The 57,248-nt window shown below is 69.0% G+C and carries 48 protein-coding genes (1 of these 48 running past the window's edge); 18 read left to right on the forward strand and 30 right to left on the reverse strand.

Annotation, left to right across the window (positions count from 1 at the left end):
* Positions 1–103: 103 nt before the first annotated feature.
* The gene (locus tag BEP68_RS04100; protein WP_187249323.1) at positions 104–1,666 is read left to right on the forward strand and encodes an HNH endonuclease signature motif containing protein; all 1,563 of its coding nucleotides are present in this window, start codon (positions 104–106) and stop codon (positions 1,664–1,666) included.
* Positions 1,667–1,727: 61 nt separating this feature from the next.
* On the opposite strand, the gene BEP68_RS04105 is transcribed toward BEP68_RS04100, so the two are convergent.
* From BEP68_RS04105 to BEP68_RS04135, 7 genes are all read right to left on the reverse strand, one after another.
* A complete protein-coding gene (locus tag BEP68_RS04105) occupies positions 1,728–2,378 on the reverse strand; it encodes an HAD-IA family hydrolase (RefSeq protein ID WP_072590931.1) in 651 nt (216 codons plus the stop codon).
* Positions 2,379–2,423: 45 nt separating this feature from the next.
* Entirely contained in the window at positions 2,424–3,116 is a 693-nt protein-coding gene (locus BEP68_RS04110) for an ABC transporter ATP-binding protein (RefSeq protein ID WP_187249324.1), read from the reverse strand.
* Complete coding sequence (locus BEP68_RS04115; protein ID WP_187249325.1) at positions 3,113–4,885, reverse strand: ABC transporter permease subunit; 1,773 nt, start codon at positions 4,883–4,885, stop codon at positions 3,113–3,115. The genes BEP68_RS04110 and BEP68_RS04115 overlap by 4 nt, the downstream gene beginning before the upstream one ends.
* Complete coding sequence (locus BEP68_RS04120; protein WP_053095455.1) at positions 4,872–5,732, reverse strand: ABC transporter permease subunit; 861 nt, start codon at positions 5,730–5,732, stop codon at positions 4,872–4,874. Before BEP68_RS04120 ends, BEP68_RS04115 begins: the two co-directional genes overlap by 14 nt.
* A 72-nt stretch (positions 5,733–5,804) precedes the next feature.
* Entirely contained in the window at positions 5,805–6,974 is a 1,170-nt protein-coding gene (locus BEP68_RS04125) for an ABC transporter substrate-binding protein (protein WP_072590933.1), read from the reverse strand.
* Between the two features lie 36 nt (positions 6,975–7,010).
* On the reverse strand, positions 7,011–7,400 hold the full coding sequence (locus BEP68_RS04130) for a nuclear transport factor 2 family protein (RefSeq protein ID WP_072590934.1): 390 nt from the start codon (positions 7,398–7,400) through the stop codon (positions 7,011–7,013).
* Between the two features lie 31 nt (positions 7,401–7,431).
* Positions 7,432–8,223 carry a MoaF C-terminal domain-containing protein gene (locus BEP68_RS04135; protein ID WP_187249326.1) on the reverse strand — a complete coding sequence of 264 codons (792 nt, stop codon included), beginning with the start codon at positions 8,221–8,223 and terminating at the stop codon, positions 7,432–7,434.
* Between the two features lie 218 nt (positions 8,224–8,441).
* Here BEP68_RS04135 and BEP68_RS04140 point away from each other — a divergent pair, with 218 nt between their 5' ends.
* On the forward strand, positions 8,442–8,834 hold the full coding sequence (locus BEP68_RS04140; protein ID WP_187249327.1) for a hypothetical protein: 393 nt from the start codon (positions 8,442–8,444) through the stop codon (positions 8,832–8,834).
* Between the two features lie 25 nt (positions 8,835–8,859).
* Here the strand turns inward: BEP68_RS04140 and BEP68_RS04145 are convergent, their stop codons facing one another.
* Positions 8,860–9,816: a helix-turn-helix domain-containing protein gene (locus tag BEP68_RS04145; protein WP_053095460.1), complete on the reverse strand. Its 957-nt coding sequence runs from the start codon at positions 9,814–9,816 to the stop codon at positions 8,860–8,862.
* 112 nt (positions 9,817–9,928) lie between these two features.
* Here BEP68_RS04145 and BEP68_RS04150 point away from each other — a divergent pair, with 112 nt between their 5' ends.
* On the forward strand, positions 9,929–11,071 hold the full coding sequence (locus tag BEP68_RS04150; protein ID WP_187249328.1) for a DUF998 domain-containing protein: 1,143 nt from the start codon (positions 9,929–9,931) through the stop codon (positions 11,069–11,071).
* Between the two features lie 10 nt (positions 11,072–11,081).
* Here the strand turns inward: BEP68_RS04150 and BEP68_RS04155 are convergent, their stop codons facing one another.
* Entirely contained in the window at positions 11,082–11,936 is an 855-nt protein-coding gene (locus BEP68_RS04155) for a MurR/RpiR family transcriptional regulator (RefSeq protein ID WP_187249329.1), read from the reverse strand.
* A 79-nt stretch (positions 11,937–12,015) separates the two neighbouring features.
* Between BEP68_RS04155 and BEP68_RS04160 the strand changes: the two genes are divergently transcribed.
* Both BEP68_RS04160 and murQ read left to right on the forward strand, forming a co-directional pair.
* Positions 12,016–12,966, forward strand: a complete 951-nt coding sequence (locus BEP68_RS04160; protein WP_187249330.1) for a BadF/BadG/BcrA/BcrD ATPase family protein — start codon at positions 12,016–12,018, stop codon at positions 12,964–12,966.
* Entirely contained in the window at positions 12,956–13,891 is a 936-nt protein-coding gene (murQ, locus tag BEP68_RS04165) for an N-acetylmuramic acid 6-phosphate etherase (RefSeq protein ID WP_187249331.1), read from the forward strand. Before BEP68_RS04160 ends, murQ begins: the two co-directional genes overlap by 11 nt.
* Positions 13,892–13,970: 79 nt before the next feature.
* On the opposite strand, the gene BEP68_RS04170 is transcribed toward murQ, so the two are convergent.
* Positions 13,971–15,950, reverse strand: a complete 1,980-nt coding sequence (locus BEP68_RS04170) for a primary-amine oxidase (RefSeq protein WP_187249332.1) — start codon at positions 15,948–15,950, stop codon at positions 13,971–13,973.
* A 152-nt stretch (positions 15,951–16,102) separates the two neighbouring features.
* A complete protein-coding gene (locus BEP68_RS04175) occupies positions 16,103–16,687 on the reverse strand; it encodes a TetR/AcrR family transcriptional regulator (protein WP_053095466.1) in 585 nt (194 codons plus the stop codon).
* Positions 16,688–16,754: 67 nt separating this feature from the next.
* Between BEP68_RS04175 and BEP68_RS04180 the strand changes: the two genes are divergently transcribed.
* The 3 genes from BEP68_RS04180 to BEP68_RS04190 all read left to right on the forward strand — a co-directional run bounded on the left by BEP68_RS04180 (position 16,755) and on the right by BEP68_RS04190 (position 20,004).
* Positions 16,755–17,294 carry a hypothetical protein gene (locus BEP68_RS04180; protein ID WP_187249333.1) on the forward strand — a complete coding sequence of 180 codons (540 nt, stop codon included), beginning with the start codon at positions 16,755–16,757 and terminating at the stop codon, positions 17,292–17,294.
* Between the two features lie 163 nt (positions 17,295–17,457).
* A complete protein-coding gene (locus BEP68_RS04185) occupies positions 17,458–18,906 on the forward strand; it encodes a glyceraldehyde-3-phosphate dehydrogenase (protein ID WP_056277826.1) in 1,449 nt (482 codons plus the stop codon).
* Positions 18,907–18,942: 36 nt separating this feature from the next.
* A complete protein-coding gene (locus tag BEP68_RS04190) occupies positions 18,943–20,004 on the forward strand; it encodes a winged helix DNA-binding domain-containing protein (RefSeq protein WP_187249334.1) in 1,062 nt (353 codons plus the stop codon).
* A 19-nt stretch (positions 20,005–20,023) separates the two neighbouring features.
* On the opposite strand, the gene BEP68_RS04195 is transcribed toward BEP68_RS04190, so the two are convergent.
* The gene (locus BEP68_RS04195) at positions 20,024–21,466 is read right to left on the reverse strand and encodes an XRE family transcriptional regulator (protein WP_056277833.1); all 1,443 of its coding nucleotides are present in this window, start codon (positions 21,464–21,466) and stop codon (positions 20,024–20,026) included.
* A 109-nt stretch (positions 21,467–21,575) separates the two neighbouring features.
* Between BEP68_RS04195 and BEP68_RS04200 the strand changes: the two genes are divergently transcribed.
* Positions 21,576–23,438 (forward strand): phosphoenolpyruvate carboxykinase (GTP), encoded by a 1,863-nt coding sequence (locus BEP68_RS04200; protein ID WP_072590945.1) that lies wholly within the window; start codon positions 21,576–21,578, stop codon positions 23,436–23,438.
* Positions 23,439–23,599: 161 nt separating this feature from the next.
* On the opposite strand, the gene BEP68_RS04205 is transcribed toward BEP68_RS04200, so the two are convergent.
* Together BEP68_RS04205 and BEP68_RS04210 are read right to left on the reverse strand one after the other, a co-directional pair.
* A complete protein-coding gene (locus tag BEP68_RS04205) occupies positions 23,600–25,483 on the reverse strand; it encodes an ABC transporter ATP-binding protein (protein ID WP_187249335.1) in 1,884 nt (627 codons plus the stop codon).
* A gap of 79 nt (positions 25,484–25,562) precedes the next feature.
* A complete protein-coding gene (locus tag BEP68_RS04210; protein WP_053095473.1) occupies positions 25,563–25,769 on the reverse strand; it encodes a hypothetical protein in 207 nt (68 codons plus the stop codon).
* Between the two features lie 93 nt (positions 25,770–25,862).
* Here BEP68_RS04210 and BEP68_RS04215 point away from each other — a divergent pair, with 93 nt between their 5' ends.
* Complete coding sequence (locus tag BEP68_RS04215; protein WP_187249336.1) at positions 25,863–26,894, forward strand: S66 peptidase family protein; 1,032 nt, start codon at positions 25,863–25,865, stop codon at positions 26,892–26,894.
* Between the two features lie 62 nt (positions 26,895–26,956).
* Here the strand turns inward: BEP68_RS04215 and BEP68_RS04220 are convergent, their stop codons facing one another.
* Positions 26,957–28,417, reverse strand: coding sequence for an MFS transporter (locus tag BEP68_RS04220; RefSeq protein ID WP_053095475.1), 1,461 nt, complete (start codon positions 28,415–28,417; stop codon positions 26,957–26,959).
* 147 nt (positions 28,418–28,564) lie between these two features.
* Here BEP68_RS04220 and BEP68_RS04225 point away from each other — a divergent pair, with 147 nt between their 5' ends.
* Positions 28,565–29,062, forward strand: coding sequence for a metallophosphoesterase family protein (locus tag BEP68_RS04225; protein ID WP_056277844.1), 498 nt, complete (start codon positions 28,565–28,567; stop codon positions 29,060–29,062).
* A complete protein-coding gene (locus tag BEP68_RS04230; protein WP_187249337.1) occupies positions 29,059–29,580 on the forward strand; it encodes a GAF domain-containing protein in 522 nt (173 codons plus the stop codon). The genes BEP68_RS04225 and BEP68_RS04230 overlap by 4 nt, the downstream gene beginning before the upstream one ends.
* Positions 29,581–29,589: 9 nt before the next feature.
* Here the strand turns inward: BEP68_RS04230 and BEP68_RS04235 are convergent, their stop codons facing one another.
* The 5 genes from BEP68_RS04235 to BEP68_RS04255 all read right to left on the reverse strand — a co-directional run bounded on the left by BEP68_RS04235 (position 29,590) and on the right by BEP68_RS04255 (position 35,037).
* A complete protein-coding gene (locus BEP68_RS04235; protein WP_053099033.1) occupies positions 29,590–29,955 on the reverse strand; it encodes an HNH endonuclease in 366 nt (121 codons plus the stop codon).
* Between the two features lie 37 nt (positions 29,956–29,992).
* The gene (locus BEP68_RS04240) at positions 29,993–31,735 is read right to left on the reverse strand and encodes a glycoside hydrolase family 35 protein (protein ID WP_187249338.1); all 1,743 of its coding nucleotides are present in this window, start codon (positions 31,733–31,735) and stop codon (positions 29,993–29,995) included.
* A gap of 65 nt (positions 31,736–31,800) precedes the next feature.
* Positions 31,801–33,159, reverse strand: coding sequence for an ABC transporter substrate-binding protein (locus tag BEP68_RS04245; protein ID WP_053095479.1), 1,359 nt, complete (start codon positions 33,157–33,159; stop codon positions 31,801–31,803).
* A gap of 68 nt (positions 33,160–33,227) precedes the next feature.
* On the reverse strand, positions 33,228–34,073 hold the full coding sequence (locus tag BEP68_RS04250; protein ID WP_056277856.1) for a carbohydrate ABC transporter permease: 846 nt from the start codon (positions 34,071–34,073) through the stop codon (positions 33,228–33,230).
* 46 nt (positions 34,074–34,119) lie between these two features.
* On the reverse strand, positions 34,120–35,037 hold the full coding sequence (locus BEP68_RS04255; protein ID WP_056277859.1) for a carbohydrate ABC transporter permease: 918 nt from the start codon (positions 35,035–35,037) through the stop codon (positions 34,120–34,122).
* A gap of 160 nt (positions 35,038–35,197) precedes the next feature.
* Here BEP68_RS04255 and BEP68_RS04260 point away from each other — a divergent pair, with 160 nt between their 5' ends.
* Positions 35,198–36,187 (forward strand): LacI family DNA-binding transcriptional regulator, encoded by a 990-nt coding sequence (locus BEP68_RS04260; protein WP_187249589.1) that lies wholly within the window; start codon positions 35,198–35,200, stop codon positions 36,185–36,187.
* A gap of 150 nt (positions 36,188–36,337) precedes the next feature.
* Here the strand turns inward: BEP68_RS04260 and BEP68_RS04265 are convergent, their stop codons facing one another.
* The 7 genes from BEP68_RS04265 to BEP68_RS04295 form a co-directional block, all read right to left on the reverse strand.
* A complete protein-coding gene (locus tag BEP68_RS04265; RefSeq protein WP_072590951.1) occupies positions 36,338–36,697 on the reverse strand; it encodes a Fe-S protein in 360 nt (119 codons plus the stop codon).
* 93 nt (positions 36,698–36,790) lie between these two features.
* Positions 36,791–37,264, reverse strand: a complete 474-nt coding sequence (ribH, locus tag BEP68_RS04270) for a 6,7-dimethyl-8-ribityllumazine synthase (protein ID WP_053095484.1) — start codon at positions 37,262–37,264, stop codon at positions 36,791–36,793.
* Positions 37,261–38,529, reverse strand: a complete 1,269-nt coding sequence (ribA, locus tag BEP68_RS04275) for a GTP cyclohydrolase II (RefSeq protein ID WP_187249339.1) — start codon at positions 38,527–38,529, stop codon at positions 37,261–37,263. Before ribA ends, ribH begins: the two co-directional genes overlap by 4 nt.
* Positions 38,526–39,155, reverse strand: a complete 630-nt coding sequence (locus tag BEP68_RS04280; RefSeq protein ID WP_187249340.1) for a riboflavin synthase — start codon at positions 39,153–39,155, stop codon at positions 38,526–38,528. The genes ribA and BEP68_RS04280 overlap by 4 nt, the downstream gene beginning before the upstream one ends.
* Positions 39,155–40,189: a bifunctional diaminohydroxyphosphoribosylaminopyrimidine deaminase/5-amino-6-(5-phosphoribosylamino)uracil reductase RibD gene (ribD, locus tag BEP68_RS04285; RefSeq protein WP_187249341.1), complete on the reverse strand. Its 1,035-nt coding sequence runs from the start codon at positions 40,187–40,189 to the stop codon at positions 39,155–39,157. The genes BEP68_RS04280 and ribD overlap by 1 nt, the downstream gene beginning before the upstream one ends.
* 271 nt (positions 40,190–40,460) lie before the next feature.
* Positions 40,461–41,324, reverse strand: coding sequence for an Fpg/Nei family DNA glycosylase (locus BEP68_RS04290; RefSeq protein WP_187249342.1), 864 nt, complete (start codon positions 41,322–41,324; stop codon positions 40,461–40,463).
* Positions 41,325–41,357: 33 nt separating this feature from the next.
* Entirely contained in the window at positions 41,358–41,921 is a 564-nt protein-coding gene (locus BEP68_RS04295; protein ID WP_187249343.1) for a GNAT family N-acetyltransferase, read from the reverse strand.
* Between the two features lie 80 nt (positions 41,922–42,001).
* On the opposite strand from BEP68_RS04295, the gene mfd reads away from it, so the two are divergent.
* The gene (mfd, locus tag BEP68_RS04300; protein ID WP_187249344.1) at positions 42,002–45,580 is read left to right on the forward strand and encodes a transcription-repair coupling factor; all 3,579 of its coding nucleotides are present in this window, start codon (positions 42,002–42,004) and stop codon (positions 45,578–45,580) included.
* 25 nt (positions 45,581–45,605) lie between these two features.
* On the opposite strand, the gene BEP68_RS04305 is transcribed toward mfd, so the two are convergent.
* A complete protein-coding gene (locus BEP68_RS04305) occupies positions 45,606–46,487 on the reverse strand; it encodes an SDR family oxidoreductase (protein WP_187249345.1) in 882 nt (293 codons plus the stop codon).
* Between the two features lie 151 nt (positions 46,488–46,638).
* Here BEP68_RS04305 and BEP68_RS04310 point away from each other — a divergent pair, with 151 nt between their 5' ends.
* The 3 genes from BEP68_RS04310 to BEP68_RS04325 all read left to right on the forward strand — a co-directional run bounded on the left by BEP68_RS04310 (position 46,639) and on the right by BEP68_RS04325 (position 51,975).
* Positions 46,639–47,265, forward strand: a complete 627-nt coding sequence (locus tag BEP68_RS04310) for a gamma carbonic anhydrase family protein (RefSeq protein WP_187249346.1) — start codon at positions 46,639–46,641, stop codon at positions 47,263–47,265.
* A complete protein-coding gene (locus tag BEP68_RS18135) occupies positions 47,262–50,384 on the forward strand; it encodes an aminotransferase class III-fold pyridoxal phosphate-dependent enzyme (RefSeq protein WP_315985269.1) in 3,123 nt (1,040 codons plus the stop codon). The genes BEP68_RS04310 and BEP68_RS18135 overlap by 4 nt, the downstream gene beginning before the upstream one ends.
* 157 nt (positions 50,385–50,541) lie before the next feature.
* Entirely contained in the window at positions 50,542–51,975 is a 1,434-nt protein-coding gene (locus BEP68_RS04325; RefSeq protein ID WP_187249347.1) for an APC family permease, read from the forward strand.
* Between the two features lie 85 nt (positions 51,976–52,060).
* Here the strand turns inward: BEP68_RS04325 and gdhA are convergent, their stop codons facing one another.
* Positions 52,061–53,431 carry an NADP-specific glutamate dehydrogenase gene (gdhA, locus tag BEP68_RS04330; protein WP_056277909.1) on the reverse strand — a complete coding sequence of 457 codons (1,371 nt, stop codon included), beginning with the start codon at positions 53,429–53,431 and terminating at the stop codon, positions 52,061–52,063.
* A gap of 151 nt (positions 53,432–53,582) precedes the next feature.
* Positions 53,583–56,270: a phosphoenolpyruvate carboxylase gene (locus tag BEP68_RS04335; protein ID WP_315985270.1), complete on the reverse strand. Its 2,688-nt coding sequence runs from the start codon at positions 56,268–56,270 to the stop codon at positions 53,583–53,585.
* Between the two features lie 86 nt (positions 56,271–56,356).
* Between BEP68_RS04335 and BEP68_RS04340 the strand changes: the two genes are divergently transcribed.
* Positions 56,357–57,248, forward strand: partial view of a Na+/H+ antiporter NhaA gene (locus BEP68_RS04340; RefSeq protein WP_187249349.1) — the 5' portion only. Its footprint extends 275 nt past the window's final position; 892 of the gene's 1,167 nt are visible here — the first part of the coding sequence; the start codon lies at positions 56,357–56,359; its stop codon lies beyond the right edge, outside the window.

Here is a 57,248-nt window from a genome sequence, read left to right on the forward strand (position 1 = left end):
CCTGCGCTGTGCCATTCTGGGAGATTGGAATACGGATCTGATCTGGGGTAATTCTTGGTGGTTTCGGGTCTCGAGTGTCGGTGGCCCCGGGTTGACTGGGGGTATGAACAGCACTGCGGAGCTTCTGGATCGGGTCATCGCCGACCTCGACACGGTGCTGTCCGATGACGCGCTCGCGGGGTTGTCGGATGCGGATCGGGTGACTGTTCTGCAGGGTGCGGGTGCTGTCTTCCGCCGCGCGGAGGCCGTGATCGTCGAGACGATCGCGACGGGCGACGCGGCGGACTTTCCGCATTCGGCGGGGTGTCGGGGGCTGAATGAGTTGTTGCAGCGGGCGGTGTCGGTGGATGTGCGGGGCGCGTCCCGGGTCGACAGGGTCGTCGATCTGGTGCGGCGTCCGGTGAGTCTGGCGGGGGAGAGGATGCCGGCCCGGTGGTCGGAGATGCGTCTCGCGTTGCTGGATGGGGTGGTCGGGGTGGCCGGGTTTCTCGCGGCGACGGGGCCGATCGAGAAGGTGTGGGATCGGCTGACGGTGGATCAGCGGTTGGCGGCGGATGTCGCGTTGGCGGGGTGTGCTCGCGGCCACGGCGTCGTGGTCGACGCTGATGATGAGGGCCTGGAGGCTGATGAGCCGGGTCCGGCGCCGACCCCGCAGGACTTGAAGGCCCTTGCCGAGGATCTCGCGTCGATGTTCGACCCCGATGGGGAAGAACCCAAGGATGAGGACTCCCGGCGCCGGCGGGGCATCACGATCGGTCGTCTCACGGACGGCGTGCACGCGATCCGCGGGTATCTGACCCCAGAGGTCGCGGCGCAGTTGCAGCTGATCCTGGACGCGATCCTCAACCCCAAAGGCGACGGCCCGCCCATGCCCGGAGTGCACTTCGCCCCGAGCGAGGGTGCCGACGCTGGTGCTGGTGCTGGTGCTGGTGCTGGTGCTGGTGCTGGTGCTGATGCAGACGGTGACGATACGGATCCGTTCAACTCGGATCCTCGATGTGTACTCGATGACCGCACCGCGGCGCAGAAGCGTCACGACGCTCTCGCGATGGTGTTCGGGATCGCCGCGCGACACAACGACATGCCCACCCTCGGCGGTTCCGCGCCGGTCCTCGTCGTGAACGTCGACGCGAGGGATCTCGTGGGCGGAATGGGCGGAATGGGCGGAATGGGCGGAGCGGGCGGAATGGGCGGAGCGGGCGGAAACGGTGGGTGGGCGACGATCCCGGGATCCGGTGCCCACGTCCCGGTCTCCGTCGCCGCGCACGTCGGATGCGCGGGGACGATTCAACGGGTGCTGGTGGATGAGGGCAGGATCATCGGGATCACGACCACAGACCGGGTGTTCACCGTGCACCAACGCCGGGCGATCATCGCCCGCGACAAAGAATGCCTCATTCCCGGGTGCCATGTTCCGGCGTCGTGGTGCGAGATCCACCATGTCGTCGAGCATGCGCGGGGTGGTCCGACGCATACCGACAACGGGGTGCCGTTGTGCTGGTGGCACCACCGATCCCTCGGGACCTCGGGGTGGGAGATCCGCATGGACGACGGGGTCCCGCAGGTGCGGGGACCGGGATGGTGGGATCCCGACGAACGATGGCGCACACCGAGGCTCAGCGTGGCGCGACTCACACTCCCCGCGCCGCTCACCCGCACCGGATGACGCGGGTGAGCGTCACCGATGCGACCGCAGCACCACACCAGCGCAGCACCGCAGCAGCGCATCAGCGAATCGCGAGCTCGAAACCGTCTGCCGTCGGAATCACGGCCACCTGGGAGAGGTCATCGACATGGAAGGTCGGCTGATGAGACGTCGCGTGCGCGCCCACGCCGATGACCCGCATCCCCGCAGCATGCGCGGCCTGGATGCCGGCGCCCGAGTCCTCGAACACCACGCAGTCGGCGGGGTCGACGCCGAGCAGCTCCGCACCCAGCAGGAAGCCCTCGGGGTCGGGCTTGGAGGCCGACACGTTCTCGGCCGTGACCGTCAGTGCGGGCACGGTCAGGCCGGCCTGGCCCATCCGCGCGTTCATCAGCGTCACGTCGGCCGAGGTGACGATCGCGTGGGGGTAGGGGAGCAGTGCGGCGAGCAGGGCATCCGCACCCTCGATCGGGATGACGCCATCGACATCCTTGCTCTCGTTCGCGAGCATCACCGCGTTCTCGCGGATGTTGATCTCGTGGTCGCGCTCCGGCAGCATGATCGCCATGCTCTGGTGCCCCTGCCGGCCGTGCACGACGCTCAAGACAGTCTCGGGAGCGATTCCGTGGGGCTCGGCCCACGCCAGCCAGAGCCGTTCCACGACAGCCGTCGAATCGACGAGAGTGCCGTCCATGTCGAGCAGGACGGCGCGGGCGCTGATGGTCTCGGTCATCCCCTCAGGCTACTGCCGCGGCATCTGAAGCCCGACCTGACGGCGCTACCCACCGAGGTACGCGCGGTGCAGCAGCTGCGAATCCTCCTTCAACGCCTCGGCGGTGCCCTGGAAGGAGACGCGCCCACCGGCCACCACCACGGCCTCGCGAGCGAGGCCCAGCGCGAGCTGCGTGAACTGCTCCACGAGCAGCACCCCGACGCCCGACTCGGCGATCGACTTCACGATCGGCATGAGCCTCATGAACACGACAGGCGCGAGACCGAGCGACATCTCATCGATCAACAGGATCCGCGGCTTCGCGGCGAAGGCACGTGCCAGCACCACCATCTGCTGCTCGCCACCCGACAGCAGCGCGGTGGGGGAGTCGATGCGCTTCTCGAGCTCAGGGAACTGCGCGAGCGCCGCATCCTGTTCCGCAGGCGTCCGCGCGGTGAGCGAGATGTTCTCGCGCACGGTCAGCGATGGGAACACCGCTCGCCCCTGCTCGATGTGCACGATGCCGCGCCGCGCTCTCGACACCCGGGACAGCTTGTCGAGCGGCTCGCCGTCGAGCATCATCGATCCCGCGGAGTTCGGGGTCACCCCCGACACCGATTCGATCAGACTGGTCTTGCCGGCCCCGTTCGGTCCGACGAGCGCCAGCACCTCGCCACCGCGCACGGTCAGCGACACATCCGAGATCACCGGCCCCGCGCCCCGGCTGACCGTCACCCCGTCCAGCACCAGTTCGCTCACTTCAGCAGCTCCGTCTCTCCCATGTACGCCTTCACGACCTCCGGGTTGGCGAGCACCTCGGCCTGCGGACCGCTCGCGAGCACTCGACCGAAGTCGAGCACGGTGAGCGTCGGGCACACCGAGCGCACGAGATCGAGGTCGTGCTCGATGATGATCAACGCCACGCCGAACCGGGCCGGCAGCTCGCGCAGACGCGCGGCGAGAGCCAGGTGCTCATCGTGCGACAGGCCGGCCGCGGGCTCGTCGAGGATCAGCAGCCGCGGACGAGAGATCACGTTCGCCGCGACCTCGACGAGTCGCCGGGTGCCGACGTCGACGCTCGACAGGCGCGCACCCGCCGGCGGGCATCCGAAGAACTCGAGAACCTCATCGATGTCGGATGCGGCGAGCCGGCGTCGAGCGACGAACCTCACGTACGCGCCGACCGTGAGCGACGGCGGGACCCTGTCCTGCTGGAAGGTCCTGCGCAGCCCGAGCCGGGCGCGACGCGTCGGAGACAGGCCGGCGAGATCACGATCTCCGAGCAGTACTCGACCGCCGTGCTTCGGCAGGAACCCGCTGATCGCATCGACGAACGTCGACTTGCCTGCGCCGTTCGGACCGATCAGGCCCATGATCGACGCCGCCGGCACCTGGAACGACACATCGTCCAACGCTGTGAGAGCACCGAACTGCACCGTGAGTCCGTCGACAGTGAGCACCGGTGCACCGTCGAGCGCGCGCTCATCGACCGTCGCGGTGGTCGTTGTCGTGATCGCCCGATCCTCGGCATCCGCATCGGGAGGCAACGCGGTCAGCTTCGCCGAGGCGGTCCTGCGATCCGCGCGCTTCCAGATGAGATTGCGGATGCCCTGACCGAGGTTGGTCCCGCTGGTGAGCGCCTGCACGCCGAGTACGCCGAAGACCACGAACGCCCAGTCCTGGGGCACGCCCCAGCGCTTCAGCAGCTCGGGCACGAGCACCCAGAGGATGCCGCCGAGGATCGCCATGTCGATCAGATGGGCCCCGGACATGACGGCGAGGACGTAGAGCGCCAGCGACTGCAACGGGGTGAAGCTCGATGCGAACGGAAGCTGCACCTGGCCGGCGAGGAGTCCTCCGGCGATGCCTCCCAGTGCGGCCGATACGGCGAACGCGGTGAGCTTGGCGCTCTGCACGCTCTGCCCTGCAGCCGCGGTGCCGCGTTCCGAGAAGGCGACCGCCTTCCAGCTCGAGCCCCACCGTCCGCGCTGCAGGAAGAAGACTCCCAGCGCGCAGACGGCGAGCACCACGACCGAGAGGAAGAAGAACTCGCGATCGTTCGAGAACAGCGTCGGGCGCTCGACAGCCGTGCCGTCGGCGGACCCGGGGAACTGGATCTGCACGAGGGTGACATCCGCCGCGGCAGCGAAGCCGAGGGTGACGACCGCGAGGTTGACGCCGCGCAGCCGCAGCGCGGGGAGCCCGACGAGGATGCCCGCAAGACCGGCGGCAATGCCGCCGAGGAGGAGCCAGACGACGAAGCCGCCCGGCGCCTGCATGACGTTGAGCAGCGAGACGATCCAGGCGCCCACGGCGGCGAACGTGAGCTGGCACAGCGCGATCATGCCGGCGGAGCCCGTGACGATGCCCAGTCCCAGGATCGCGATGGCCGCGACGACTGCGCTGATCGCGAGGAACACGAAGTACCCCGGAAGCGCCGCGCTCAGGATGGCACCCAGTCCGACCGCGGCGGCGGCGACGGCGAGGGGCCAGGACAGACGGAACCAGGGACGGTCAGCGAGCGGCATCCCACACCTCCTTGCGCTGCGTCCACAGGAGCAGGACGACGATGAACAGGAACGGGAGGAAGTTGCGCACGAGCGCCACTTCGTCGATCTGCGCGACGAGCCCTCCCAGAACGCCCAGCACGACCCCGCCGACGACGGCGAGGTCGAGACGGCGGAAGCCGCCGAGCAGCGCAGCGGCAGCGGCGGGGACGATGAGCATCGCGAGGCTGGTCGCGTCGTTCGACTGCGACGGCGCCACGATCATGATGGCGATCGCGCTGATCACACCGGTCACGAACCACACCGCGATGGAGAGCGGACGGGAACGGATGCCGAGCAGCTCGGCGGTGGTGGGGCGCTCGGAGAGCGCGCGCAGCTGCGTGCCCACTCTCGTCCGGCGCAGCACGATCCGCACCACGACCGCCGTGACGACCGCCATGGCGACGGTGGCGACGGTGACCTGACTGATCACCACGCCCCCGAACGAGAAGGCGGGGCCCGCGATGATCGGGGTGAACGGCTGCGGTTTGTTGCCGAACAGGATGAACGACATCGAGATGAGCAGGAGAAGCGGACCGACGGTCATCGCCGAGCGAGTGGTGGTGGAGGCCTCGGAGAGCCAGGTCGCGGCGATCCACCCGATGGTGGCCGAGAGCGCCCCGCCGACGACGACGCCGAGCACGGAGCCGAGCCAGATCGGTACCCCCAGTTCGCTGACGAACCACACGGCGCTGAAGGCACCGAACATCCCGGTCGCGGCCTGGGCGAAGTTGACGACCCGCACGAGGCGCGACATCAGGGTCAGGCACACTCCGAGGACCGCATAGAGACCGCCGGCGGCGAGACCGGCGATGGCGCCTTGCAGCATGAGGCGTCCTTTCTGGTGTGAGGGGGAGAGGACCTGCCGCCGAGAATGCGCTCGGCGGCAGGTGAAGGGCGGCTACTCGCCGATGCGGAGCCAGTCGTCGGCGACCTTCTCCCAGGCGTTCGTGCCGGATTCGAGGATGATCGGCCATCCCGCGGTGTTCTGCGTGCCGAAGGCGTAGGGCGTTCCGACCATGGGGTTCTCGATGGGATCCATTCCGCGCAGCGCCTCGGTGACCGTCTCGCGGGTGATGTCGCCGTCCATGCCCTCGAGCACCTCGATGAAGTAGGTCGCGGCGAGGTATCCGCCCTGGCTGAACGAGGTGAGGGGGATGTCGTTGGCCTCCATCAGCTCCCGCCAGTCGGTGTTGATCTCGTCGTCGTCCGTGAACGGGTAGAACTCGGCGGGCACGTAGATGCCGGCCCCGGCGTCATCGATCGCATCCGCGAAGTTCTCGCTGTAGACGCTCGTCAGATAGAGCCAGGTCACGTCGTCCCAGCCCTGCGCGTTCGCGGCCTTGACCTGGCCGATCGCGTCGGGCTCGACGGGGTTGATCGCGAGCGCCTTGCAGCCCTGTTCGCGGGCCTTCACGATGTAGGGCGTGTAGTCCGAGGCGCCGTACGGCACGGTGTCGTCGACGTACTTCGGCTCCTTGCCCGTGATCTCGGTCCACTTGTCGATCGCCGCCTGGTAGGTGGGTCGGGTGGATCCTGCGATCTCCAGCAGGATGCAGATGTCGTCGAGTCCGAGCACCTCCGAGCCGTACTGCAGCGTGAGGGTCATGTCGTTGAACGGACCGACGTTGGCGGGGGAGATGTTGTCGCTCGCGAAGCAGCCGGTATCGACTCCGATGCCGGGCAGCGAGAGGATCTCCTCCTGCTCGTAGTACTTCGCGTTGATCTCGCACTCGATCAGGCTCGCTGATCCGACCAGCGCGACGGCCCCGTCGCTGCCGACGAGCTCTCGGGCTGACGCGGTGGCTGTGGCCGGGTCGCCCTTGTCATCGAGGGTCTTGTACTCGATGGTGCGTCCGTCGAGGCCTCCGGCCTCGTTGAAGGCGTCGAACACCGCGGCCGCCGCCTGCGACGCCTCAGGGAACGTCGCCGGACCGCTGATCGTGTTCACGGAGCCGACGACGATCGGGGCGTCGCCGCCACCACCGCTGCCGTCCCCGCCGGCGCAACCGGCCAGAGTGAGGGCTGCCACGGCGATGAGCGCCGCAGTGCCGGATACTCGCTTGTTCATGTGATTCCTGCCTCTCGTGTGCTTGTCGTGCTGCGGTCAGTCGCGCAGCGCGCGGTTGACCAGTTCGGTGTCGGTGAACTGCTCGAACGCGACGACCCGGTGATCGGCCAGGCGCCAGACGTGCGCGACACGTGCCGCGAAGAATCGGCCGGTCGCGCGGTACGTGCCCGAGTAGGTGCCGATGCCGACGACCACGTCCCCGCCGTCGATGACCTCGTCGATCGCGACCGTGTAGTCGTCCCACTCGTCCTGGATGCGCTGGAAGACGCCTGCCGCGACCGCATCCGGCCCGATGTACGTGCCGGCGTACGGGAAACCGGCGGCCTCGGTCCAGCTCACGTCGTCGGCGAGCGGCGCCAGCATGCCGTCGAGGTCGCCGCGGTCGCTGGCCGCGTAGTGCGCGGCGATGATGTCGGCGTTGCTCATGGCAGGTCCTCTCCTGGATCTCGTCGCGGGGTCAGACGGGCTGGGCGTCGGGGTAGTCGACGGACCCGAGCGGATAGATGTGACCGCCACCGCGGGAGTGCTCCGCGGCGCCGTCGCCGGTGAGGCCGAGGAAGATCCCCGTCGTCATGAGCTGGTAGCCGAGGTCGTGCAGCCAGACGCTCGCGACCGCGATGCGGAACTCCCGGAAGCAGAAGAGGTAGAGGCCGTCGGCGAACTTCCAGACGGTCGACAGGTCCATGTCGCCGTGGCCCCGCTGCACGCCCTCGAGGCACTGCCAGGCGTAGCGCCGGCTCGAGATGTAGACGTGCTCGTAGAGGTGGTGCGGGCTGTACCGATAGATGTTGCGCTTGCCGATGAGGTCTCGGCTCGGCCCCGGCACCTCGCCCGTCGCGGGACCGGCATCGGTCGTCGCCGCCCAGAAGTCCTGACTGACCTGCGGTGTGCCCTCGACAGCCTCGGCGGCGATGCGTGAACGCACGACGGTGGCCCGGTGGGTCGAGGTCGAATAGACGACGGTGATCGCTTCGCGTTCACGGCTCTCGAGCGGGATGTTCACGAAGACGACGTCGTCGCGCACTGCGACGGCGTCGTACGGGTCGGTGCCCGACTCGCCGAGTCCTGACCAGGTGACAGCGACCGCATCGAACGTCAGCGCCAGCGCGGAGCCATCGTCGAGCGTGAGCGTCAGCGCGGTGCCCGACAGCGAGGCGTTCGGCAGTCGGAAGGTGTCGATCCCGGCGGCGAACTCGTCGTACGTGCGCCATTCGTCGAGTGCGGGATCGGTCGTGACGGGAGCGGTCATGGGAGTCCTGACGTCGCATGCGGCGGAGCGTCCTCGCCCCGGGCACCGCATCCTCGCGGTGTGCTTGCCTCATGCTCCGGCTCGCCCTGGCATCCGCTCAAGAGAAGCGGCGCCATCGCGCGCCGACAGTCAACCGGCGTGCCCTGCAGAGCAAGGACGGGCCTGGGAATCCGCCGTGGCGTCAGCGGCGCGGCTCCGGGCGGGTGTCAGGATGAGTCATGCGAACAGAACCCCGGGCCGCCCTCTCGCCGGCGGTGAAGGCGGTCGCCTGGACGGCATCCATCTTCTTCGCTCTCCTGTTCTTCGCCGTCGCGTGGGTCTGGTGCGGGATGTCGTACGAGGAGGAGTTCAGCGAGCAGTCGAAGGCCGTCTCCGCAGGGTCGACGATGGAGGGCTGGGGGTTCACCATCGGCCTCGTGCCCGTGCTGGTGCTCCACGCCCTGATCGCGATCGGCGCCTTCTTCGCCGTCCGGGACGGAGGACGCCGCGGGGTGCTTCTCAGTGCGATGCTCGCGCTTGCGCTCGTGGCGGCCGTGTCTCTGCCGGGCTTCGCCGCCGTGCAGATGCTGTACGGCGGCACGATGTTCGCGCCGCCGGTCTACGTCCCCTGACGGACGTTCTCCCGCTGCGCTGCGCTCAGTGCGCCGCGCGGTACTCGCTGGGGGAGATGCCGAACGCCGACTTGAACGCGCGGCTGAAGTGCGCCGCATCCACGAAGCCCCATCGGGCCGCGATCGCGGCGACGGGCCGGTCGGCGAGCATCGGGTCGAGCAGATCGCGACGGCACTGCTCGAGGCGGCGGGTGCGGATCCAGGTCGACACCGTCACGCCCTGCTCCTGGAACAGGCCGTGCAGGTGACGGGTCGAGATGAAGTGCGCCGATGCGATGGTCGCGGGTCCGAGATCCGTCGAGGCGAGGTTGCGGTCGATGTACGAGCGGATGCGCTGCACGAGCGCGCGATGAGGGTCGGCCGACACCTCGTCGAGGCCCAGCTCGCGGGTGAACACCGTCGTGACGAGGTCGAGCGCGCTGTGCGCCAGTCGTGCCCCTGTCGTGCCGGCGAGCTGGTCGAGGTTGCCTGCGAGCTGCGTCAGATACGGCACGACCATTCCGCCGAGGCCACCCTGACCCGAGATGCGCACCGCGGTGAGCTGGCCGATCATGTCGGAGGGCAGGCTGATCAGGTGCTTGGGGAACATCACGACCATCGTGCGGAAGTCGTCGTCGAAGACCAGCGAGTACGGGCGGTCGGTGTCGTAGACGGCGAGATCGCCGGCCTGGAGCACGGCCTCCCGGTCGTCCTGGATCAGCATCCCGGTGCCGGCGAGCATGAGGCTCAGCTTGAAGTACGACCGGTCGCTGCGTGCGATGAGCTCGGGTGTCCGCTCGACGACGTGCGAGGTGGCGCGCACCTCGTTGACGTGCACCTCGTCGACTGAGGCGCCGCGGATGATCCCGCGGAAGTGGTCGGGCCCGGCCGTCGACACCTGGAGCGGCACGAAGGACTCCGAGACGGCGGCCCGGAACTCGCTGATGTTGCGCGCGACGAGCGTCGACACCGATTCGGCGGGGGCGGCGAGTGCACCGTTCATGACTGATCACCTCGGGTGGTGGAACGACGACGTTGTATACGATCCGTGCCGTGATGCTATCACCGGCGCGGTCCGGAGGGCGAGGCTTCTATGATGTGGGCGGAGGCCAGTGATGCGATATCTCGGCGAGAAGGTCATGCAGGTCCTGCGTCAGCTGCGCGGACCCGACACAGCGGATGCGGTCTTCGAGGCCACCGCGCTCATAGTCGGGGCGGTGTTCTTCGTGCTCGGCTTCGCCATCGGGTGGCCGGTCTTCTGGGGTCAGGAGATGGCGATCAGCGGCACCGGCTCGATCGGCGCGTTCGCCGCCTACGGCGGCGCGATCACCGCCGTCCTGGCGTTCGCGCTCGGGCGTCTCGTCGTGCGACCGGCGGTGGTCGCGCCGGACGGCACCCGTGATGGATTCAGCGTCCCCGGGGATCGGCTGCGCTGGTACGACCTGGCCGCCATCGCCTTCGCGCACGCCGCGATCGCGTACCTCGGATGGCTCGGAATCGCCGAACTGCTCGACCGCAGCTTCACCGACGCCCCGGTGTTCGCCTTCCCCGGGGCGATCCTGGTGGCCGTCGCGTTCGCTCTCACCGCCTATGTGACGTTCCTGAGCGCGGTGGCGCTCACGCCGATGGTGCTCTCCCTCGTCCTGGCGGTCTTCCTCGTGGTCGGCGCCTTCGCGGCGATGCTCGCCTCCAGCGATGTGCACTGGTGGCAGGACAACCTGTCGGCGCTGGGGATGAGCAGCAACAGCGCGTCTCTGGCCTTCAACGCGACGTTGATCATCGCCGGGGTCCTGGTGACGACGATCGCCCGCTATGCCACGGCGGGACTGCCGGTCGACGACCACGTCGATCGTCGCGGACGGCGCGTGGTGCGAGGCGGGCTGATCCTGATCGGGATCTTCCTCGCGTGCGTCGGGATCTTCCCGGTCGACGAGTTCTTCCTCGTGCACAACACCGTCGCCACCGGGATGACCGTCGCGTTCGCCGTGATCGTCGTGGGGCTGCCGTGGTTCGTGCGCACGATCCCACGGGTGTTCGTGGTGCTCGGGTGGATCTACGTGCTCGTGATCGTGCTGCTCGGCGTGTTCTTCGCCGTCGGCTACTACAACCTCACGGCGGTCGAGCTGATCGCGGCGGTGCTGATCTTCAGCTGGATCATCGTGTTCCTCCGGACCGCAGGATCGGTGCACCCTGCCGCGTCAGCGCACCCCGCCGGGTCCGTGCACGCGGGGCAGCGGCCCGGTCCGACCCCGGCCTGAGCGTCGGTCCTCAGCGCAGCGGCTGCGTGGCATCCGCCGTGCGCTGCAGCGCATGGATGGTGTGCGCGTGCCGGCGCTGGGCGACGCCGACGAACAGGCAGTCGACCAGTGCGAGCTGCGCGATGCGGCTCACCATCGCGCCCGCGCGGAGGCGAGGCTCACGCGCCCGCGTGAGCAGGGCGTGGTCGCAGTTCTCGGCGAGCGGCGAGGCCGGCCCACCCGTGACGCCGATCGTGGTGCCGGATGCCGCCCGTGCCGTCTGCAGGAAGTGCACGGTCTCGCGGGTCGTTCCCGAGTGGGAGAACCCGATCGCCACGGTCTTCCTCGCTCCGAGCGATGCGGCGGCGCTCGCCTCGTGCGCGTCCGTCAGGACGATCGCCGCATGTCCGATGCGGAGCAGCTTGCGGCCGAGATCCGCAGCCGCCTGTCCGCTCGCGCCGATCCCGAAGAGCAGGACGCGGTCGGCGTCGTCGATCGCCTCGACCGCGGCCGCGAGCTCGTCGTAGTCGAGGTTCGCGACGGTCTCCTCGATGGCCAGCAGCTCGAGTGCGGCGACCTTCGCGGTCGCCTCCCGCAGGGTGTCGGCCGCGGAGATCTCGGATCCGAAACCGGATGCCGCGGGGAACTGCACGGATTCGCGACCGAGCTCTGTGGCCAGCGCCATCCGCAGCGCGGCGTAGCCGTTCACGCCGATGGTGCGGCAGAAGCGGACGACAGAGGCGACCGAGGTGTCGCACCTCGCCGCGATCTCGGTGATCGTGCTGTCGACGACGATGGTGGGATCATCGGCGATCGTCCGAGCGATGCGGGCCAGCGACGGCGGCAGCTTCTCGGCGGCCGAGGCGATCGTCGTCTGGATGCTCATGGCTCTCCTGCGTCAGAGGCGGATTTCGGGCGTGTGAACAATTCTTTCATGATCGGATGCTCGTGCGTAGACTATTTTCATGCCCTCTTCGCATGCTCTCGTCGCCGTCGACCTCGGCAAGTCGCGCTGCCGGGCCCTGATCGCCGAATCATCCGGCGTCGACTCTGGCGTCGTCTCTGCCGCGGATGAGCGTCGAGTGCCCCGGCGTCCCGTGTACGACGGGATCGGGGCTCCCGGGCTCTCGGCCGCAGGGGGCGTCGACGCAGCTCTCGCCGCGATTCTGCCGATGAGAGATCATCTCGATGCACAGATCTCCGCGGTCTCGGTGGGTGCGGCCGGAGCCTGGGCCGCCCCCGAGGCCGCATCAGAGCTCGCCGCCGTCCTCGCCGATGCCTTTCACGTGCCCGTCGCGGTGACCTCCGACGTGGTGTCCGCTCATGCCGGAGCGCTCGGGGGCGGTGCGGGCGTACTGCTGATCGCCGGAACGGGCGCTGCGGCCCTCGGCATCGACGGCGAGGTGGCGACGCTGGTCGACGGGTGGGGTCCCGAGCTGGGAGACCTCGGCAGCGGATCCTGGTTCGGGCGCGAGGCGCTGCGTGCCGTCCTGCGCGCCTCGGTCGGGCTCGCGGTCGAGACCGTGCTCACCGATGCGGTCGCGGCGACGATCGGCGAGCCCGCCGCGGTTCCCGCCTGGATCTCCATGGACGGGCCGGTGCCTCGCCGTCTCGCGACTCTGGCGCCGCTGCTCCTCGATGCGGCGCAGAGCGGCGACGCCGTCTCCGCGGACATCGCCGCCGAGGGCATCCGCCTGCTCGTCGCGTCGGCGATCGCGGCGTCCTCGAGCAGTCGCGAGGTCGCCCTGCACGGAGGGCTCACCGACCACGTCTGGTTCCGCTCGTCGCTCGCCCAGGCGCTCCGCGCCGCTGACCGCACGGTCGTCGTCTCCTCCGGCGATGCCCTCGACGGTGCGCTCCTGCTCGCGGAGCGCACCGATCTTCCCCACGAAAGGTTCGTGCATCGTGCCGAATGAACACGCCAGACTGACCGCGCTCCTCGACGTCCTCTCGACGCTCGGCACCGAGGCGTCGACGACCGATCGCGGCGACCTCGATCTGCTCGACACCGATGAGCTCGTGCGGCGCATGAACGCGGAAGATCATCGTGTGCCGGCGGCCGTCGGCGAGCGGAGTGCGGAGATCGCCGCGGCGGTCGACGGCATCACCGCCCGCTTCCGCGCCGGCGGACGACTCATCTATCTCGGGGCGGGCACCGCAGGCCGCGTCGGAGTTCTCGACGCGAGCGAATGCCCGCCGACCTTCGGCACCGACCCCTCGATGGTGGTGGGGCTGATCGCCGGAGGCGAGACGGCCATCCGGTCGGCGGTCGAGAATGCCGAGGACGACGACGCGGCGGCAGCGGCCTCGCTGCGCGAGCTCGGCCTCACCGAGCGCGACGCCGTCGTCGGGATCTCGGCGTCGGGTCGCACCCCGTACGTCGTCGGCGGTCTGAAGTTCGCTCGGGGAGTCGGCGCGCTCACCGTGGCGATCGCCTCGAATCCGGCATCCGAGATCGGTGCGGTCGCCGAGATCGCGATCGAGGTGGTCACGGGGCCCGAGTTCATCTCGGGATCGACGCGTCTGAAGTCGGGAACAGCCCAGAAGCTCGTCGTGAACATGCTCACCACGCTGTCGATGATCAAGCTCGGCAAGACCTATCACGGCGTGATGGTCGATCTTCAGGCGACGAACGAGAAGCTGCGCGCGCGCTCGATCCGCACCGTGACGGAGCTCACCGGCGCAGAGGTCGACCAGGCTTCCGCCGCCCTGGATGCGGCGGGGGGATCGGTCAAGCTCGCGATCCTGATGGTCGCCACGGGGGCGTCCGCAGAAGCCTCGGCCCACGCGCTCGACAGCGCCGACGGCATCCTCCGTGTCGCGATCGCCGCACTGTCGTGAGGGGTACCTTCGCCGCGTGCTTCCGCCAGGGCGTTCCCGATGACGACGCCGCGTCGACCGCCGAGGCCGACGCCGCGGCTCAATGGGAGCAGGTGCAGCCCTCGCCACCTCCGCAGCATCCGGCGTCCTCGGTGACGTGCGCCTGAGACGACTCGGGAACATCCATCGCGGGGTTCTGATCGAGGAAGCCGTTCGGCTTGAACCAGAATCCGGCATAGTCGACCGGCATGATCGGCCAGTCCTCGGGGCGCGGGAAGTGCGTGAGTCCGAAAGTGTGCCACAGCACGATGTCCTCGCCGTCGAGCGAACGGTCGCCCGCCGAGTACTCCGGCAGGCCGGAGCCTCCCTGGTGCGCGTTCGGATACCGGCCGGCCGGCCAGATCTGCCCGTGTTCATGGCGGGTGGCCCAGAGATGCTTGGTCGCGAACGCCGCACGCGCGGCGACGGATGACGCGGGGTCGGCCATCAGCAGAGCGGTGGGCTCCGGGATCAGGTGATAGGCCGTGGGGCGGCCGACGTGGTTTGTCCGAGTTGTGCTCTGCACCTCCCACGCGCGCGCGACCGAGGTGTCCGCCTCCCGCTGCGCCCCGCCCTCAGAGAGCAACGGAGTCTCCGACCACGTGAAGGCATTGCCGAACGGGTTGTCCGGCCCCATCGGGATGCGCTGCGCGTCGATCTCGACCAGACGGTTCTCCTCGCCGTCGACGGCGACATCGAGCCGTGCGCAGAACAGGTGCTGGTGCACTGGCGCGAAGACGCCCGGCGCGAGCTCGGTGGCGTGCTTCTGCCGCACCCCCGGTTCGCCGGCGCCGGCGAACACGATCCCGGTGGCCTTGGTGACGACCTCGATCGAGCCGTCGAGGGAGAAGTGCCAGTAGAACCCGTAGTCGTAGTTGCCGATCGTCGAGAAGTACGACACCACGAAGCGGCGCGAGCGGCGCACGTCCGAGCGGCCGGCGAGGTCGGTGTGCTTCCAGAGGATGCCGTAGTCCTCCTCGTGCATGCACACCACGTTCGGGATGCGCACCGGATGGCCGTGGTCGTCGGCGACATAGCCGTCGAGGTAGCGGATCACCCCCAGGCAGTCGCAGCCGAGCTCGAGGTGGTTCGCGTTCTTGCCGAGAAGGTACTCGCCGGCGTCGAAGTAGCTGATCCAGAAGCGCCCGGGTGCGGTGTCGCCGTAGGGCACGACCATCTCGGGCACGCTCGCCCGATTGAGCACCGACCGTCCGTCGAACCTGACGTCGTGCAGCACGAGACCCTCGCGAGCGTTGAAGCTCACCCGCATCGACCAGTTCTCCCACTCGACGAGCGAGCCGCTGACGGCGAAGCTGGGGCCTTCCGGCTGCGTGATCTCGATCGGCTTGAGCGAGGTGCGCGCGGCGCCCTGCACCTCGGGGTAGTAGTTTCCGTGGCCCGCCGGCACAGGCACGTCGCCCTCGTCGTCGATGCGGATCACGCTGTTCGTCGTGAGGTCGATGTGCACGACCAGCCCTTCGACGGGATGCGCCCAGGGGGAGTCGTGCTCGTCGTATTTGAGGAAGGTGAGAGAGCGGATGACCCGGCGGCCCACCTCATCGGCGCGGCCGGTGTACCCGGGTGCGAGCGGTCCGCAGAAGGCGAGGGCCATGTGCGCGGCGAGTCCTCGGCGCGTCATCGCCGCCTGCCATTCTGGTGACGCCTTCGCGATCGCCTCAGCGCGCTCGTACTCCTCGAAGAGGTACTGGGGCTGGCCGTAGGGTGGCGCATCGTTGGGGACCCGCTCGGCGCGCAGCACCTCGCCGCGGGTGATCGAGACGACGACTTCGCTCGCGACGCCGGTCGCCGTGTCGAGCAGGGTCGCGTCGATGCGGCGATCGATGGGGGCGCCCGGCCTCCATGCGGCGAGCTCCTCCTTGGTGGGCTCATCGGGCAGCAGCATCGGCACGCGGACGGTCTCGCCGAGAAGTCCTGCGGACTCGAGCACGGCTCGGGCCGCCGCGATCTCCTCGCCGGTGAGGGGGTCGAGCGGGTGCGGCGCGGCGATCCGGTCGATGGAGACGGACTGGGGGTGGGACATCGGCGTACCTCACTATTTCGAGCGATCGCTCAATAAACGGATTGGGTCGATGATACGACGGCGCGACGAGGCGCACAAGAGCACATCGTCAGTAGGCCGAGTGAGCGTGCGCGGCTGGCAGGTGGCGCGAGCGTGCGGGGTGTGGCAGTGACTCAGGCGCGCCAGGGCGCGAGGATGCTGTCGAGCACCGCGAGGTGAGCGTCCGCGCCACGGGGCTCGGTGACCTCCAGCACCTGCTGTCCGTAGGTGATCGAACGGAGCAGCGACATCACCGCGTGCTTCGGTGTGGTGGGGGACAGCTCGCCGTCGGCGACCGCTTCGTCGATGGCTTCGCTGATGCCGTTCTGCCAGGTCGCGCGAGTGGGGGAGCCGGCGTCCGGGTCTGAGGCGAGGGTCGCGAGGCGCCCCCAGAATCCGACGACGACATACGCTTCCGTGCGCGTCTCCGCGTCGACGGGGAGGACCTCCCGCATGAGGGCGTCGAGTCTGCTCAGCCCGCGGAGCCCGGTCGTCACCGACCGGATGCGCTCGTCGGTGCGTCGGGTGATCTCCACAGCGGCTGCACGCACGACGTCGTCGAACCCGTCGAAGTAGTGCCAGAGCGAGCCTGTCGCGACACCGAGCTCCTTGGCCACGGCACGAGACGACACCGCCTCATGGCCGTCGCGCGCGGCCACGGCGAGCAGCGCCTCGGCGATCTGCCGGCGGCGCTCATCGTGGTCTACGACGCGGGGCACATGCTCCATCCTGGTGCATGAGTCACGGGTCTCGCTATTTTGAGCGATTGATCAATATGATGCGTGTGTGGATCACCTCCTCCCCGCAGCACCGTGGCTGATGGCGCTCGCCGCCGTCGTCTCCGCCGCTGCGTGCATCGCCGTCTGGCGGGCTGTGCCGTGGCAGGGGAGGCAGAGCGCCCTGATCATGGCAGCGGCGATGATCGTTATCGCGGTGAGCGGTGGCGATCCGCTGATCGGCCTGGTGGCCGCACTCGTGCTCCTCGTCTCCGCGATGCTCGGCACAGCGGGCGTGCGTGGAACGCCCGCGGCCGCCACCTGCTGTCACCGTGCACTGGTGTCGCTCGTCATGGCGATCTGCTCGTTCGAGAGCCTGTCGACGGGCCAGGCGATGGCGGGGGCGGCCGAGGTCGGGGCCCACGGTGGGCATGGGCTCGGCGGGCTCCTCTCGGCGCTCGTGATCGTCGGCGTCATCGGCGTCGTGCTCTGGACGGTCGTCGCCGAGTGGGTGCTCGTCCCCGTGCATCAGGGGCGTACCGCCCGCCTGCTCGCGGTCGAGTCGTGGGCGATGGCGGCGGGAGTCTCCGTCATGTGCCTCGGGTTCTGACGGCCGGCCAGTCGGATCGGCCACCGAGGCCGGTCCGGGCAGCGCGTGGCCTCTGATTTCAGAACCCTCGCGCCCGGCGCGTACCCTGGAGGCATCCCCCGAAGCTCACCCGGCAATCTCGCGCGCCGGCGACCTCGGCGCGCTCACACATGCAAGGACGCAGATGAACGTAACCGCCGCACCCCACGACGACTGGACGGCGAGAGAAGAGCTGGCCGAGCGGATGATCCCGCTCATCGGCGCCCTCAAGCGCGAGCGTGATGTGGTCACCTCCCTCCACGGCCACCGACTTCTCGGTCTGTCGGCCACCGGCATCGTCGAGGTGCACGACAGGGTGGCGCAGCTCGGGCATGAGCGACTCGCCGTCGACGAGACTCTGGCCGTGCTCGAGGGCGTCCACGAACTCGCCCCCGGTGCATCCTCGCTCGACCTCGCGCGCCTCGCCGCAGGTCATTCCGACAGCGAGCTGCCCCTCGACGCCTATCTGGCCGAGGCGCTCGCGCCGGCGGTCGGAGCGGTCGCAGCGGCCCCCACCGATGTCGTGCTCTACGGCTTCGGACGCATCGGGCGCCTGCTTGCGCGCATCCTCATCGCGCACACGGGTGGTGGGAGTGGCCTGCGTCTGCGGGCCATCGTCGTGCGCCGCGGTTCGGAGAACGATCTCGTCAAGCGCGCGTCGCTGCTGCTCCGCGACTCGGTGCACGGCCGCTTCGCAGGCTCCGTGACGGTCGATGAGGACGCCGACCAGATCATCGCGAACGGCACCCGCATCCAGGTGATCTACTCCGACGACCCCTCGACGATCGATTACACGGCGTACGACATCCACGACGCGATCGTCGTCGACAACACGGGACGCTGGCGCGACGACGCAGGACTCAGCCGGCACCTGGAATCGACCGGCGTCGCTCGCGTGCTGCTCACCGCACCCGGCAAGGGCGCGCTGAAGAACATCGTGCACGGGATCAACGACGACACGATCGAGGCGGACGACCGCATCATCACCGCCGCCTCCTGCACGACGAACGCCATCACCCCCGTGCTCAAGGCGATCGATGAGGCCTACGGGATCGTGCGCGGGCACGTCGAGACCGTGCACTCGTTCACCAACGACCAGAACCTGATCGACAACTTCCACAGCGGCGATCGTCGCGGCCGCTCGGCCGTGCTCAACATGGTGATCACCGAGACGGGGGCGGCCAAGGCCGTCGCGCGAGCGCTGCCCGAGCTCGAGGGCAAGCTCACCGGCTCTGCGATCCGCGTGCCGACCCCCGACGTCTCGCTGGCCGTGCTGCACCTCGGCCTCGAGCGCCCCGCGGTCAAGGACGAGCTGAACGACTACCTGCGTCGCGTCTCGCTGCACTCGAAGCTGCGTCAGCAGATCGACTACGTCGAGAGCCCCGAGGTCGTCTCGACGGACTTCGTCGGCTCGCATCGCGCGGGCATCGTCGACGGTCTCGCGACCATCGCGAACGACCGCGACGTCGTGCTGTACGTCTGGTACGACAACGAGTACGGGTACTCGTGCCAGGTGATCCGCGTGCTCGAGGTCATGGCCGGTTCGCATCCGATCGTGCTGCCGGAACGTCGCGAGGTGACGCTGCACGGGTGAGTGCGCGATGTCGGTCGTGCCCGGCATGATGAGGGCATGAAGACCGCGACTCTGCGCGCCGAGCGGCTCCGCTCGCATCGCCTCAGCGCTCCGGCGCGCACGGTGACGGATGCCGCGTCGCACATGCTCGCGGTGCAGAGCCAGGACTTCACCGCCGGACGGTGGGTCCTGGCTTCGCGCACCCGTGGCGAGCCGCCGCTCCGCGCGGTCGACCGGGCCTTCGCCCGGGGCGACCTGGTGCGCGCGTGGACCATGCGCGGCACCCTGCACATCATTCCGGCGCGTGACCTTCGCTGGGTGATGTCCGTGACCGCTGAGCGGCAGCGTCGACAGGCGGCGGGCAGGCGCCGCGATCTCGGAATCGACGCGCCGATGGTCGCGGCGGTCGTGGCGGCAGCCGTGCCTCGCCTGGGTGACGGAGGCCTCACGCGGGCCGAGATGTTCGAGGTGTTCGCCGGTGTCGGCATCGACCCGGCCGGGCAGCGGGGCATCCACCTGCTGAGCGAGCTCACGCTCGACGGCCTGATCTGCCAGGGTCCGGTGGTCGCGCGCGACGGTGTGAGTCGGGAGCAGCGCTTCGTCCTGGTCGATCAGCACATCAGCGAGCATGCGGCCCCCGATGACCCGCTCGCCGAGCTCTTCGTGCGTTACATCGACGGGCACGGGCCGGCCGGAGTCGCTGACTTCGCCTGGTGGTCCGGCCTCACGCTGGGGCAGGCGCGCGAGGCGCGGGATCGCGCGGCGGCGCGCGTGGTCGAGGTCGACGAGGGGGTGTTCGTCGGCGTCGCTCGTCCGCGGCGGTCATCGAGTGCCCCGGCGGTGCTGGCGCTCGGAGCCTTCGACGAGTACTACATCTCCTACGCCGACCGCACGGATGTCTGCGCCCCTGAGCATCTCGCTCTCGTCGGACCGGGCAAGAACGGCATGGTGCGGGCGACGCTCGTCGCCGATGGCCGGGTGATCGGATGCTGGACGCACGCGAGCGCCTCGCTCGGGTCTCCGCCGGAGCTCTTCGAGTCAGTGCCGGATTCGCGGCCGGTCGACGACGAGGCGGTGCGGGCGGCCCTCGCTCGGTTCACGCGCTTCCTCGACCTTTGAGTCGCCGAGTCGGTGCGAATCACTCGCTCGCGTGGCGTCCGAGGAAGTTGTAGACCTCGTTGTCATCGACGCCGGGGAACGCGCCACGGGGGAGCGGCGAGAACATGTGGGTGTGCACGCGGGCGCTCGGCCAGGCCTTCCCGTTCCACCGTTCGGTGAGGTCGGCCGAGGGGCGGCGGCAGCACGCCTCATCCGGGCAGGTCGAGACCGCGCGGTCGGCGGTCTCGCGCCCACGCCACCAGCGCGCGTCGTCGAAGGGAACGCCCACCGTGATCGAGAACTCGCCGTCGGTCGAGGCGCCGGTCTGCGTCGAGCACCAGAAGGTGCCGGAGGGTGTGTCGGTGTACTGGTGGTGTTCGTTCGTGCGGTTCTGCTGCGTGAACGCCGCGCGCGCCTGGAACTTCCGGCACACCCGCTGGCCCTCGACAGCGCCCGTGACGTCCATCGGCAGGGGGAGGTCGTCGTTCTCGTAGACCCTCGTGATCGCACCGGTGGCGTCGACACGGAGGAAGTGCAGTGACATGCCCAGGTGCTGGGTGAGGAGGTTCGTCATGCGCATCCCGGCCGCTTCGTGGGTCACGCCGAATGCGTCGCGGAAGTCTTCGACCGCGAGGTTGCGATCCTTCTTCGCCTGCTGCAGGAAGGCGACGGACGCCGTCTCGGGCATCAGGCACGCGGCGGCGAAGTAGTTGATCTCGAGCCGCTGCTGCAGGAAGTCGGCGTAGTCGGTGGGCGGGGTGTGGCCGAGCAGTCGGTGCGCCATCGCCTGCAGTGCCATGGACCGCAGGCCGTGACCCCCGGGGATCGATGCGGGCGGCAGGTAGATGCGCCCGTTCTCGAGGTCGGTGACCGAGCGGGTCGAGTGCGGCAGATCGTTGACGTAGATCAGTTCGAAGCCGAGCTTGTCGGCCATGATGCTCACGGTGCGGTGCGTCAGCGCGCCCTGCACGTGCCCGGCGGACCGCAGCTGCTTCTCGGCGAGTCTCTCGATGTCCGCGAGGTAGTTGTTCTGCTCGCGCATCCGCAGACGCAGCTCGGTGTTCGCTCGTCTGGCTTCTTCGGGCGTGGCGATCGCCTCTCGTTCGCGTCGCTGGAGTTCGCGATGAAGGCCCAGAAGCGACTCGATCGTCTCGTCGCTCATCCCCTTCGTGACGCGCACGGGGGCGATGCCGAGCTGCCGGAACACCGGGCTCTCCTGGGCGCGTTCGAGTTCGATCTCGAGAGCGGCGCGACGGTTCGGCGGCTCGCCCGAGATGAGGTCGGTGACCTCGGTGCCCGTCGCCAGCGCGATGGCCTGCAGCAGCGAGAGCTTCGGTTCGCGCTTGCCGTTCTCGATCAGGCTCAGCTGCGAACCGGCGACGCCGACGAGTGCGCCCAGCTCATCGAGCGTGAAGCCCTTCTCGAGGCGGTGGTGCCTGATGCGGTGGCCGAGAGTCGCGAGGTGGATGCCGGAAGGAGCCATTCCTTGAAACTAGCGAAAGAAGCGCGATTCTTATCGCCCGGAATGGCAGAAAGTCGTGCACGAACCGGAAGAAGATGGAACAAACGCCCCTCACTTCAAAGGAGTAGTCATGGCGATCGCCGAAGTCTTCACCCCCCGAGCATCATCTGTCGCACCTGTGCGCACCTTCGGGACGGCTCCGACGTATGACACCCCTGCGATGGCAGAGCTCGCCGCCTGGGTCGATGAGATCGCGGCGCTCACGCAGCCGGCCTCGATCCACTGGGTCGACGGCTCGCGTGCCGAGAACGACTGGCTGCTGCGCGGGCTCGTCGACGAGGGCAAGCTGATCAAGCTGAACCCCGAGTGGCGTCCCGGCTCGTACCTCGCCCGCTCGCACCCCAGCGACGTCGCACGCACGGAGGGCCGCACCTACATCTCGTCCGAGAGTGAAGAGGATGCCGGCCCGACCAACAACTGGGCTCCTCCTGCGCAGATGCGCGAGAAGATGACCGAGATCTTCGAGGGATCCATGCGAGGCCGCACGATGTTCGTCGTGCCCTTCTCGATGGGGCCCGTCGGGGGACCTCTCTCGCACATCGGCGTCCAGGTCACCGACAGCGCCTACGCTGTCGCGTCGATCGGCATCATGACGCGCGTCGGCGATGCGGTCACCCGCCAGATCGCCGACGGCGCTCCGTGGGTCAAGACCGTGCACTCCGTCGGCGCGCCGCTCGCTGCGGGAGAGCCCGACGTCGAGTGGCCCTGCAACGACGACAAGTACATCGTGCACTTCCCCGAGACGCTCGAGGTCTACTCCTTCGGCTCGGGCTACGGCGGCAACGCGATCCTCGCGAAGAAGTGCTTCGCCCTGCGCATCGCCTCGGTCATCGCCCGCGACGAGGGCTGGCTCGCCGAGCACATGCTGCTCATCCGGGTGATCGACCCCACGGGCAAGGCGTACCACGTGGCTGCGGCGTTCCCCTCCGCGTGCGGCAAGACGAACCTCGCGATGCTGCGCCCGACCATCCCGGGATGGCGCGTCGAGACGCTCGGCGACGACATCGCGTGGATCCGCCCCGGTGAAGACGGCCGCCTCTGGGCGATCAACCCGGAAGCCGGATTCTTCGGCGTCGCGCCGGGCACGGGCGAGTCGACGAACGTCACGGCGGTCGAGACCCTCTGGGGCAACACGATCTTCACGAACGTCGCACTCCGCCCCGACGGAGACGTCTGGTGGGAGGGGCTGACCGATCAGGCGCCCGCCCACCTCACGGACTGGGAGGGCAACGACTGGACGCCGGACTCCGGCCGCCCCGCCGCGCACCCGAACTCGCGCTTCACGGTCTCGGCCGCGCAGTGCCCGCAGATCTCGGAGGACTGGGAGGAGGCGGTGCCGCTCGACGTGATCCTCTTCGGCGGACGTCGGGCGACCAATGTGCCGCTCGTCGTCGAGGCCACCGACTGGACCCACGGCGTGTTCCTCGGCTCCAACATCTCGTCCGAGCGCACCGCGGCCGCCGAGGGCAAGGTCGGCGAGCTGCGTCGCGATCCGTTCGCCATGCTCCCGTTCTGCGGCTACAACATGGCCGACTACTTCGGTCACTGGCTGAAGGTCGGCCGTGGTCTCCGGTTCGACCGCGCACCGCGCATCTTCCAGGTGAACTGGTTCCGTCGTGGCGAGGACGGCCGCTTCCTGTGGCCCGGATTCGGCGACAACTCGCGAGTCGTCGACTGGATCATCCGTCGCGTCTCCGGCGAGGTCTCGACGGTCGACAGCCCGATCGGTCGCCTGCCGCTGATCGAGGACCTCAATCTCGACGGCATCGACGTGCCCGAGGCGGACCTCGAGGAGCTCTTCTCGATCGACACCGACGCCTGGAAGACCGAGGCCGACCTCACCGAGGAGTTCTACGACACCTTCGGCGACAAGGTCCCCGCCGCCCTCCGGGCCGAGCTCGCCTCGCTGCGCTACCGCCTCGACAAGGCGTGACAGACCGGGCGCCGGTTCGGGGGAGCCGGCGCTCCACGGCCCCCGTGGCCGCAGACCCGCGAAGGCGGGACGTCAGAGACGAACCCATGGCTGAGTGGTCTCCGGCATCCCGCCTTCGCGTACTTCTCCCGCGCTGACCGCGTGCGCCCCTGCCGCGACGCTCAGGCGAGCAGCTGGTGCCGAGCCAGGTCGCGATAGAGCGGCGTCGACTCGATCAGCTCGGCGTGAGTGCCCTGACCGACCACTGCGCCGTCCTGCAGCACGACGATGAGATCGCTGTCGACGACGGTCGACAGTCGATGAGCGATCACGATGAGGGTGCGATCGGTCGAGACCGCGTCGATGGCCTCGCGCATGCGCTGCTCGTTCACGCCGTCGAGCGACGAGGTCGACTCGTCGAGCAGCAGGATCGGTGCGTCGGTGAGCAGCGCGCGGGCGATCGCGAGACGCTGGCGTTCTCCTCCTGAGAGCATCACGCCGTCTTCGCCGACGGGGGCATCGAGACGCAGCGGATCGCGATCGAGCACGTCGCCCAGGTTCACCGCGCGCAGCACCTGTTCGCAGGCCGCATCCGAGGCATCCGGCGAGGCGAGACGCAGGTTGTCGCCGAGCGTGCCGGCGAGGGTGGGGGCGTCCTGCTCGACGTAGCCGAACTGCGCGCGCAGCTCGTCGCGCGGGTAGGTGCGCGAGTCGTGGCCGTAGAGGCGGATCGAACCGCCTGCCGGGTCGTAGAAGCGCTCCACGAGCGAGAGGATCGTGCTCTTGCCGGCACCGCTGGGCCCGACGAGCGCGACGCGCGCACCTCGGGGCACCGCGAACGAGACGCCGCGCAGCACCTCGCGCTCAGCCACGGCGGCCGAGTCGTCGGTCGGTTCGAGGTGCGCGTCGGCCAGAAGCGTCTGCGCCTCCTTCGCGGCGGCGAGGCGAGCGGCGACCACGTTCTCGGGATAGCGGAAGCGCACGTCACGGAACTCGATCGCCGGAGCGAGGGGGTCTGCCGCATCGCGCGGGACGGACGCGGCGATCTCGGCGTCGTGCTGGGTCTCCGTCGGCAGGTTCAGCACCTCCTGGATGCGGCCGAGGGCGCCGAGTGCCTGGTTCACCGAGGTGATCGCCCCGAAGGTGGTGGCGAGCGGCATCACGAGCATGAACAGGAACAGGATGAACGTGATCAGCGAGGCGATCGTGATCGTGCCGGCCGCGACCCGGAAGCCGCCGACGCCCAGCACCACCAGGAGCGACACCTGCAGTGCGACTCCGGCGATGGGGACCACGAGCGACGAGATCTTGGCGATCCGCACCCCGATGCCGTAGGCCTCCGAGGCGAGCGCCGACACGGTCTCGGTCTCGCGCTCGGTGGCTCCCGAGGCGCGCACGGTGCGGATCGAGCCGACGGCGCGCTCGACCCCGGAGGCGAGTTCGCCGACCTTCTCCTGCTGAGCGGTGGACGCGGTGCGGATGCGGCCGCTGAGCGCCGTGACGACGACGACCGAGGCTCCGATCACGACGACGATGAGCAGCAGCAGGACCGGGTCGATCACGAGCATCGCGATCAGCGCGCCGAGGAAGAGGATCGCGCTGCCGACGGCATCCGCCAGTCCCTGGGTGAGCACGGCGTAGAGCAGTGTCGTGTCGGTGCCCACGCGCGAGACGAGGTCTCCGGTCCGGCGGGCGTCGAACTCGCTGATGGGCAGGTGAAGGATGCGCGAGATCAGCTTGCGACGGCTCGAGTACACGACCGCGGTGCCGGTGCGCTGCAGCAGATAGTGCTGGTAGCCGGAGATGATCGATGACACGATCACGAGACCGACGAGGACCCATACCAGGATTCCGAGGCCCTGATCGGACTGCACGGCTTCGATGAGCTGCCCGACCAGCAGCGGTTGCGCGAGCGAGGTGGCCGCCCCGAAGACGCTGAGCACAGCGACGACGATGAGCGTGCGCCTGTGCTCGAAGAGGAAGGGGAGGAGCTGGCGGAAAGTGGCGCGCGGGCCGTCGTAGTGCGCGCCGCGTCCGCGTCGGCGTGATGTCGCCGTGCTGGACATGCGGGACCTCGTTCTGAAAGGGGGGTAGTTCGACCGTACTTCGTGTGCGGGCGGATCCTGTGGATGGGCTGTATGAGTGTCAGTGCCTGCCGAAACGGCGGTGCGCCGCCTGCTTCGAGACGCCGAGGGAGCTCGCGATCGCCTGCCAGGAATAGCCGAGATTGCGCGCCCGTCGCACCTGTGTCTCCTCGGCCCTGGCCAGCTCGCTGCGCAGAGCGGCGAGGCGGTGGAGCTCCGAGAGCGGCTCGCCGGCGTCATCCTGTGCGATGGCGGTCTTCATGGTCATGGGGAACCTCCTGCGTCAATACTTGTTGACGATCGCCCCCTTGTCAACAAGTATTGACGTTCATCTCCGTGCTCAGGATGCGAGACTGGGCCGATGCTGTCCGCATCGAAACCCGTGCCCGGCGACCGCGTCGCCGTCCTGTCGCCCGCCTTCGCCGCGCCCGCGGTCGCGCCCGAGCTCCACGAGCAGGCGCTCAGCCGACTCGAGCAGCTGACCGGACTGATCCCGGTCGAGTATCCGACCACGCGGCAGCTCGATGCGAGTCCTGAAGCCCGGGCCGCCGACGTGAACGCGGCCTTCGCCGACCCGAGCATCCGGGCGATCCTGGCGACGATCGGCGGGGACGACCAGATCCTGGTGGTGCCGCACCTCGACGCCGCGCTCGCCCAGGCCGACCCGAAGCCGTTCCTCGGCTACAGCGACAACACCAACATCCTCAACTGGCTGTGGAGCCTCGGGATCCGCGGCTACTACGGCGGATCCACGGCCGTGCATCTCGGTCCCGGGCCTGCGGTCGACGACGTGCATCTGCGGTCGCTGCGCGCGGCGCTGCTCGACGGCGGCACGGTCGAGATCACGGAGCCCGGAGAGTCGGAGGACGTGGGGAGGCGCTGGACGGACCCGCGCGCTCTCACCGAATACGGCGATCGGGTCGCGACCGAGGACTGGACCTGGTCGGGTCCGGCTGTCCGCGTCGAAGGTCGCACCTGGGGCGGCTGCCTCGAGGTCGTCGATCAGCTCGCGCTCGCCGACAGGCTGCCCTCGGCATACGACCTGCGCGGCGGGATCCTGCTGCTCGAGACCAGCGAAGAGCGCCCGCCGGCGAGCTGGGTGGCGCGATGGATGCGCGGGCTGGGCGAGCGTGGCATCCTCGATGTGGTCGCGGGAGTGGTCGTCGCGCGTCCGCCCGTGAGTGATTTCGAGTTCCTCCCCTCGCCGACCGAGGCCGACGCGCTGCGTGCCGCGCAACGGGATGTGGTGATCGAGACGGTCTCGCGGTACAACCCCGACGCGGTGGTCTGCGTCGGTGTGCCTTTCGGCCACACGCGGCCGCAGTGGATCGTCCCGTTCGGCGGGACGATGGTGCTCGACGGCTCGACGCGCACCATCCACGCCGCCTACTGACCGCCGGACGATGAAGGGCGGCACCTCCCGAGGAGATGCCGCCCTTCGTGTGGACGAGCGCGTCAGAGTTCGACGGCGGCCGCGACTCCGAGATCCGATTCGTAGTCGTTGTCCTTGGTCTCCTTCGACAGCAGGAGCGCGATGAAGGTCAGCACGCCCATCGCCGACAGGTACAGTCCCACCAGCCACGGAGCGCCGTCGCCGAGCTCCCAGAGCCAGAGCGCGATGAGCGGAGCGACGGCTGCGCCGAGGATCGACGAGACGTTGTAGGAGATCGCGGATCCCGTGTAGCGGACGTTCGTCGGGAAGAGCTCGGGCAGCAGCGCTCCCATCGGACCGAACGTCGCGCCCATGAGCATGAACCCGAACACGAGGAACGCCTGCGCGAGGGCGCCCGTGAACTTCGGGTCCATCGCGGGGAGCAGGAACGCGTTGAACGTGAAGCCGAACACGATGATGAGCCCGGTGACCCACAGCAGCAGCTTGCGACGCCCGATCGTGTCGGCGATGGGACCGGAGAGCAGGGTGAAGATGCCGAAGAACACGACGCCGACGATCTGCATGAGCACGAAGTCCGTGTAGGCGAACCCGAGTCCCGGATAGAACTGCGCGGCGAAAGCCGACGCGTCGAAGTCCTTGCCCGTCGCCTCGGCAGCGGCCTGAGCGGCGGCGGACGCCGTCTCGAGTGTGGCCGGCTTCGTGCCGTACGCCAGGGTGAAGTTGGTCATCAGGTAGAACAGCACGTACGTCGCCAGCATGATGAACGTGCCGAGGATCAGCTGCTTCCAGTGGTGGCGGAACACGGTCGCGAGGGGCAGCTTGCGGATCGCGCCCTTCTTCTCGGCCTTCTTGAAGGTGTCGGACTCGACGAGCTTCAGACGCACCCACAGGCCGATGATGACCATGACGGCCGAGAACAGGAACGGGATGCGCCAGCCCCACGACAGGAAGGCCTCGGACTTCAGTGCGGGGTTGTCGGCGTGGGGAAGCAGCCAGTTGATGCCGAGGAAGAGGAAGTTGGCGATGATGAAGCCGAGCGGCGCGCCCAGCTGCGGGAACGTGCCGTACCAGGCGCGCTTGCCGGCCGGAGCGTTCTCGGTGGCGACCAGCGCGGCACCCGACCACTCGCCGCCGAGGGCGAAGCCCTGAGCGAGGCGCAGGATCAGCAGCAGCAGTGCCGCCCACCAGCCGATCTGCTGGAACGTGGGAAGGAGGCCGATGATGAAGGTCGCGATGCCCATCGTGAGCAGCGAGGCGACGAGAGTCGCCTTGCGTCCGAACTTGTCGCCGAAGTGGCCGAAGACGACCGCGCCGATGGGGCGGGCGACCATGGCGGCGCCGAACACGGCGAACGATGACAGCAGCGACGTGGTGTCGTTGCCGGTGGGGAAGAACAGCACGGGGAACACGAGCACGGCCGCTGTCGCATAGGCGTAGAAGTCGTAGAACTCGATCGTGGTGCCGACCAGGCTCGCCGTGATGACACGCGAACGCGGGTTCGCGGGGGCGGTGGACGTACTCATACAGCTCCTTAGATCCATGGCCCGGTATACCAAGGCACCGAGAGATCCTACGCCTTCCTGAACGTTTGCTGGGTGCGTATGACATCCCGCTGGACCGCGTGCGTAGAGTCGGAGGCGGATGCCCGTGCCCACCCGAGACGGAGAACCGTGACGACGAGACTGCTGCTGATCGCCGATACGCATGTGCCCGCCCGTGCCAAGCGACTGCCCGACGCGGTGCTGCGAGCGGTCGACGACGCCGACATCGTCGTGCACGCGGGGGACTGGATCGACCTCGCGACGCTGGATCTGATCGAGTCCCGGTCGCGGCTGCTCGTCGGCGTCCACGGGAACAACGACGGCCCCGCGCTGCGAGAGCGACTGCCCGAGATCGCACGGCTGACGGTCGAGGACGTCGAGGTCGCTGTGGTGCACGAGACCGGACCGAAGCAGCGGCGCGAGGAGCGGATGGATGCGGCGTTCCCGGGCGTCGACCTGCTCGTGTTCGGCCACTCCCACATCCCGTGGGACACCGTCGCCCCATCAGGGATGCGCCTGCTGAACCCGGGGTCGCCGACCGACCGCCGCAGGCAGCCCGTCTGCACGATGATGTCGGTCGCGATCGACGGCGCACGGGTCGACGCCACGCTGGTGCCGCTCGCATGACCACCGCACCTCGCGCGGGCGACGACATCGAGGTTCCCGCGGCGTACCGCGCCCCGATGAGGTCGCGCGACGACGGGGTGCGCGAGGGGCTCGCGGTCGAGCGAGCGCTGCGGATAGGGGTCTGCGGAGTGGGAGGTCGCCTCGACCGCATCCCGGAGTCGCCGGCCGAGGCGCTCGCCGCAGTCGATGCCGCCTTCGGTGAGCGGGCGGCGCGCAGGCTCGAGAGGTTCTCCTCGGTCGCCGAGGGGTCGTTCGTCTGGACGCGCGACGTCGACGGACTGCTGTGGCTCGGCCGGATCGCCGGGCCCTGGGGCTACGACGCGTCGGGCGAAGCCCGTGCAGCCGACCTCGTGCACGTGCGCGCGTGCGACTGGCTCGATCGTCCGGTGGAGCCGGCCGCGGTGCCGTCCGGCGTGCACGAGTCGTTCGCGCGGGGCGGTCGCAACTGGCAGAGCATCACCCGGGCCGACGCCGCGCACCTCACCGCGGCCGTCTGGAAGTTCCGCCGCAGCGGGTGACGGGCCCGATCAGTCGGTCGGGCGCAGGTCGCGGAGAATGGCGTCATACCGGCTGAGGAAGGCGCGCTCGTCGAGTCGCTTGCGTCGGAGCCACGACGTGACCTCGTCGTTGCGCTTGCTCGCGTTGCAGGACCCGCACGCGGGCACCACGTTCTCGACGGTGTAGCGACCGCCGCGGGAGATCGGCATCACGCAGTCGCGTTGGAGCGCGATGTCGCCCGCTCCGCAGTACGCACATCCGCCCCAGGCCTCCTGCAGCGAGGCCCACTGCTCGGCGGTGAGGTCGTTGTCCGCTCTGGCCACCCGGCCCCGGCGCCGCTTCGCATGACGGGCGCGCGCAGCGGGCGTGGGGGTGGAGAATCTTCGGCGCGGCACAGACACACGGTACTGGGCGGATGCCTGTGCCTGTGATCTATTCCTCGGTGTCGCCGAGAGCGAGCGCCGGCACGAAGTCGGCCGTGGGCGCGAGCAGCTGCTCCAACTCGAGCACGATGAGCCGGTTGTCTCCCGCTCGAGTCGCCGGGGCCGGCACGAAGAGGGTGCGCTGCGGCCCGTTGCGCCAGTACCGTCCGAGGAAGAACCCGTTGACGAACGCATAGCCCTTGCTCCAGGCAACGGTGTCGAGGAACAGGTCGGCGGCGGAGTCGAGCGCGAAGTCTGCGACCCACGCAGAGGGTGCGCTTCCCGGGCCGCTCGACGTGTTCCCGCCGCTGGAGCCGATCTCCGCCGCGATCCCTGCGACGTCCAGCGCGGTCGAGTGCCAGCCGGTCAGCGGCGTGCCGTCGAGGGCAGGAGCGCCGATCAGACCCTTCTGCTCGCCGAGCCGGTGGTCGTAGTTCACGCGGCCCCCCTCCTCGACGAGGATGCTGAGCGTCCGTCCCGCGGGAATCCGCAGGGAACGGTCGTGACGCGTGCGGGAGAGCGTGCCGACGGGCTGGCCGTCGACGCTCACCCAGGCGAGGTCGCGCACCTCGTCGAGCACGAGCTGACCGCCGCGACCTTCGGGAAGCTCGACGTCGTACCGGATCAGAGCGCTCAGGTGCTCCAGCTCGTCGAATGTCCGCGGAACTGCGGATGCGGGCGTCGATGCCGCGGCATCCGTCCATGATCCCGCCGGCTTCAGCGGCACGGAGAAGACCGGTGCCGCGGTGGCCGCGGCGGGCAGCTCGTCGGGGACGGGCGCGTACTTCGCGATGACGTCGCGGAAGGCGAAGAACTTCGCCGTCGGGTTGCCGGCCTCGTCGAGAGGCGCGTCGTAGTCGTATGACGTGACGATCGGCAGGTAGCGGCCCTTGTGGTTGGCACCGTTCGTGAGACCGAAGTTCGTGCCGCCGTGGAACATGTAGATGTTCACCGAGGCCCCCGCGGCCAGCAGTTCGTCGAGATCGGCGGCGGCGGTGTCCACGTCGGTCGTGTGATGCACGCCGCCCCACCAGTCGAACCAGCCGTCCCAGAACTCGGAGCACATCAGGGGGCCGGTGGGCTGGTGGGAGCGCAGGGTGGCGAGGCGCTCGGCGCTGCGCGATCCGAAGGATCCGGTCTTGTGCAGCTCGGGGAGGCTGCCGTCTGCCAGCATCCGATCGGTCGGCTGGTCGACCGTGGTGAGGGGCACGGTGATACCGGCTTCTCGGGAGAGGGCGACGAGCGCCTCGAGGTAGTCCTTGTCCGAGCCGTACGCGCCGTACTCGTTCTCGATCTGCACGAGCACGACCGAGCCGCCACGGTCGATCTGCCGGGGCGCGACGATGTCGTAGACCCGACGGAGGTAGTCGCTGACGTCGGCGAGGAACGTCGGCTCGGAGGAGCGCAGCTCGCGCTCGCCCGCGGTGAGCCAGTTCGGCAGCCCGCCGTTGTGCCACTCGGCGCAGATGTAGGGGCCGGGCCGCACGATCGCATCCATGCCCTCCGCCTGGATCAGGTCGAGGAACCGGCCCAGGTCGTTCCAGCCCGTGGCATCCCACTCGCCGCGCCGCGGCTCGTGAGCGTTCCATGCGACGTAGGTCTCGATCGTGTTGAGTCCCATCAGGCGGGCCTTGCGGATGCGGTCCTGCCACTGGTCGGGGTGCACCCGGAAGTAGTGGATGGCACCGGAGATCACCTGGTGGGGGAGCCCGGCGCGGAGGAAGTCTGTCTCGCCGATGGAGAAGGAGGTCACGATGAGGTGCTTTCGATGGGGAGGGCCGGACGGAGAGCGAGTCCCCGTCCGGCCCGGACGTGCGATTACTTGTTGACGGCGAAGCCCTGCGAGTTGCCGTACTCGACCAGCGCGTCCTGCCAGGTCATGAGGCCCTCGTTCAGGTCGGTGCCGTTCTGGTACGACTGGCCCACGGTGTCTCCGAAGATGCTGTTGCCGTAGACCTGGTAGGGCAGGTAGCTCCAGCCCTCGACCACATCGTCGGCCGCTGCGGCGAGGACCTCGTTGATCTTCTGGCCGCCGAAGTACTCGGGCGCGTCGGCGAGGAACTCCTCGCTCGACAGCTCGGCGGTCGTCGACGGGAATCCGCCGGACTCGAGGAACGTCGAGATGCTCTCCTCCGAGTTGTTCAGCCACCACAGGAATCCGGCGGCGAGTGCCGGGTTCTTGCTCTGCGTGGTCACGGCCTGGCCGCCGCCGCCGTTCTCCGCGGTCGCCGGGGTGCCGTCGTAGGTCGGCATCGGAGCGACGCGCCAGTCACCGGCACCGTCGGGGGCGCCCGTGATCAGGTTGCCCGGCATCCAGGCGCCGATCACGAGGGTCGCGAGGCTGCCGTCGCCGAGAGCGCGGAACCACTCGTCGCTCCAGCTGCCGTAGGGCGCGAGCAGGTCCTCCTCGACGAGGCGGTTCCAGTTCTCGGTCCACTTCTTCGATCCGTCGTCCTGCAGGTCGATCGTGACGTCGGTGCCCGACGTCTCGAACGGCTTGCCGCCGGCCTGCCAGATCATCGAGGTCGCGAAGCCGGCGTCGCCGGTGTCGTTCGTGATGTAGGCGTCGGGGTTCGCGGCGTGGATCGCCTTCGCCGCCTCGTAGTACTCGTCCCACGTGGTGGGCACGGCGACGCCGGCGGCGTCGAACACGGCCTTGTTGTAGAAGAGCGCCATGGGGCCGGAGTCCTGCGGCAGGCCGTAGATCGCGTCGCCGTCGGTGACGGAGTTCCAGGTCGAGGCGGTGTAGTCGTCCTCGAAGTCGGCGAAGCCGTACTGCGAGAGGTCGACGAAGGCATCCGTCAGCGCGAACTGCGGGAAGGCGTAGTACTCCATCTGCACGACGTCGGGGGCGCCGGAGCCCGCCTTGATGGCGTTCTGCAGCTTGGTGTACTCCTCGTTGTTGGTGCCCGCGTTGACCACGTTCACCTTGACGTTCGGGTACTCCTTCTCGAACGCCTCGACCTGAGCCTCGGCGGAGGGGGTCCACGACCAGTACGTGATCTCGCCGCCCTTCTCGAGAGCGGCCTCGACGGAGTCGAACGAGCCGTCGCCGGCAGCGCTGCCGCCGGAGCCGGAGTCGCCGGTGCTGCAGCCGGCCAGCGCCAGCGCTGCCACGGTTCCGGCCGCGAGCACCGTGAGGGTGCGCCGTGCGGCGGGTGAGGGAAGGTGCTTCATTGCTGTGTCCTTTCGGGGGTGCGGTCCAGCGTCGGACCGACAGGGGGCGGTGCGGAGGGTGCCGGAGGCTACTGCTTGACGCTTCCGGCGGTGAGACCTGACTGCCAGAACCTCTGCAGCAGCAGGAAGGCGATGACGATCGGGATGATGGTGAGGAGGGAGCCCATGATCACCAGGTTGTAGATCGGCTGAGATCCGGCGCCGATCGCCTGAGCGCTCCACTGGTTCAGGCCGACGGTGAGCGGGTACCAGGCAGGGTCGGAGAGCATGATCAGCGGCAGGAAGTAGTTGTTCCACGTCGCGACCACGGTGAACAGGGTCACCGTCACGATGCCCGGTGCGAGCAGTCGCATCGAGATCGTGAAGAAGGTGCGGAACTCTCCGGCGCCGTCGATGCGGGCCGCTTCCAGCAGCTCGGTCGGCACGGACTCCGACGCGAACACCCAGATCAGGTACAGGCCGAACGGGCTGATCAGCGAGGGGATGATCACGGCCCACGGAGTGTTCGTGAGCCCGAGTTCGCTGAAGAGCAGGAAGGTCGGCACGGCGAGGGCGGTGCCCGGCACGGCGACCGCGCCGAGCACGACGGCGAACACCGCGCGGCGGCCGGGGAAGCGGTACTTCGCCAGGCCGTAGCCGGCCATGGTGGCGAGCAGCGTCGCGCCTCCGGCGCCGACCACGACGTAGAGCAGCGTGTTGCCGAGCCAGCGCAGGAAGATGCCGTCCTGATACGAGAAGGTCGCCACCAGGTTGTCGACGAATGCGAAGTCGTCGGAGAACCAGAGCCCGAACGAGCTGAACAGCCCGGACTGCGTCTTGGTCGAGCTGAACAGCAGCCAGACGAGCGGCACCAGTGTGTACAGGGCGTACATCACCATGACGATCAGCAGGATCTTCGACTTGCGCGGATTCATCAGATCGTGGCGCTTCTGGGAGGGACGGGCGAGGGGGAGTGCCATGTCAGCGCACCTCCGACTTCGAGCCGCGCAGCTGCACGACGTAGGCGATCACTGCGGTGATGACGCCCATGATGATGGCGATCGTCGCGGCGTAGTTGAATTGCTGTCCGGCGAACGAGAGGTTGTACGCGTACATGTTGGGGGTGAAGTACGTCGTGATCACGTTCGGAGCCAGGGGCCGCAGGATGTTGGGTTCGTTGAAGAGCTGGAAGCTGCCGATGATCGAGAAGATCGTGGCGATCACGAGAGCACCGCGCACCGAGGGGATCTTGATCGAGAAGATCGTGCGCCATGCGCCCGCGCCGTCGAGCGACGCCGCCTCGTACATGTCGGTGGGGATGGTCTTCAGCGACGAGTAGAAGATCAGCATGTTGTAGCCGACGAACTGCCAGGTCACGATGTTGCCGATCGAGACCAGGATCCACTCCCGGGCGAAGGGCGTGATGAGGTCGCTGCCGAGGAAGTCGTTGAAGTTCGACGTCAGACCGAACTGGTCGCCGTAGATGTACCCCCACATGAGCACCGCGACGACCGCGGGCACCGCGTACGGCAGGAAGATCAGGATGCGGAAGAACGATGCGCCGCGCAGGCGTGCGCTGTCGAGGGCGAGCGCCGCGGCCAGCGCCAGGACGAGCATGATCGGCACCTGCACCACGAGGAACAGCACCACGCGGCCGAACGCCTCCCAGAACTGCGGGTCGGTGAGCGCGCGGACGTAGTTGTCGAACCCGACGAACGCCGTGCCGCCGATCAGCTTCTCCTGGAAGAAGCTGAGGTAGAGCGCGTAGGCGAGCGGGGTCAGGAAGACCAGGGCGAAGACGACCATGAACGGGCCGACGAAGGCCCATCCCTTCCAGTCGCGCTTCTCACGCCGGCGGATGCCGTGGTCCGCCAGGGCTGCGGAATCTTGAGTCGTCATTGACGAGAACCTTCTTAGAGATCGGGCGCTCACGGCGCCGTGTGTCAACGTCAACATATTCGATGCACTGCTAGTGTGTCAACGTCAACACATGAATGGATGAGTGCTCGTGACTTCGGTACAGTCGGCAGAGCCGCCGCAGCGGCGGCGAGACCCCTCCATGGAGGACGTGGCCCGCGAGGCCGGCGTCTCCGGACAGACCGTGTCGCGCGTCGTGAACGCGCGCGGCTACGTCGGCGCGGCCACCAGGGAGCGCGTCGAAGACGCCATGCAGCGGCTCGGCTACCGGCCCAACAGCGCGGCTCGTGCGCTGCGATCCGGCCGATTCCGGGCGATCGGCGTCATCATGTTCTCCTTCAGCTCGTACGGCAACCAGCGCACGCTCGATGCGATCGCGGTGCGCGCCTCGCAGATGGGATACGCCCTCACCCTCATCCCCGTCGAGTCCAGTGCCCGCGACACCGTCGCGGGAGCCTTCCGCCGCCTGGAGGAGCACGCCGTCGACGGGATCATCATCGTGATCGAGGCGCATCAGCTCGACGAGGCCGAGGTCGAGATCCCCGACGGTCTGCCCGTCGTGCTCGTCGACTCGAACCGCGGCACGACTCACCCGTTCGTCGACACGGATCAGGCTCAGGGTGCGCGCCTCGCGACCGAGCACCTGCTCGACCTCGGCCATGAGACCGTCTGGCACGTCGCAGGACCGGCGAAGTCCTACTCCGCAGAGCGTCGACGCGAGTCCTGGCGCTCGACTCTCATGGATCGCGGCATCGAGGCACCCGAGCCGCTGCAGGGCGACTGGTCAGCCGAATCCGGCTATCGCGCCGGGCTCCGCCTGCGTGACGACGACGGCGTCACCGCCGTGTTCGCGGCTAACGACCAGATGGCGATCGGCGTCGTGCGGGCATTCCGCGAGGCCGGTCGAGACATTCCCGGCGACGTCAGCGTGGTCGGGTTCGACGGCCTGCCGGATGCCGCCCAACTGTGGCCGCCGCTGACCACGGTGCAGCAGCATCCCGAGAAGGTCGGCGCTCTCGCGGTCGACGCCCTCCTCGCCGAGCTCGATGGGGGAGAGCGCAGTCAGACGCCGCTCGTCGGCACCGAGCTCATCGTGCGCGAGAGCTCGGCCCCGCCGCGCGCCGCGCGCTGACTCCGGCATCCTCTCGCGCGCCCTCCCTCGCACCCAGCTCCCCGAGGTCGGCCCAGCTCGCCCCGAGGAGGCGACGCCGTTCTCCGATTCCGGCGCGAGATCGATGCGTCCGAGGTCAGAATCCGCTGATCCGGCGGAAGGGAAGGAGAGTCAGCGCCAGATGGCGGCGATGCCCGCGTTGAGGGCGGTCAGGATGCCGACGAGCCAGAACATCGCGGGCGGCACGCTGCCGGACTTGCGCTGCTTCGACGTGCCGATGCCGAGGAGCGCACCGATCGCGAGCAGCACCACGAGCTTCGTGCCGATCTTGGCGTAGTTCATCTCGACGCCCTCCGGCAGACCCCACGGAGCGGCGAGGGCGAGACCCGCGATCGCTGCGATGGTCATGCCGATGCTCATCAGGCGCGTGAACTCGCGCGTGCCGCCGAACGCCTGCACCGCCCAGGCGCCGAACAGCACGGCGAAGCCGATGAGATGGACGAACAGAACGACGTGGCGCAGAGTCTCCATGCCCTCACGGTACGAGCAGGCGGGACGTGCGCGCCACCAAGGGGAGGCTGACCTACCGGGCCAGGCTGACCTCAGCCCACGCGAGGGCCGGCCTCAGCCGCGCAGCGAGCGCACCAGGAGCGCCGTGCGCAGCGCGGCATCCGCAGCCTCCGCGCCCTTGTCCTCCTTCGAGCCCTCGAGTCCGGCGCGGTCGAGGCCCTGCTTCTCGTCGTCGAGCGTCAGCACGCCGAATCCGACGGGCTTGCCGGCATCGAGCGAGACCCGCGTCAGTCCGTCGGTCGTGGCTGCCGAGACGTACTCGAAGTGCGGGGTGCCCCCGCGGATGATCACGCCGAGTGCGACGACGGCATCCGCTCCACCTGCGAAGGCGGCTTGGGCGGCGAGGGCGAGTTCGAACGACCCCGGCACGCGGACGAGGCGGTAGTCGGCGTCCGCGTCATCGAGCACACGCTGGGCGCCGGCGATGAGGCCGTTCGTGATGACGTCGTGCCAGGTGCCGGCGACGATGACGACCTTCAGGCCTCGTCCGTCGATCTTCTCGGTCTTGGGTGCTCCTGCGCCGCTCATGCGTCGTCCTTCCGTCCGTCGGCGAGAGCTTCTGCGAGCTCCGCCTCACCGATGATGTGACCCATGCGGTCACGCTTGGTCTCGAGGTATTGATGGTTGTTCGGTCCGACGCCGACGATCAGCGGCACCTGCTCGACGACATCGAGTCCGAGGCTGCGCAGCTGGTTCACCTTGTCCGTGTTGTTGGTCAACAGGCGAACCTTCGAGACGCCGAGATCGGCGAGGATGCCGGCCGCAGCCGCGTAGTCCCGTGCATCCGCGGGAAGCCCGAGTGCGAGATTCGCATCGACCGTGTCGAGCCCCTCCTCCTGCAGGCTGTAGGCGCGGAGCTTGTTGATCAGGCCGATTCCGCGACCTTCATGGCCGCGCATGTAGATGACGATGCCGCCGTCCTGCTCGATCGCGTCGAGGGCGGCGTCGAGCTGCGGGCCGCATTCGCATTTGAGCGACCCGAAGGCCTCTCCGGTCAGGCACTCGGAGTGCACGCGCACGAGGGCGGTCTCGCCGGGCTCGCCCGACACGACGGCGATGTGATCGGTGCCGGTCACCCGGTCCTTGTAGGCGAGGAACCGGAAGGTCCCGTGCGTGGTCGGCACGGTCGCGTCGGCCCGCAGGCTGACACGGCGACTGGCGCGTTCGGGCGACCAGCCGGTGGGGTCGACCTCGTTGAGGTGGGCGATAAGCTGCTCGATCGTGATGACCGGCACTCCGTCGCGTGCACCCAGCTCGATGAGTCCGGGCAGTCGCATCATGCTGCCGTCCTCTGCCACGACCTCGGCGATCGCGCCCACGGGCCGCAGGCCAGCGAGCTTCATCAGATCGACCGCGGCCTCGGTGTGGCCGCTGCGCTCGCGCACTCCGCCGTCGACGGCGCGCAGCGGCAGGACGTGACCGGGGCGGATGATGCTCGTCGCGGTCGAATCGGGATTCGCCAGGACGTTCAGCGTGTGCGCGCGGTCGTGCGCGCTGATTCCGGTGGTCACGCCTTCGGCGGCGTCGACACTCACGGTGTAGGCGGTCGAACGGGCGTCCTCGGAGGCGGCCACCATGGGCTGCAGGTTGAGGTTGTCGGCGAGATCGGCGGGCATCGGCGCGCAGATGAACCCGGACGACCAGCGGACCGTCCATGCGACCCATTCGGGCGTGGCGAGCTCGGCCGACATGATGACGTCGCCCTCGTTCTCGCGGTTCTCGTCGTCTGCGACGAGCACGGGGCGCCCCGCGCGAAGGGCCTCGAGGGCTTCGGTGATGGTGGAAAGGCTCATCGCGAGCCTCCTTCCGGTGCTGCCCGGAACGCCAGCAGGCGCTCGACGTGACGGGCGAGGATGTCGGTCTCGAGGTTGACGCGGTCGCCGACCGCGCGGGAGCCGAGGGTGGTGGCGGCGAGAGTCTCGGGGATGAGCGAGATCTCGAACCAGTGAGCGTCCGCGTCGACCGGGCTGACCGCGCTCACGGTGAGGGAGGTGCCGTCGACCGAGATGGAGCCCTTGTCGACCACGAGCGGCGCGAGGTCGTCGGGCAGCGAGATGCGCAGCACGCTCCACTGCTCGCCGGGTCGCACGCCGAGGACATCGCCGACGCCGTCGACATGTCCCTGCACGATGTGACCGCCGAGCCGCGCGCCGACCGGCATCGCCTTCTCGATGTTCACGCGGGTGCCGACGGATGCTCCGCCCAGAGCGGCCACGTCGAGGGTCTGCCTCATGACGTCGGCGTCGAAGGTGTCGCCGGTCGAGTCGACGACGGTGAGGCAGACTCCCGAGACCGCGATGGACTCGCCGTGCACGGCGTCGGAGACCGCCTTGGGGGCGCGAACCGTCAGCCGCCAGCCGTCTCCGGCGGGCGCGATAGCGGTGATCTCGCCGATCTCCTCGATGATTCCGGTGAACATCAGGCGGCTCCTTCTTCTGTGGTGAGCGCGGGATGAGCGATCGCGAGCAGGTCGGACCCGAGGGGCTGCCACTGGTCGATCGTCAGTCGTCGGGCGGCGTCGATGGATCCGACGCCGATGTCGGTCAGTGCCAGCCGGTCGCCGCCGAGCAGCACCGGCGCGATGTAGACGAGCACGCGATCGGCGAGCCCCGCGGCGACGAAGGCGCTCGCGAGCGTCGGGCCCCCCTCGATGAACACGCTCTGGATGCCGCGAGCGTGCAGGTCGGCGAGCACGGCATGCAGATCATGGGTGTCGTAGAAGAGCGGAGTCTGCGGATGCCGGCGGATCGCCGCATCGTCTGGGGTGATGCGCGAGCCGATCACGACCGGGACGGGCTGGTGTTCATGGAGCGCCTCGCCGTCGCGAGCCGTCAGCGAGGGATTGTCGGAGAGCAGAGTGCCTGTGCCGACGACGATCGCATCGGCCGCAGCGCGACGTCGATGGACGTCCGCGCGGGCTTCAGGTCCGGTGATCCACTGGCTGCTGCCGTCGGATGCCGCCGCGCGGCCGTCGAGGGACTGCGCCCACTTCACGGTGACGTGGGGGCGGCCGAGGCGCTGAGCGGTGAGCCAGCCGTCGATGATGCGGTGTGCGACATCGCTCTGTTCGCCCGCATCGACGCTGACGCCCGCCGAGCGGAGGCGGTCGGCACCGCCGCCCGAGACGGCTCCCGGATCGTCGAGGGCGTAGACGACACGCGAGACGCCGGCCTCGATCAGCGCGACGGCGCAGGGGCCGGTGCGACCGGTGTGGTTGCAGGGTTCGAGGGTGACGACGGCGGTCGCCCCCTCGGCGGCACCGGCGGAGAGTCGCGAGAGGGCATCGACCTCGGCGTGGGGCGTTCCGGCGCCGTGATGCCACCCTTCGGCGATGATCTCGCCGTCGGGGGAGAGGATGACGGCACCGACCTGCGGGTTCACTCCGCGAGGTCCGAGCGTCGCGAGCTCGAGCGCACGGGTCATCGCCCGGCGTTCCGCCTCGTTCACTGCCATCCGTGGTCCTCTCTGAGGCTCCGGGGGATCTCCTCGAGGGAGACGTCGGCAGAACGCGCGCGCGGCGGCGCACCGTGCTGCCTCCCTTCCGGACTAGCGAGGCTGGGCCTCGCACCACCGTCGGTCCCGGAATTCCACCGGATCGGCATCCCGGAGAACCGAGACGCTCGCGGACTGTCACCGCCGGTTCGGATTCTCACCGACCCCGGAGCACGTTGATGCTCTGAGTGTACTCAACACATCCGGATGCATTTCATTCCGCGTCGAAGTGCTACTTGAGCAGCCGAGACAACCGGCGATCGGCGAGCGGTTTGCCACCGGTCTGGCACGTCGGGCAGTACTCCATCGAGCGATCTGCGAAGAAGACGCTGCGCACCGTGTCGCCGCACACGGGGCAGGCCTCGCCACGACGGGCATGCACCTGCATCCCACGGCGCTTGGCGTCTTTGAGGTCGGCCGGTGGCTTGCCCGAGGCCTCGGCGACCGCATCCGCGAGAGTCGTCTGCATGGCGGCATACAGGCGATCGACCTCGTCGTCGTCGAGCTTGTCGGCGATCGCGTACGGCGACATCCGCGCGGCGTGCAGGATCTCGTCGGAGTAGGCATTCCCGATTCCGGCGATCACGCCCTGATCGCGGAGCAGGCCCTTGATCTGCGTGCGCCGCCCTTGGAGCAGACCGCCGAAGACCTCCCGGGTGAACGACTCGTCGAGAGGGTCGGGCCCGAGCCGGGCGATCCCCGGGACGTCCTGCAGGTCGCGCACGACATACACGGCGAGCGACTTCTTCGTGCCGGCCTCGGTGAGGTCGAATCCGCTCTCGTCGTCGAGGCCGACACGGACGGCGATGGGCGACTTGCCGGGTTTGATCGGCGTCGTGGGCAGCGTCTCGTACCAGCGCAGCCAGCCCGCCTTGGCCAGGTGGAAGACGAGATGCAGGTCGTCGCCGCACGAGAGCACGACGAACTTTCCCCGTCGAGAGGCCGCAGTGATCTGCTGACCGTGCAGTGCGGAGTTCGGCGGGTCGTACGTCTTGAGCGCGGCGATCGCGCCCACGCTGGTTCGCACGATCGTCCGCCCCACCGCGCGCTGGGTGAGGAATGTGGTCAGGCCCTGTACTTCCGGCATCTCCGGCATGCGTTCATCCTGCCATCGGGGTCGGACACGCGACTAGAGCACCGTCCAGTCGACCGGTGTGCGGTCGTCGGACGCGAGGAGTCCGCCGAACCAGCCGTCGTCGCGGCCACGCTCGCTCGTGAGCGCCTGGCGTGCGAATCCCTCGTAGTGGAACCCGAGCGCCCTCGCCGACCGTGCCGACGCGATGTTGCCCGCGACCGCCCGCCAGACCAGCCGTGCGAGACCGAGCTCGTCGAAGCCCCAGTCGACGACGGCGCGCGCGGCCTCGACGAGGTAGCCGTTGCCGCGCGCGGCAGAGGTGACCCAGTATCCGAGCTCCGCGTCCCCGCCGGTGTGGTGCGGCGTGATGTGGTGCAACCCGATCGAGGCGACGAGCTCCTCGTCGCGATACGCGCACCAGATCGTCTGGCTCCCGTCGGCCCACCACTCGCCGATCAGGCGCACATAGTCCGCGGCGTGCTCTCGCGTGTAGGGGCTCGGCACGGTCGTCCACCGCGGGATCTCCGGATCCTGGCAGGCTGCGACGATCGCGTCGATGTCCGACTCGTGCGGCACATGCAGCGTGAGGCGGTCCGTGGTGAGGGTGACCGGTTCCATCCCGGAATCCTACGGGTCGGAGAACGCGTGTGCGGGCGGCTCCCGGTCCCGGTGTCGGCGGCCGCGACTAGGCTTGTCCGGTGACTGTTCCGGGGATTCTGCGCGCCTTGGAAGAGGCGTCTCTTTTTCGTGACGCCCTCGGCTGGGCGCAGACCGATGCCGATCTCGGCCTCGTCGACGGCCTCGACGCGCCGGCGCTCGCCGGCCTGCTCGAGAAGCGCCGCGCCGCGGGTCATCCCGCAGCGCTGCTGACCGTCGTCCCCACGGGGCGGCGCGCCGAGAGCCTCGCCGCGGCGCTCGGCGCCTACATCCCCGACGCCGAGGTCGTGACCTTCCCCGCGTGGGAGACACTGCCGCATGAGCGACTGAGTCCCAGCCCCGACACCGTCGGTCAGCGACTGCAGACCCTCCGTCGCGTCGCCGAGTGGTCGGGTGATCACCCCCTCGTCGTCGTCGCCTCGGTACGAGCAGCGCTCCAGCCCATCGCCGGCAACCTCGGCGAGATCGCTCCGCTCGAGCTGCGAGCCGGCACGCGCGGTCATGAGCTCGACCGCGTCGTCGAGCAGCTGGTCGAGCGCGCCTACTCGCGCGTCGACATGGTGTCGCGTCGCGGCGAGTTCGCCGTGCGCGGCGGCATCCTCGACGTCTTCCCCGCGATCTCGGAACACCCCTTCCGCGTCGAGTTCTTCGGCGACGAGGTCGACCAGATCCGCGCGTTCTCCGTCGCCGACCAGCGCTCGCTTCCGGGCGACGTCGACGGCGTCGATCTGCCTCCGAGCCGCGAGCTGCTGCTGACCCCCGATGTGCGCGATCGTGCGCGGGCGCTGATCGGCGGCTTCCCGGCGATCGCCGGCATGCTCGAGAAGATGGCAGAGGGCATTCCGGTCGAGGGAATGGAGTCGCTGCTCCCGGCGGTGTCCGGTCCGCTCAAATCCCTGGCCGAGTATCTGCCCGAGGGCAGCGCGACCGCGGTCGTCGATCCCGAGCGCTCCAGCGCGCGGGCCATCACGCTGGGCGAGACGAACCGCGAGTTCCTCGATGCGGCCTGGAGTGCGGCGACGTCCGGCGCATCGGCTCCCATCGACCTCGGCGCCGGCGACTTCCTCACCATCGCCCGACTGCGCGAGGTCGTCCGCGACCGTGGCGGCGTGTGGTGGCGGCTGAGCCCGTTCGCGATGGGCGGCGAGGATGCCGAGACCATCGACGCCCAGGTCATCCCGTCGTTCCACGGCAACGTCGACGGCGCGATCTCGTTCGTCGACGCCAAGGTGGCCGAGGGGTGGCGCGTGGTGGTCATCGCCGCCGGTGCCGGACTCGTCGACCGCGCCCGCGACGTGCTCTCCGACCGCGGCATCGCCGCGCGCATCGTCTCCGAGCTCATCGAGGCGCCCGACACCGGCGTCGCGACGCTCGTCACAGGATCCGTCGAGGCCGGCTTCCAGATCGGCGAGGCGAAGCTCGCCGTCCTCACCGACAACGAGTTCTACGGCCGCACCATCGGCGGCGACCAGCGGGTCGTCAAGAAGCTCGCCTCGCGTCGCAAGAACGTCGTCGACCCGTTGCAGCTCAAACAGGGCGACTTCGTCGTGCACAACACCCACGGCATCGGCCGCTTCGTCGAGATGACGCAGCGCGAGGTCTCCACGGGCGGCCGCAATGCGACCAAGTCGGTGCGCGACTACCTCGTGCTCGAGTACGCGCCGTCGAAGCGCGGCTACCCGGGCGACAAGCTCTACGTGCCGACCGACCAGCTCGACCTGCTCTCGAAGTACGTCGGCGGCGAGGGCCCCACGCTCTCGAAGATGGGCGGCAGCGACTGGTCGCAGGCGAAGGGCAAGGCGCGCAAGGCCGTGCGCGACATCGCCGTCGAGCTCGTCAAGCTGTATTCGGCGCGGATGAGCGCCAAGGGGCATGCCTTCGGTCCGGACACGCCCTGGCAGCGCGAGCTCGAAGAGGCGTTCCCGTTCGCGGAGACCCTCGATCAGCTGCAGACCATCGACGAGATCAAGGCCGACATGGAGCGGCCGATCCCGATGGACCGCCTGCTCTCGGGCGATGTCGGGTTCGGCAAGACCGAGGTCGCCGTGCGTGCGGCGTTCAAGGCGATCCAGGACGGCAAACAGGTCGCGATGCTGGTGCCGACCACGCTTCTCGTGAAGCAGCATCTCGAGACCTTCACCGAGCGCTTCGCCGGATTCCCGGTCAAGGTGCGGCCGCTGTCCCGCTTCCAGACCGACAAGGAGGCTCGTCTCACGCTCGACGGCCTGCTCGACGGCACGGTCGACATGGTGATCGGCACGCATCGCATCCTCACCGACCAGGTCATGTTCAAGGACCTCGGTCTGATGATCATCGACGAGGAGCAGCGCTTCGGCGTCGAGCACAAGGACACCCTCAAGAAGATGAAGACCAACGTCGACATCCTCGCGATGAGTGCGACGCCGATCCCGCGCACGCTCGAGATGGCGGTCACCGGCATCCGCGAGATGTCGACGCTCGCCACCCCGCCGGAGGACCGGCATCCGATCCTCTCGTTCGTCGGCCCCCGCAGCGACAAGCAGATCGCGGCGGCGATCCGGCGCGAGATCCTGCGCGAGGGACAGGTGTTCTTCGTGCACAACCGTGTGCAGTCGATCCAGCGGGTCGCGGCACAGCTCGCCGAGCTCGTGCCCGAGGCGCGCATCGCGGTCGCACACGGTCAGATGGGCGAGCACGCGCTCGAGCAGGTCGTCGACGACTTCTGGGAGCGCAAGTTCGACGTGCTCGTCTCGACGACGATCATCGAGACCGGCCTCGACATCTCGAACGCGAACACGATCATCATCGACCGCGCCGACAAGTACGGACTCAGCCAGCTGCATCAGCTGCGCGGACGTGTCGGGCGAGGTCGCGAGCGTGCGTACGCCTACTTCCTCTACGACGAGATGAAGCCGCTGAGCGAGACGGCGGCTGACCGACTCCAGACGATCGCCGTGAACAACGACCTCGGCTCCGGCATGCAGGTCGCGCTCAAGGACCTCGAACTGCGCGGGGCGGGCAACCTGCTCGGCGGCGAGCAGGCCGGGCATATCGCCGGCGTCGGATTCGATCTCTATCTTCGGATGATCGGCGAGGCCGTCGCGACGTTCCGGGGCGAGGATGTCGAGTCGGGACAGGAGCTGCGACTCGAGCTGCCTCTGGACGCGCGTATTCCCGAGCACTACATCGACAGCGAGCGACTCCGTCTCGAGGCTTACCAGAAGCTCTCCGCCGCCTCGGCGGCCACGGCGAAGGACGACGCGATCGACCTCGTCATCGACGAGCTCACCGACCGCTACGGCACCCCGCCCGACGAGGTCGAGGGTCTGATCGCCGTCGCACGTCTGCGTCGGCGCGCGGCCAGAGCAGGACTCTCCGACGTGGTGGTCATGGGATCGAACCTGCGCATCGCGCCGGCGCGGCTCGAGGACTCGATCAAGGTGCGTCTGCAGCGGCTGTATCCCAAGGCGAAGCTGGTCGCCGGGGGTGAGGCCCTCGTCGTGCCCATGCCCACCGTGCCGGCCGCCGTGGGAGTCGGCCTCGAACCGCTGCAGGCGGCCGAGCTGCTCGAGTGGGTCGGGCAGCTGTTCACCGCGATCTTCCCCGAGCCCGTCTCGGCCGAGAAGACCGGCGACGCCTAGGCGCGGCGCAGCGACCTCGCGTGCGTCACAGCGAGAACCCGCCGTCCGTGGTCAGCACCTGACCCACCACCCAGGAGCCGGCGTCGGTGCACAGCCAGCCGATCAGCCGCGCCGGGTCGTCCGGTCGACCGACTCGGCCGAACGGCGTGCCGGCGATCCATTCGTCGACGCCGGAGAGATCGCGATCCGTGGTGTCCGCATCGAGGTAGCCCGTGTTCACGGGGCCCGGGTTGACGGTGTTTAGCACGATCCCGACGTCGAGCAGCTCCGCCGCCGTCGACCGCGTGATGCCCGCGAGCGCGGCCTTGCTCGTCGCATAGGAGATCTCTCCGCGCATCGCTCCGTGGCCCTGACCGGAGGTCATCCAGATGACGTGCGCCGTCGGCTTCTCGAACGGGCCGAGTGAGGGGATGCTGTCGCCCGGGCGGGCGACGGGGGTGTCCGCGCCGCCGAGCTCGACCCGGACTCGACGCGCCAGGCCCGCGGTGAGCAGCAGCGATGCGCGCGCGTTCGCCTGCCAGTGCGCGTCCAGCCGGTCGGCGGTCATGTCGAAGATCGTCCCGTCGCCTCCGCTCATCGCCTGATTGCAGACGACGATGTCGAGCCGTCCTGACAGCGAGGACGCCGCATCGAGCAGCGGCTCGATGCTGTCGGGGTCACGGAGATCCGCCTCGGCGTCGCCCATCACCGCTCCGGATGCGAGCGAGCCCCGGATGCCGGTGCGGACGGCGTCGAGATCGTCGCCGCCCCAGGGGTGGTCGAGATCATGCGGGCGGAAGTGATGGACGAACACGTTCGCGCCGAGGGAGGCGAGCGTCGTGGCGGTCGCGAATCCGATGCCGCGCCTGCGCGAGACGCCGGTCACGAGCGCGGTGCGTCCGAGCAGGGGAAGGTCGGCGGAGTGCATGAGGATGCCTTTCGATCGAGATGCCGCGGCATGCCGAGGGGCGGCCGGAGGCGGGGGAGGGATCGAGTCACCTGCATTGCATGGGCGTCAGCGTAGCAGGACGCCGCCGTCGGCCTTCTCGTCCCGTGCGCTGCACCACTACGCTGGCGTCATGTTGTACGAGCACCTCGGGGCTCGGCCCCGGATCCATGACACCGCCGTCGTCGCTCCCACCGCCGTGATCTCCGGAGACGTGACGATCGGACCGGACTGCCAAGTGCTGCACGGCGCCGTGATCACCGCCGAGGGCGGGCCCATCACGCTCGGCGAGCACGTGATCGTGATGGAGAACGCGCTCATCAGGGCGACGGCCGCGAACGCCGTGCACATCGGCTCGCACACGCTCGTCGGAACCCTCGCGAGCATCGCGGGTGCGACCGTCGGCGAAGAGGTCTTCCTCGCGTCGGGCGCCCGGATCTTCAACGGCGCGCTGGTCGGGGACCGGTGCGAGGTGCGCGTGAACGCCATCGTGCACCGGCGGGCGGTGCTGCCGTCCGGCACCGTCGTGCCGATCGGCTGGGTCGCGGTCGGGGATCCCGTCCAGCTCCTCTCTTCCGACCGCGAGGAGGAGATCTCCGCGGCCCAGCCCGAGCTCGACTTCCCGGGGCACGTCTTCGGCGTGGACCGCGACACCCCCGACCTGATGGTTCAGCTGACCGAGCGGTACGGCAGTTCCCTGGCCCGGCATGCCGACGACGTGCGTCTCGATGCCGACGGCCACGCGGCGGGCCGAGGGTGAGTGACGGGGCAGGGCTCGTCCGACCGGACATCAGCACGGAGGACGCCGCGCTGATCGCTCGCGACTGCTACGGGGTCGACGCCCAGGCGAGCGAGCTCGGGAGCAACCAGGACCGGAACTTCGTCCTGATCGAGCCGGACGGATCACGCAGCGTGCTGCGCGTCGACAACCCGGTGTTCGGCGAGGACGCGAGAGCCGCGCAGCATGCGGCGCTCGACGCCTACCGCGCAGCCGGCGTTCGTGTTCCCGCCGTGCTTCCCGGGCTCGACGGTGAGCTCACCCAGCGCTGGCGAGGATTCGCGGTGCGGCGCAGCGAGTTCGCCGAGGGCGAGCCGATGGTCGACGCGGGCTATCTCGCTCCCGTCGTGCTGAGGGAGTTCGGCACGCTGGCTGCGGCATCCGTGAACGCGCTCGCAGGTCTCGTGCATCCGGGGCTCGACCGTGAGCAGATGTGGGACATGCGCGTCGCGTACGAGCAGATCATCGCGCTGGCCCCGGCAGTGACCGAGGCCGAACTGCGCGTGCGCGTGCGCACGGCAGCCGATGAGGCTCACGCCGCTGTCTCGACCGTCGCTGCCGGCCTGCCTGTGCAGCCGATCCATGGCGACCTGACCGACGACAACGTCACCGGAATGCGCGGTGCCGACTCGCGGCTACATCCGCACACGGTGCTCGATCTGGGAGACCTGGGTCTCGGTTGGCGCGTCGCGGAACTGGCTGTCTGCGTCTCGTCGATGCTGCACCATGAGCCGGAGCGCCCGCTTCGGGCACTCGACACCGTCGCGGCGTTCCACGCCGATGCCCCGCTCACTCGCGACGAGGCGGTCGCGGTGTGGCCCCTCGTCGTGCTGAGAGCAGCGCTGCTCGTCGCGAGCGGCTGGCGTCAGCTCGCGATCGACGGGGACAACGACTACGCCCGCGAGAGGATCGAGGGGGAGCAGGCCATCTTCGACGCGGCGACCGCCGTTCCGCTCGCCGAGATGTCCGAGCATGTGCTCGCGCGGCTCGGGTTCGCGTCTCCGGAGTTCGAGATGTCGGATGCCGAGACTCCGGATGAGACTCCGAATGCGGGGACTCCGGATGCAGGGACTCCGGATGAGACTCCGGATGCAGGGACTCCGGATGCGGGGACTCCGGATGCCGAGATTCCGGGTGCCGAGATTCCGGGGGACGCTCCCGACGTACCTGACGCTCCCGACGTACCTGCCGCTTCCCGCCGGGAACTGTCGATGCTGCTTCCCGATCTCGACGGCCGAGTCCTCGTGGTCGATCCGGGCGTCGAAGCCGAGGGGCTCGATGCAGGGCGCTGGTCGCATCCGGATGCCGAGGCGATTCTCGTGGCCGAGGCCCACGCGGCGGGTGCTCGCGCTGCCGTGGTTCCCTACGGCGTCTTCCGGCTCACCCGGACGACCGTCGACGCCGTGAGCGCAGCCGCCACCTGGCCGGTGGAGACGGAGGTGCATGTCGCCCCCGGTCCGTCGTCGCGACTGGTCGCGCCGACCGCGGGGGAGCTGAAGATCACCGACGACGGGGTGCACATCGAGCTCGACGGCGGGTGGAGGCTCGCGCTCCGCGGCGCCGAGATCGAGCCGAATCGCAGCGGGAGAGTCGAGAGGGGCGAGAGCATCGGCAGGCTCGCCGCATCCTTCGAGAACCGCACGATGGTCATCGGGCTGACGCGAGGGGATGCTCCGCCGCTCCGCTCCCCGCTGCCGAATCCGCCGATCGCCGCGCGGCTCGTCACCCCGGAACGCGTCGCGGCCTGGCGTCGCTTCACCGCGGACCCCGCTCCGCTGCTGGGCCTCCGGTCCGCCGCGCAGCGCGACGAGGCCGGTCAGGAGCTCGAGCGCCGCGAGCGCATCTTCGCGGCCGCACAGGAGCGCTATTACGAGCACCCGCCGCAGATCGAGCGAGGCTGGCGGCACCACCTCGTCGACACGACCGGTCGCAGCTACATCGACATGGTGAACAACGTCGCCGGGCTCGGCCACGGGCACCCGCGAGTCGCGGCGGCGGCGAACCGCCAGCTGAAGACTCTCGCCACGAACTCCAGGTTCCTGTTCCGCGGCCTCGCCGAGTACAGCGAGCGACTCATCGCGCTGATGCCCGAGGGGAGCGGCCTCGACACCGTGCTGCTCGTGAACAGCGGATCGGAGGCGGTGGACCTCGGCATCCGTCTCGCGCAGGCGGCCACCGGCCGACGAACCGTCGTCGCGCTGCGAGAGGCCTATCACGGGTGGACGATGGCGAGCGATGCGGTCACCACCAGCGCCTATGACAATCCTGATGCGCTCGCGACGCGTCCCGACTGGGTGCACGTCGCCGATGTGCCCAACTCGTTCCGCGGCACGCACCGCGGCCAGGACTCGGCGGACCGGTACCTCGCCGACCTCGCCGCCGACCTCGACCGACTCAGCGTCGAGGGCCGGGATCCGGCCGGGTTCGTGTGTGAGTCCGTGCTCGGCAACGCGGGCGGGGTGGTCCTCCCCGACGGATATCTGACCGGTGCGTACGACCTCGTGCGTTCACACGGTGGCCTGTGCATCGCCGACGAGGTGCAGGTGGGCTTCGGGCGCATGGGATCCACGTTCTGGGGATTCGAGCAGTCCGGAGTGATCCCCGACATCGTCACGATCGCGAAGCCGATGGGCAACGGCTTCCCGATCGGCGGCGTGATCACTTCGAAGAGGATCGCCGACGCGCTGAGCGAGCAGGGCCAGTTCTTCTCCTCGGGCGGTGGCAGCACGCTCAGCAGCAGCGTCGGCCTCGCAGTCCTCGATGCCATGGTCGAGGACGACCTGCAACGCAACGCGCTCGACGTCGGTCGGCATCTGGCGGAGTCGCTCCGTGCGCTCGCGCAACGGCATCCGATCGTCGGGCCCGTGCACGGGCAGGGGCTGTATCTCGGGGTCGAGCTCGTGCGCGACCCCGAGACCCTGCACCCGGCGGCGGCCGAGGCGGCCGCGATCTGCGAGAGGCTTCGCGAGCTCGGCGTGATCGTGCTCACCACCTCGGAGCGCTCGAACGTGCTGAAGATCAAACCCCCGCTCTGTCTGTCGGTCGAGAGCGCCGACCATGTCGTCGCGATGCTCGACCGCGTGCTCACCGAGGGCTGGTGATCGAGCGGGGTCTTCGAATCGAGTCGGTTCTCGGCATGTTAAATGCGTATTTCGAATCAGATCCGCTCTTCCGCTGACGAATCTCCGGGGTACATACTGAGCGTCAGTGTCGGACCGCCCGAAGTCCGGCCCATGCGCTGTTCCCGAAGGAGTACTCATGGTCACGCCCATCAAGACGAAGCCGCTCGCGCAGGGCGGAGGAACCCTCCGCCGCAATCTCGGCCTCTGGGCGATCGTCGGTCTCGGACTCGGCTACATGACACCGACCGTCGTCTTCGACACGTTCGGCATGGTGGCTCGCGACACCGACAACGTCGTCCCCGCGGCCTACCTCGTCGCCCTCGTCGTGATGGTGTTCACCGCCATCAGCTACGGCAAGATCTCCCGCGCCATCCCGAGCGCCGGGTCTGCGTACACGTACGTCCGCGAGTCGATCCACCCGAACCTCGGGTTCATGGTCGGCTGGACCTCGCTCATCGACTATGTGCTGCTCCCGATGGTCAACTGCCTCATCATCCGCAGCTACCTCGAAGCGCTCTTCCCCGACATCCCCGGCTGGATCTGGGTCGTGCTGTACTGCATCCTCGTCACGAGCATCATCTACATGACGATGCGCGGCACCTCGAACATGAACATGATCCTGCTCGTGTTCTCGATCGTCGTGATGGTCGTGTTCGTCGTCATGGTCGTCGCGCAGCTGATGCGCGGCGAAGGAGCGGGCACGATCGCATCGGCCGCGCCCTTCATCCACGACGGTGCGACGATCGGCGCGGTGCTCATGGGCGCGACGATCGTCTGCTTCTCGTTCATCGGGTTCGACGCCGTGACGATGTACGCCGAGGAGGCGAAGGATCCGAAGACGATGCCCAAGGCGATCCTGCTGACCGTGCTGCTCGGCGGCGCGATCTTCCTCGTCGCCGCGTACGTCACGCAGCTGCGCTTCCCCGACTGGAACGAGTTCGCACCCGGTGGCGACATGCAGTACGTCGAGGATTCGACGCTGCCGATCATCGGAAACCTCGTCGGGGGCAACGTGCTCATGGCCGTGCTGACCGCCGCGGGCTTCTGCGCCACGCTCGCCTCGGGTCTCGCCTCGCACGCATCCGTCTCGCGGATGCTGCTCGTGATGGGTCGCAACAACGTCCTTCCGCAGAAGGCCTTCGGCTACATCAACCCGCGCACCCACACGCCCACCTTCAACGTCGTGCTGGTCGGCGCGATCTCGCTGCTCGCGATCCCGTTCACCCTCGAGCTGATCGCGGCGTGGATCAACTACGGCGCCCTGATCGCGTTCACCTTCGTCAACATCTCGGTGATCGCCTGGTTCGCCGTGCGCAAGGGGCGGCGCCACACACCGCGCGACATCTTCTCGTACATCGTGATGCCGGGCATCGGCATGCTCCTCACGGGTCTGCTGTGGGTGAACCTGCACTCCGACGCCCTGACAGGGGGACTCATCTGGACCGCTCTCGGCCTGATCTACCTCGCCGTGATCACGAAGGGGTTCCGCAAGAAGGTGGTCGCGTTCGATGAGAACCAGGCGGTGACCGGGTTCAACAAGGTCGTGAAGGTGCCGGTCGACGAGAACTGAGGACCTCAGGCGTCGAGAACGCGCAAGAGCCGCCTGCCCGGGAGGGAGGCGGCTCTTGTGTCGTGCGCAGTGGGTGCGACTCCGGTCAGATCACGCCCTGGGCGAGCATTGCGCCCGCGACGCGCTCGAAGCCCGCGATGTTCGCCCCGGCGACATAGTCGCCGGCCACGTCGTAGCGCTCCGCGGCGTCGAACGCGGCGCGGTGGATGTCCGCCATGATCTCGCGCAGCTTGTTCTCGCTCGCGTCGAAGCTCCACCGCTGGCGAGACGCGTTCTGGCTCATCTCGAGAGCGGAGGTGGCGACGCCTCCCGCGTTCGCGGCCTTGCCCGGCGCGAAGAGGACTCCGGCGCTCTGGAACGCATCGACGGCAGCGGGGACGCAGGGCATGTTCGCGCCCTCCGAGACCGCTCGCACGCCGTTGGCGATCAGGGTCTCGGCGGCGTGGAGATCGAGTTCGTTCTGGGTCGCCGACGGCACGGCGATGTCGACCGGGACCTCCCAGACGCTGCCGCCTTCGATGAATCGGGCGCCGGGGCGACGGTGGGCGTACTCGACGATGCGCGCGCGCTCGACCTCCTTGATCTGGCGCAGCAGGTCGACGTCGATGCCGGCGTCGTCGACGACGTACCCCGACGAGTCGGATGCCGTGACGGCGGTCGCGCCGAGCTGGGATGCCTTCTGGATCGCATAGATCGCGACGTTGCCCGAGCCCGAGACGCCGACGCGCTTGCCGTCGAGCGAGTCGCTGTGCACGCCGAGCATCTCCTGTGCGAAGAACACCGCGCCGTAGCCGGTCGCCTCGGTGCGCACCTCTGCGCCACCCCAGCCGGTGCCCTTGCCGGTGAACATGCCGGACTCGTGGCGGTTGGTGATCTTGCGGTACTGGCCGAACAGGTAGCCGATCTCGCGACCGCCGACGCCGATGTCGCCGGCGGGGACGTCGGTGTGCTCGCCGAGGTGACGGTAGAGCTCGTTCATGAACGACTGGCAGAAGCGCATGATCTCGGCATCCGACCTGCCGTGCGGGTCGAAGTCGGATCCGCCCTTGCCGCCGCCGATGCCCTGGCCGGTCAGTGCGTTCTTGAAGATCTGCTCGAACCCGAGGAACTTGATGATCGACAGGTTGACCGACGGGTGGAAGCGCAGGCCGCCCTTGTACGGTCCGAGCACCGAGGAGAACTGGATCCGGTAGCCGCGGTTGACCTGCAGACGCCCGGCATCGTCGACCCACGGCACGCGGAACAGGATCTGCCGCTCCGGCTCCACCAGACGCTCGAGGATGCCGCCGTCGACGTACTGCGGGTTGCGCGCGAGCACCGGTGCGATCGAGTTCAGCACCTCGTGCACGGCCTGCTGGAACTCGGGCTCGTGCGGGCTGCGGGCGAGCACCGTGTCGAACACGGGCTGCACGTCGTCGGCGAGCGGATGGAAGTCGACGGAAGACGGAGAGGTCACGCGAAAGAGCTTTCTGATCGGGGGATGGTGCTGCGTGCGATCGTGTCGCGTGAGGGTGCGCCGGATACGGCGAAGTTTTCACTCTAGCGGGCACGCGGAGGTGAGCACCTTCACACCGGCATGCGCTTGTTCGGGGACGACGACGCGGGGGTCACCCGGTGTTCTGGAGGCCCGCCGCGACGCCGCTCACCGAGAGCAGCAGCAGTCGCCGCTGCTCGTCGTCGGCACCCGAGCCGGTCGCCTCGGCCGGGTCGCGCAGTGCGCGGAGGGCGCGCAGCTGCAGCAGCGACAGGGCGTCGACGTACGGAGTGCGCAGCTGCACGGCGCGCTGCAGGATCGGCTTGTTCTCGAGCAGGCCCACGCCGCCGGTGAGACGGATGACCCACTCGCGCGTCAACGACAGCTCGTCGAGCACGAGCTGCGCGAGATCGTCCCGATCGCCGAGGGCGAGGTACTGGCGGGCGATGCGCTCATCGGTCTTCGCGAGGCTCATGGCGACGTTGTCGATCATGGTGCGCAGCAGCGGCCAGTCGCGATAGGCCTCGGCGAGACGGGCCTCATCGCCGACGGCGGCGAGAGCGGTTCCGAGTCCGAACCAGCCGGCGAGGTTGATGCGGGCCTGGGTCCAGGCGAAGACCCACGGGATCGCGCGCAGGTCTTCCAGCGACTCGACCGACAGTCCGCGTCGAGCCGGACGGGAGCCCAGGGCGAGCAGGCCGATCTCCTCGAGAGGGGTGACCGTGGCGAACCAGGGGGCGAAACCCTCCGCCTTGACGAGCGAGAAGAATCGCTCGCGCGACGAGGTGTCCATGACGGCGGCGATGTCGGCGAAGCGTGCGGCGGCGTCGCTCGTGTGCTTCTCGACGGACGGAGACGAGGCGAGCAGCGTCGCCGCGGCGACCTGATCGATGTGGCGCATCGCGATGGCAGGCTCGCCGTAGCGCGCGAAGATGACCTCGCCCTGCTCGGTGAGCTTGAAGCGACCGTCGACCGAGTGCGGCGGCTGAGCGAGGATGGCCGAATTGGCGGGTCCGCCGCCTCGGCCCAGAGCACCGCCGCGACCATGGAACAGGGTCAGTTCGATGTCGGAGTCCTTGGCCCACTGCGCGATCTTCTCCTGCGCCTCGTACAGGGCGAGGTTCGCGGCGACCGGGCCGACGTCCTTCGACGAGTCGGAGTAGCCGAGCATGACCTCGAGCCGGTTGCCCGTCGCGGCGAGGCGTTCCTGGAACTCCGGGAACGTCACGGCCTCCGCGAGGATGGCAGGCGCCGCCTGCAGGTCGGCGAAGGTCTCGAACAGGGGAACGACGTCGAGCACGGGGGCGTCGTCGCCCAGCGCGTGCCTCGCGAGCGCATACACGTTCGCGAGGTCGGACGCCGACTGAGTGAACGACACGACATAGCGGCCGGCAGCCCGCAGGCCGCGGTCTCGCTGGATCTCGGCGATCACGCGGAAGACCTCGAGCACCTCCTCGGTCTGCACGCTGATCGCGTCGCCGCTGGAGAGCTCCGAGAGCGCCTTGCGATGCACCTGCGAGTGCTGACGCACCTCGAGCTCGGTCAGATGGAAGCCGTAGGTCTCCACCTGCCAGATGAGGTGCTGCACGCCGCCGAACGCATGGCGCTTCGCGCCCGCATCCGCCAGCGACGACTGCACCGTGCGCAGGTCGTCGAGCAGGTCTTCGGGGCGCGAGTAGCGCTGCTCCTCGCCACGGCGGGTGGCCGCGACACGGTGGGCGAGGGTGAGCAGCACGCGGCGGTGCGGCTCACCGGGGGAGCGGGCGCCCAGCTCCTCGGCGACGCGCGGCTCAGCGGCGGCGAAGGCCTCCCACAGAGCCGTGACTCCTGCGCTCGCAGGGGTGTCCTCGGCGTCGAGCGTGAGGGCGCGGCCGATGCGCTCGAGTGCGCGCTCCAGTCCGCGCAGCACGTGGTCGGACGCGATCTGCGACGCCTCACGGGTGACGGATGCGGTCACGAACGGGTTGCCGTCGCGGTCGCCGCCGACCCAGGACCCGATGCGCACGAACGCGGGCACGACCGGAGCGCTCGAGCCGGAGTCGTCGCCGCGGAGTGCGTCGTCGATGCGCCGGTACACGTGCGGCACGGTGGTGAACAGGGTCTCGTCGAACACGCCCATGACCGTGCGCACCTCGTCGGTCGGCGAGGGCTTCTCGGCGCGGAGCGGCGCGGTGCGCCAGAGGGTGTCGATCTCCTCCAGCATCCTCCGGCGCGCCCGGTGCTCCTCCGACCCGCCCTCGCTCGCGGCGTCGTGCTGGGTGAGGAGCTCGGAGAGGCGGCGGATGCTCGACGACACCGCGCGACGGCGTGCCTCGGTCGGGTGGGCGGTGAACACCGGGTGGAAGCGCAGGCCCTCGAGACGGCGGAGCGCCTCGTCGTCACCGACCTCCGTCTTCAGACGCGCATAGGCGGTGGCGACGGTGTCGGCCGCATCCTCGCGGCCCGGCTGGCCGGCGCGCTCGCGGAGCACCCGCACGCGCTGGTGCTCCTCGGCGAGATTGACGAGGTGGAAGTAGCAGGTGAACGCCCGTGCGACCTCGTCGGCGCGCGCGATGCTGAACGACTCGGCGATCGCGGCCGCCCGATCGAAGGCGTCGGAGGTCTCTTCGTCATAGGCCTGGATCGTCGCCAGCCGCAGCCGCTCGACGTCCTCGAAGAGGTCGTCGCCGCCTGCTTCGCGCAGTACCTGGCCGAGAAGGGCGCCGAGCATTCTGACGTCGGTGCGCATGGCATCCGGAATGCCGCGGCCCGCTTCGAAACGGCCGATGATGCGGATGGCCGAGGTGTCAGTGGGCTCGGGGAAGGCGTGTTCGGGGGTCACCGTTCGAGAGTATCCCGGGTCGGGGTCGTGCTCTGAACGCATGACGATGTGAGACGTGCGGGGCGCTCGCAACTACCATGGGGGCGATGCGCATCTCCGCGAACCCTCTCCGTGGCCAGCAGTTCCCTGCTGTCCTGCTCCTCGTCGCGGCAGGGCTCGGCATCCTGCTGGCGAATCTTCCCTCGCATGATGCGCTCGCCGCGGTGCTCGACTTCCACATCGCCGTGCCCGGCACAGTGCTCGACCTCTCGATCGAGCACTGGGTGTCCGACGGTCTTCTCGCCGTGTTCTTCCTGGTGGTGGCGATCGAGCTGCGGCACGAGCTCACCCACGGCGAGCTCGATTCGCCCAGCAAGGCCGTGCAGCCGGCCATCGCCGCCGCCGGCGGTGTGCTGGTGCCGATCGCTGTCTATCTGCTCATCGCGGGCGACTCCGCGACCGCCACGGGCTGGCCCATCCCGACGGCGACCGACATCGCCTTCGCGCTCGGCGTGCTCGCGATGTTCGGACGGGGGCTTCCGTCGAACGTCCGCGTCTTCCTGCTCGCGCTCGCGATCCTCGACGACATCATCGGCATCATCTTCATCGCGGTCCTCTTCGCGCACGACGTGCAGTGGCTGTTCCTCGCGCTCGCCGTCGCCGCCGTCGTCGCGTTCTGGCTGCTCAGCAGACTGCTCCACGCCAAGGGGCATCCGGCGGTGGCCGTCGCGATGATCATCGTCGGCGTCGTCGCCTGGGGCCTGGTGGCCTCGTCGGGCATCCACGCCACCATCGCCGGCGTGATGCTCGGGCTCGTGATGTCGCCCGTTCCTGCCGCGCGCACCAGGCACGTGCTCGAACCGACCGTGAACGGCGCGATCCTGCCGATCTTCGCGTTCGTCGCCGCCTTCGTGGTGATCCCCGCCCTCGCACCGTCGGAGCTCTCTCCCGCCTTCTGGGGGATCGTCGTGGCGCTGCCCGTCGGAAAGATCATCGGCA

The sequence above is a fragment of the Microbacterium sp. 4-7 genome, assembly GCF_014332665.1.
GTDB lineage: Bacteria > Actinomycetota > Actinomycetes > Actinomycetales > Microbacteriaceae > Microbacterium.

Excerpts from the sequence above, each read along its gene's own strand:
- BEP68_RS04100 (WP_187249323.1), top strand. The coding sequence starts at position 104 with ATGAACAGCACTGCGGAGCTTCTGGATCGGGTCATCGCCGACCTCGAC.
- BEP68_RS04105 (WP_072590931.1), bottom strand. The coding sequence starts at position 2,378 with ATGACCGAGACCATCAGCGCCCGCGCCGTCCTGCTCGACATGGACGGC.
- BEP68_RS04115 (WP_187249325.1), bottom strand. The coding sequence starts at position 4,885 with ATGCCGCTCGCTGACCGTCCCTGGTTCCGTCTGTCCTGGCCCCTCGCC.
- BEP68_RS04120 (WP_053095455.1), bottom strand. The coding sequence starts at position 5,732 with ATGCTGCAAGGCGCCATCGCCGGTCTCGCCGCCGGCGGTCTCTATGCG.
- BEP68_RS04125 (WP_072590933.1), bottom strand. The coding sequence starts at position 6,974 with ATGAACAAGCGAGTATCCGGCACTGCGGCGCTCATCGCCGTGGCAGCC.
- BEP68_RS04130 (WP_072590934.1), bottom strand. The coding sequence starts at position 7,400 with ATGAGCAACGCCGACATCATCGCCGCGCACTACGCGGCCAGCGACCGC.
- BEP68_RS04135 (WP_187249326.1), bottom strand. The coding sequence starts at position 8,223 with ATGACCGCTCCCGTCACGACCGATCCCGCACTCGACGAATGGCGCACG.
- BEP68_RS04140 (WP_187249327.1), top strand. The coding sequence starts at position 8,442 with ATGCGAACAGAACCCCGGGCCGCCCTCTCGCCGGCGGTGAAGGCGGTC.
- BEP68_RS04145 (WP_053095460.1), bottom strand. The coding sequence starts at position 9,816 with ATGAACGGTGCACTCGCCGCCCCCGCCGAATCGGTGTCGACGCTCGTC.
- BEP68_RS04150 (WP_187249328.1), top strand. The coding sequence starts at position 9,929 with ATGCGATATCTCGGCGAGAAGGTCATGCAGGTCCTGCGTCAGCTGCGC.
- BEP68_RS04155 (WP_187249329.1), bottom strand. The coding sequence starts at position 11,936 with ATGAGCATCCAGACGACGATCGCCTCGGCCGCCGAGAAGCTGCCGCCG.
- BEP68_RS04160 (WP_187249330.1), top strand. The coding sequence starts at position 12,016 with ATGCCCTCTTCGCATGCTCTCGTCGCCGTCGACCTCGGCAAGTCGCGC.
- BEP68_RS04170 (WP_187249332.1), bottom strand. The coding sequence starts at position 15,950 with ATGTCCCACCCCCAGTCCGTCTCCATCGACCGGATCGCCGCGCCGCAC.
- BEP68_RS04185 (WP_056277826.1), top strand. The coding sequence starts at position 17,458 with ATGAACGTAACCGCCGCACCCCACGACGACTGGACGGCGAGAGAAGAG.
- BEP68_RS04190 (WP_187249334.1), top strand. The coding sequence starts at position 18,943 with ATGAAGACCGCGACTCTGCGCGCCGAGCGGCTCCGCTCGCATCGCCTC.
- BEP68_RS04195 (WP_056277833.1), bottom strand. The coding sequence starts at position 21,466 with ATGGCTCCTTCCGGCATCCACCTCGCGACTCTCGGCCACCGCATCAGG.
- BEP68_RS04200 (WP_072590945.1), top strand. The coding sequence starts at position 21,576 with ATGGCGATCGCCGAAGTCTTCACCCCCCGAGCATCATCTGTCGCACCT.
- BEP68_RS04205 (WP_187249335.1), bottom strand. The coding sequence starts at position 25,483 with ATGTCCAGCACGGCGACATCACGCCGACGCGGACGCGGCGCGCACTAC.
- BEP68_RS04210 (WP_053095473.1), bottom strand. The coding sequence starts at position 25,769 with ATGACCATGAAGACCGCCATCGCACAGGATGACGCCGGCGAGCCGCTC.
- BEP68_RS04215 (WP_187249336.1), top strand. The coding sequence starts at position 25,863 with ATGCTGTCCGCATCGAAACCCGTGCCCGGCGACCGCGTCGCCGTCCTG.
- BEP68_RS04220 (WP_053095475.1), bottom strand. The coding sequence starts at position 28,417 with ATGAGTACGTCCACCGCCCCCGCGAACCCGCGTTCGCGTGTCATCACG.
- BEP68_RS04230 (WP_187249337.1), top strand. The coding sequence starts at position 29,059 with ATGACCACCGCACCTCGCGCGGGCGACGACATCGAGGTTCCCGCGGCG.
- BEP68_RS04245 (WP_053095479.1), bottom strand. The coding sequence starts at position 33,159 with ATGAAGCACCTTCCCTCACCCGCCGCACGGCGCACCCTCACGGTGCTC.
- BEP68_RS04250 (WP_056277856.1), bottom strand. The coding sequence starts at position 34,073 with ATGAATCCGCGCAAGTCGAAGATCCTGCTGATCGTCATGGTGATGTAC.
- BEP68_RS04255 (WP_056277859.1), bottom strand. The coding sequence starts at position 35,037 with ATGACGACTCAAGATTCCGCAGCCCTGGCGGACCACGGCATCCGCCGG.
- BEP68_RS04260 (WP_187249589.1), top strand. The coding sequence starts at position 35,198 with ATGGAGGACGTGGCCCGCGAGGCCGGCGTCTCCGGACAGACCGTGTCG.
- BEP68_RS04265 (WP_072590951.1), bottom strand. The coding sequence starts at position 36,697 with ATGGAGACTCTGCGCCACGTCGTTCTGTTCGTCCATCTCATCGGCTTC.
- ribH (WP_053095484.1), bottom strand. The coding sequence starts at position 37,264 with ATGAGCGGCGCAGGAGCACCCAAGACCGAGAAGATCGACGGACGAGGC.
- ribA (WP_187249339.1), bottom strand. The coding sequence starts at position 38,529 with ATGAGCCTTTCCACCATCACCGAAGCCCTCGAGGCCCTTCGCGCGGGG.
- BEP68_RS04280 (WP_187249340.1), bottom strand. The coding sequence starts at position 39,155 with ATGTTCACCGGAATCATCGAGGAGATCGGCGAGATCACCGCTATCGCG.
- ribD (WP_187249341.1), bottom strand. The coding sequence starts at position 40,189 with ATGGCAGTGAACGAGGCGGAACGCCGGGCGATGACCCGTGCGCTCGAG.
- BEP68_RS04290 (WP_187249342.1), bottom strand. The coding sequence starts at position 41,324 with ATGCCGGAGATGCCGGAAGTACAGGGCCTGACCACATTCCTCACCCAG.
- BEP68_RS04295 (WP_187249343.1), bottom strand. The coding sequence starts at position 41,921 with ATGGAACCGGTCACCCTCACCACGGACCGCCTCACGCTGCATGTGCCG.
- BEP68_RS04305 (WP_187249345.1), bottom strand. The coding sequence starts at position 46,487 with ATGCACTCCGCCGACCTTCCCCTGCTCGGACGCACCGCGCTCGTGACC.
- BEP68_RS04310 (WP_187249346.1), top strand. The coding sequence starts at position 46,639 with ATGTTGTACGAGCACCTCGGGGCTCGGCCCCGGATCCATGACACCGCC.
- BEP68_RS04325 (WP_187249347.1), top strand. The coding sequence starts at position 50,542 with ATGGTCACGCCCATCAAGACGAAGCCGCTCGCGCAGGGCGGAGGAACC.